Origin of the sequence: Caballeronia sp. NCF2 (genome assembly GCF_023631205.1) — a bacterium.
Taxonomy (GTDB): domain Bacteria; phylum Pseudomonadota; class Gammaproteobacteria; order Burkholderiales; family Burkholderiaceae; genus Caballeronia; species Caballeronia zhejiangensis.
The window spans coordinates 1-51,417 of sequence record NZ_JALQDN010000029.1; the positions used below are offsets into that span (position 1 = coordinate 1).

The following is a 51,417-nucleotide window of genomic DNA, read 5'->3' on the forward strand; positions in this document are numbered from 1 at the left end:
CTATCGCCGATTCCGAAGAACCAGCCGCACTCGCCATCAAGCGCCCACACTTATCGGCTGTTAGTTTTTAAAGAGCACATCGCAAGACAAGCCTTACTTCAACTTCCGTCTTGCGTCGCTGCATCAGCAGCAGAGAAACGAGATTATGAAGAACGCTTCGGTTCGTGTCAACAAGAATTCGAAGTTTCTTTTTCTTGCCGATCCGCGCCCGGAGCCTTCTACAACCTACCCCCCAAGCACACCGCCGATACCGCCCTCTCCCGCTTCCTTCGCGATCATCGAATCGCGAAGGAACGGAATTCTAGTGAGCGGAATCGAGGAGCGCAAGCGCTTTCTCACATGAACGTCACCGATGCTTGAAAACCGGCTTACGCTTTTCAACGAACGCCGCCATGCCTTCCTTCTGATCCTCTGTCGCGAACAGAGAATGGAACAGACGCCTCTCGAAATGAACACCTTCTGCGAGCGTTGTCTCGTAAGCGCGATTAACAGCCTCCTTGGCCATCATCACGGCGGGCAGCGAGAAGCCGGCGATGATCGTCGCCGCTTCGACGGCCTCGTCCAGAAGGCGATCCGCCCCGACGATGCGCGACACCAGCCCCGCCCGTTCGGCCTCGCTCGCGTCCATCATGCGCGCAGTCAGGCACATATCCATCGCCTTGGCTTTCGATACAGCGCGCGGCAAGCGCTGCGTGCCGCCCGCTCCCGGAATCACGCCGAGCTTGATCTCGGGCTGACCGAACTTGGCCGTGTCGGCGGCGATGACGATGTCGCACATCATCGCGAGTTCGCAACCTCCGCCGAGCGCAAAACCCGCGACCGCGGCGATGATCGGCTTGCGAATCGTGCGGATCGTTTCCCAGTTACGCGTGATGTAGTCGCCCTTGTAGACATCCATATAGGAGTAGCCGGCCATCATGCCGATGTCCGCACCCGCCGCGAACGCCTTTTCGCTGCCGGTCAGCACGATTGCGCCGATGTCTCCATCGGCGTCGAATGCCTTGAGCGCGACGCCAAGTTCGTCCATCAGCGCGTCGTTCAGCGCGTTCAGCGCTTTCGGACGGTTCAGCGTAATCAGTCCGACCCGACCACGCGTCTCGACCAGCAGATTCTCGTAAGCCATTCGCTCCTCCTTGCGATCCTCAGGTAAGCCCTAATGAAAAGTCATTCGTCACTGCATCTCGATAATGCTACCATCACCAACCAACCGGTCGGTTAATTATTCGGCCTGGCACCTTTCCCTCGTTCTTCTTTTCTCGCGACCATGACACATCCGCTATTCACGAAGCACGAAGCGACGCTCGACAAAGCGCTCGCAGCCATCGAAACGCGCGGCTACTGGAGCCCGTTCGCCGAAATGCCGAGCCCCAAAGTGTACGGGGAAACGGCCAGCGCCGATGGAGAGGCAGCGTTCAAAGCTCATCTCGGCAAGACTTTCGAACTCGATCAGCCTTCGACGGGCGAAACGGTCGGGAAGGAGCGTTCGCCGTTCGGCATCGCGCTGGACGTCCGCTATCCGAAGGCCGATCCCGACGCGCTGACTCAAGCTGCGGCCAAGGCGCAGTCCGCCTGGCGCGCCGCCGGCCCGCAGGCTTGGGTGGGCGTGAGCCTCGAAATCCTGTCGCGCCTGAACCGCGCCAGCTTCGAGATCGCGTACGGCGTGATGCACACGACCGGCCAGGCATTCATGATGGCATTCCAGGCCGGTGGCCCGCACGCGCAAGACCGGGCGCTGGAAGCCGTCGTCTATGCGTGGGACCAGCTACGTCGCATCCCCGCCGAAGCGCACTGGGAAAAGCCGCAAGGCAAAAATCCGCCGCTCGCGATGCAAAAGCGCTTCTCCATCGTCCCGCGCGGCACGGGGCTTGTGCTCGGCTGCTGCACGTTTCCGACCTGGAACGGCTATCCCGGCATGTTCGCCGATCTCGCAACCGGCAACGCCGTCATCGTCAAGCCGCACCCCGGCGCGATCCTGCCGCTCGCGATCACCGTGCGAATCGCGCGTGAAGTGCTTCGTGAGGCCGGCTTCGATCCGAACGTCGTCACGCTGTTGGCCACCGAACCCAACGACGGCGCGTTGGTCCAGGAACTCGCCTTGCGTCCCGAAATCAAGCTCATCGATTTCACGGGAAGCACGCAAAACGGCACCTGGCTCGAGCGCAACGCGCATCAGGCGCAGGTCTACACCGAGAAGGCGGGCGTGAATCAGATCGTCATCGATTCCGTGGACGACATGAAGTCCGCCGCGCGCAACATCGCCTTCTCACTCGCCCTCTATTCCGGTCAGATGTGCACCGCGCCGCAGAACATCTACGTGCCGCGCAATGGCATCCGCACCGCCGAAGGCCAACTGAGCTTCGATGACGTCGCGAAAGCGCTCGCGGGCGCCGTCGAAAAACTCGCATCCGATCCGGCCCGCGCCGTCGAGCTCACGGGAGCGATTCAGAACGATGGCGTCGTGGAACGCGTCACCGAAGCGCGCAAGCTCGGCGACATGCTGCTCGACAGCCAATCTCTCACGCACCCTGCGTTTCCCGAAGCCCGCGTTCACACACCCCTCATGATCAAGCTCGACGCGCGCACCGACGAAGCGAAATTCACCAAGGAATGGTTCGGCCCGATTTCGTTCGTCATCGCGACCGACTCGACCGCGCAATCGCTCGAACTCGCCGGGTCGATCGCGCGCACGCACGGCGCCTTGACGTTCTCGGTCTACAGCACCGACGACAAGGTGATCGCAGCCGCGCACGAAGCAGCCATTGAAGGCGGTGTCGCGCTCTCGATCAACCTCACCGGCGGCGTCTTCGTCAATCAGACCGCGGCGTTCTCCGACTTCCACGGCACGGGCGCGAACCCCGCGGCCAACGCAGCGCTTTCGGATGCAGCTTTCGTCGCAAATCGCTTCCGAGTAGTGCAAAGCCGCGTCCATGTTGCACCGAAGGCCGCGTCGGCGGAAGCTGGCCAGACGGCATAAGCCAATCGACACAAACGATCCAAAGGCCGATCGCCGTGCAAACGGCTTATGCCATTCGGCCTAATGGAAAGCTCGCGGTCGCGCGGCTAGTATCGGATGCAAGGAATGGCGGCGAGCACGCGCCGCCGCAGCCGGATTCGTCGAGAGAGGAAATGTAATGACAGAGAAGTCCGTGTTCTTTCACGTCGATGTCGAGACGCGCGTCGCGACGTTGACGCTCAATCGCCCCGACAAACTGAACAGCTTCACGCGCGAGATGCATCGCGAGTTGAACCAGGCGCTCACTGAAATAGAAGCGGGCAATGCGCGCGCGCTCGTCATCACCGGCGCGGGTCGCGGCTTCTGCGCGGGACAGGATCTCGCGGATCTGGATTTCACGCCTGGCTCGATGTCGGATCTGGGCGATCTCATCGACGAGCACTTCAATCCGCTCGTGCGCAGGCTTCAGGCTTTGCCGATGCCGGTCATCGCGGCAGTGAACGGCACGGCCGCTGGAGCCGGCGCGAATCTCGCGATGGCGTGCGACGTCGTCGTCGCGGCGCGCTCGGCCAGCTTCATTCAGGCATTCGTGAAGATCGGCCTCGTGCCCGATTCGGGCGGCACATGGCTGCTGTCGCGCCGCGTCGGTGAGGCGCGTGCGCTCGGGCTCGCGCTGACGGGCGAAAAACTCAGCGCCGAGAAGGCGGAGGCGTGGGGCATCGTGTGGCGCGTCGTCGACGATGCCGAGCTGCAGCAAGCGGCCGCGCACCTGGCCGCCCAACTCGCGCAGCAGCCGGCGCGCGCGGTCGTCGCGATCAAGAAAGCGATCCGCGCGAGCGCGAACAGGACTTTCGACCAGCAGCTCGATCTCGAACGCGATCTTCAGCGCGAGCTCGGTGCGTCGCCGGATTACATCGAAGGCGTCGCCGCGTTCAAGGAGAAGCGCGCACCGCGCTTCGAAGGTCTGTGAGAACCGAATCGAACTGGAGATATCTGTGACGCCACAACAACTCGCGGAAGCCACGGCGAAAGCCATGTACGAAGCGGACGCATGCTCGCGCGCGCTCGGCATCGAGCTGATCGAAGTCCGGCCCGGCTATGCGCGTCTGCAAATGGACGTGCGCCCCGACTTTCTGAACGGCCATGCGATTTGCCACGGCGGCCTGATGTTCACGCTGGCGGACTCCGCGTTCGCGTTCGCCTGCAACTCGTACAACATCAGCACGGTCGCGGCGGGCTGCTCGATCGAGTTTTTGCGGCCCGTGCAGGGCGGCGATCGCCTGACTGCCGAAGCGATCGAGCAAACGCTGAGCGGGCGCACGGGTATCTACGATATCCGCGTGACGAATCGCGAAGGCGAGCCGGTCGCGATGTTCCGCGGCAAGTCGGCTCAGATAAGAGGCAACGTAATTCCCGTGTGACGGACTCGTTCATATAATGGACGCGGCATCTAAAAGCCGCGCCGCGTAGTCAGCATCAAGGAGACAGCAATGACCACATCGCTGCCGCTCGATCCGATCGAGAAGGCGAGCCGCGACGAACTCGCGGCGCTGCAGCTCGAGCGTCTCAAATGGACGCTCAAGCATGCTTACGAGAACTCGCCGGTTTATCGGCGCAAGTTTGACGAAGCAGGCGTTCATCCGGATGACGTCACGTCGCTCTCGGATCTTGGCCGTTTTCCGTTTACGACCAAGAAGGATCTGCGCGACAACTATCCGTTTGGCATGTTCGCGGTTCCGCAGGAGCGGGTCTCGCGCATCCACGCGTCATCGGGGACGACGGGCAAGCCGACTGTCGTCGGCTACACGGCGCAGGATCTGGACAACTGGGCGAACCTCGTCGCACGCTCCATTCGGGCGGCCGGCGCACGTCGTGGCGACAAGGTGCACGTGAGTTACGGCTACGGCCTCTTCACCGGCGGACTCGGCGCGCACTACGGCGCCGAGCGCGCGGGACTCACCGTCATTCCGTTCGGCGGCGGCCAGACGGAGAAGCAGGTGCAACTGATCCAGGATTTTCGGCCGGACATCATCATGGTCACGCCGAGCTACATGCTGTCGATCGCCGATGAACTGGAGCGCCAGGGCATCGATCCGGCAAGTTGCTCGCTGCGCATCGGCATTTTCGGCGCGGAGCCGTGGACGAACGACATGCGCCGCGCGATCGAAACGCGCATGGGCATCGACGCCGTCGACATCTACGGACTCTCGGAAGTAATGGGGCCGGGCGTGGCATCGGAATGCGCGGAGACCAAGGACGGCCCGACGATCTGGGAAGATCACTTCTATCCCGAGATCATCGATCCGGAAACCGGCGAGGTGCTGCCCGACGGCGAATTCGGGGAACTCGTGTTCACGTCGCTCACGAAGGAAGCGCTGCCGATCATCCGCTATCGCACGCGCGATCTGACGCGCCTTCTGCCCGGCACCGCTCGCACGATGCGACGCATGGAGAAGATCACCGGCCGCTCCGACGACATGATGATCGTGCGCGGCGTCAATGTTTTCCCGACGCAGATCGAGGAGTTGCTGCTCAAGCGCCCGGTACTCGCGCCGCACTATCAGATCGTGCTCACCAAGGAGGGCCCGCTCGACGTACTCACGCTGAATGTCGAGCCTTGCCCCGAATCCGCGCCGGATGTGACCGCGCTCGAAAACGCGAAGTCCGCGCTCGCCTACGACATCAAGGCGCTGATCGGTGTGAGCGCCGTGGTGAACGTGCTCGCGGTGAACGGCATCGAACGATCCGTCGGCAAGGCGCGGCGCGTGATCGACCGGCGCAACGTCGCGTCGTGAAGCAAAAAGCTCGCGAGCCATGATGGCCGCGAGCTTTTTGTGAAGCTGCCGGGAAACCGGCGATATCAGGAATTGGGCAGCAACAGCCACATCCTGCCGCCCTGCTTCATGCGCCCGGCGAGATCGCCGGCATCGTCCCCCAGTCCCCAGAAATAGTCCGCGCGCACACCGCCTTTGATCGCCGAACCGGTGTCCTGCGCGAAAACGAGGCGATTCATCGGCTGATTGCTGAGCGGACGCGTGGTCTGCAGGAAAACGGGCGTGCCGAGCGGAATCGCCGACGGATCGACGGCAATCGAACGCTCCGGCGTCAACGGCACGCCGAGCGCGCCGACGGGACCGTCGCCGAGACTTGCGGACATCGTTTCGTTAGCGGGCATCTCGCGGAAAAAGACGAAGCGCGGGTTCACGTCGAGCAGTGCGTCGACGCGCGCCGGATTCGCCTTCGCCCATGCTTTGATGCCTTGCATCGTCGCCTGTGCGGGCGTGAGTTCTCCGCGATCGAGCAATTCCTTGCCGATCGAGCGATACGGCTGGTTGTTGGTGCCGCCGAAGCCGACGCGCATCACGCTGCCGTCTTCCATGACGACGCGCCCCGAACCCTGCACCTGCAGAAAGAACGCTTCGATCGGATCGTCGACCCACACGAGTTCGTTGCCGTTCAACGCGCCCGAACGTTCGAGCTGCGCGCGCGCGGGAAGCGCCGAACCGGGCTTGTATCGATACGGCCACCGGTACAACGCATACTGATAAATCCCGTGACGCGTGCGCGACCCGCGCAGAAGCGGCTCGTAGTAGCCGGTCACGAGACCGTCGAGCGTGCCGTCGGTGTTGGCGAGCTGAAATGGCGTGAAATAGGCTTCGAAGAAGCTGCGCGCCGCCGACATGTCGAGGTCGTCCAGCCGCTCGGCCGCCGCGCACGCCTTCTGCCAGTTGGCCTGTCGCGAGAGCCGGTTGCAGTTCTGGCGCAGCGCGGCGGTCGCGCCGATCAGCGAATCGTCCTGCCAGCCCGGCACCTGCTGCCAGCTCACCGCAGTCAGGCGCGAAGCGGCGCGCTGTCCGGTGATGATCGGCGTGCCGGTCGCCGTCGCAGGCCCCGGCTTCACGTAATTGCCGCCGCCGCACGAGGCGAGCAGGACAGCGGTTGCAATCGATGCGGCCCAGGCCGCTGCTCGTGCGGCCGGCCGCACGAAGCGCATACAATGCTCGTTCTTGATGGGAACCGCCATGTCTGATCTGTTCGACGAATATCCAATGCTTATTTTTGCGCTCGAGTCGCTCGTGGCGCTCGCCTTGCTGATCTTCATCGTGGTATGGACGGCATCGGGCAAGAAGAAGAACCAGAACCGCTCGAACGATCCCGCGAAACGGCGCTGATTCGCGCCGCCTGCCGCTGTTTCGCTCAGTGGAGCGTGCGCGGCATATGCAACGCAAATTCCGCTACGGGCGCTTCGAAGCGCTCGCCGTCTTCCGCCACGCAGAAATACTCGCCGCGCATTGTGCCGACCGGCGTCGCGATCACCGCCCAGCTCGTGTATTCGAACTGCTCGCCCGGCGGCAACAGCGGCTGATGCCCGACGACGCCCAGCCCCTTCACTTCCTGAACGTGCTCGTTGCTGTCGGTGATGATCCAGTGCCGCGAGATCAACTGCGCCGCCACCTGGCCGGTATTGCGGATCGTCAGCGTGTAGGCAAATGCGTACTGCCGGCTATCCGGGTCTGATTGGTCCGGCAAATACCGCGTCTGCACGGAAACGCTGAATTCGTACTGGCTCATCGTTGTTCCAATTCCAATTCGATCGGCCGCTTGGCCGCCAGACACGGGCGCGCCGGCGCGCGGCCATTGGTCTGGCATTCTGCTTGATGCGAGCGGCGCCCGCAACACGATTGGCGTCCCGCCGCCACATCCGCGCGCCATCCGTTGGCCATTCGGACGAGGGACTCCGCGGAAAACGCGGGTTAAAATCACGGCTTTAGGTCGCTACCCGCATACGTCCATGGCGCAATTCCACATCGCTCCCAGCATCCTGTCCGCCGACTTTTCCCGCCTCGGCGAGGAAGTCCGCAACGTCGTCGCCGCCGGCGCCGACTGGATCCACTTCGACGTCATGGACAACCACTACGTGCCGAACCTGACGATCGGTCCGATGGTGTGCGAGGCTATCCGCCCGCACGTGGACGTGCCCATCGACGTGCATCTGATGGTGCGCCCGGTCGACCGCATCGTGCCCGATTTCGCGAAGGCCGGCGCCAATGTGATCAGTTTTCATCCGGAAGGTTCGGATCACATCGACCGCACGCTGTCGCTGATCCGCGATCACGGCTGCAAGGCGGGCCTCGTTTTCAATCCCGCCACGCCGCTGATCTACCTCGATCACGTAATGGACAAGGTCGATCTCGTGCTCATCATGTCGGTGAATCCGGGTTTCGGCGGGCAGTCGTTCATTCCCGAGGCGCTCAACAAGGTGCGCGAGGCACGCGCGCGCATCGATGCGTATCGGGATCGCACGGGGCGCGAAATCCATCTGGAAGTCGATGGCGGCGTCAAGGTCGACAACATCGCGGAAATCGCGGCGGCCGGCGCGGATTCGTTCGTCGCGGGATCGGCCATTTTCGGCAAGCCCGACTACAAGGCGGTCATCGACGCAATGCGCGCCGAACTGGCGAAGGTGGAATCTGGAGCGAAAGCATGAGTGAGATCGCAGCGGCGCAATCGCCCTTTGTGAATCGTCCGATCCGCGCGGCGATCATCGACCTCGACGGCACCATGGTCGACACCGCCGACGACTTCGTCGCGGCACTGAATGCAATGCTTGCGCGCATCGCCATCGAACAGCCGGTCACGCGCGATGAAGTCACGGGCTATGTCGGCAAGGGTTCGGAGAATCTGATCCGCAGCGTGCTCGCCGTGCGGCTGTCGCCGTCGCAGGCGGTCGCGCAGTTCGACGACGCGCTCGCGATCTATCAAAGCGAATACGCGAAGGTCAACGGCAAGCACTCGACGCTATTCCCCGAAGTGAGGGAAGGCCTCGAAGCGATGCGTGAAAGCGGCGTCGCGCTCGCATGCGTGACCAACAAGCCGCATCGCTTCGCCGTGGAGTTGCTTGCGCACTTCGGCATTGCGGATTTCTTCAAGGTGATTCTCGGCGGCGACTCGCTGCCCGCGAAGAAACCCGATCCGCTCCCGATGCTCACCGCATGCGAACGACTGGACGTCTTGCCGCGCGAGACCGTGGCGGTCGGCGATTCGGAAAACGACGCGCTCGCGGGCCGCGCGGCCGGCCTCGCGACCTTGACCGTTCCGTACGGTTACAACCATGGGAAGCCTGTACAGTCGGTGAAATCCGATGGTATAGTTTCCTCGCTGCGCACCGCAGCATCGGCGATTGCCGCCACCTTGGCGCCGCCGGACACCACACTGACTGAATAAGTCCATCCATTCATGTTTCTCAACAGAAAACGGAGTCTGAGCAGCATCGACCGGGGAGCCTGGCCCTGGCGTCGCTGGTCGCGCTAACCTCGCCCGAGGTGCGCTGAAGCCGTCATGCGTGATCGCGCTTCAGCATCCGTTTTTTGTTTCGCTGCGCATACCCGCGCCGTTTCCGTTGAATCGTCGTATATCGAACCTCGCTCACGCACGCGTCGTGTAGTGCCGCGAGTCGTCCTGTCCGCTTCCGCAAATCGAAGCGGCGGGGCCGTCGTATGCGATCATCACGAGATTCGACCGACCGCAGCGCCCTGCACTCCCCGATACCGCGCCACCCAGAAAGCGCGCATCGCTCAAGGATCGCAACATGACCGAACTCGAATTCCAATCGCTGGCGAACGAAGGCTTCAATCGCATTCCGCTCATCGCCGAAGCCCTCGCCGACCTCGAAACGCCGCTCTCGCTCTATCTCAAGCTCGCGCAGACGGAGCGCAACGGCGCGAACTCGTTCCTGCTGGAGTCCGTCGTGGGCGGCGAGCGTTTCGGGCGCTACTCGTTCATCGGTCTGCCGGCCCGCACGACCGTGAGCGTGCGAAACGGCAAGACGCAAGTCGTGACCGATGGCAACGTCGTCGAAACGGATGAAGGCGATCCGCTCACGTTCATCGAGCAATATCAAAAGCGCTTCAAGGTCGCGACGCGGCCCGGCTTGCCGCGCTTTTGCGGCGGTCTCGCGGGCTACTTCGGTTACGACGCGGTGCGCTACATCGAGAAGAAGCTCGCGCACAGTGCGCCGCCCGACGATCTCGATCTTCCCGACATCCAGTTGCTGCTGACCGAAGAAGTCGCGGTCATCGACAACCTCGCGGGCAAGCTTTATCTCATCGTCTACGCCGATCCGACCAAGCCGGAAGCGTATGCCAAGGCGAAGCATCGGCTGCGCGAACTGAAGGCGCGTTTGCGCGTGACGGTTCAACCGCCGGTGACATCCGCGAGCGTGCGTACGGAAACGTTCCGCGAATTCAAGAAGGACGATTATCTGAACGCCGTGCGCCGCGCGAAGGAATACATCGCGGCCGGCGAACTGATGCAAGTGCAAGTCGGCCAGCGGCTCATCAAGCCGTTCCGCGACAATCCGCTTTCGCTGTATCGCGCGCTGCGTTCGCTGAATCCGTCGCCGTATATGTACTACTACAACTTCGGCGGCGAAGTGCACGTGGTCGGTGCATCGCCGGAAATTCTCGTGCGTCAGGAAAAGCGCGCCGACGATCGCATTGTGACGATTCGTCCGCTCGCAGGCACGCGCCCGCGCGGCAACACGCCCGAACGCGACGCCGAACTCGCCACCGAACTGCTTAACGATCCGAAGGAAGTCGCCGAGCACGTCATGCTGATCGACCTCGCGCGCAACGACGTCGGCCGCATCGCGCAGACCGGGTCGGTCACCGTGACGGACAAACTGGTCATCGAAAAATACTCGCACGTCCAGCACATCGTGAGCTCGGTCGAAGGCAAGCTCAAGGAAGGCATGAGCAATTTCGACGTGCTGCGCGCCACCTTCCCTGCCGGCACGCTGTCCGGCGCGCCGAAGGTTCGCGCGATGGAACTCATCGACGAACTCGAGCCGATCAAGCGCGGCTTGTACGGCGGCGCTGTCGGGTATCTGTCCTTCAGCGGCGAAATGGATCTGGCCATCGCGATCCGCACCGGTCTCATCCACAAGGGCAATCTCTATGTTCAGGCGGCAGCGGGCGTCGTCGCCGATTCGGTGCCCGAATCCGAATGGCAGGAAACGGAGAACAAGGCGCGCGCCGTGCTGCGCGCCGCCGAGCAAGTGCAAGACGGCCTCGACAGCGACTTCTGAGGAGACAAGACCATGCTGCTGATGATCGACAACTACGATTCCTTCACCTACAACCTGGTCCAGTACTTCGGCGAACTCGGCGAGGACGTGCTCACGTATCGCAACGACGAAATCACGCTCGACGAAATCGCGAAGCTCAACCCCGAGCGCATCTGTCTTTCGCCGGGACCGAGCAATCCGCAACACGCGGGCATCACGCTCGACGTGTTGCGTGAGTTTTCCGGCAAGCTGCCGATTCTCGGCGTGTGCCTCGGCCATCAGGCAATCGGCGAGGCGTTCGGCGGACGCGTCGTGCGCGCACAGACGATCATGCACGGCAAGGTGAGCCAGATCGAAACCGACTGTAAAGGCGTGTTCGCCGATCTTCCCAAACACTTCAACGTGACGCGCTATCACTCGCTCGCTATTGAGCGCGAGTCTTTGCCCGACTGTCTGGAAGTGTCCGCGTGGACGCCCGACGGTGAAATCATGGGTGTTCGTCACCGTGAACTGGAAGTGGAAGGCGTGCAGTTCCATCCGGAATCGATTCTTTCCGAGCACGGCCACGCGCTGCTCGAAAACTTCGTGAAAAACTCTTCGACCGGAAAGCGAGCCTGACGACATGACCATCACCGCACAGGAAGCGCTGCAGCGCACGATCGAACATCGGGAAATCTTTCACGACGAAATGCTGCATCTGATGCGCCAGATCATGCGCGGCGAGATGTCGCCCGTCATGGCCGCCGCGATCATCACCGGCTTGCGCGTGAAGAAGGAAACCATCGGCGAAATCGCCGCTGCCGCGACCGTCATGCGCGAATTTGCGAATCACGTCGAAGTGGCGGACAACTCGAATTTCGTCGATATCGTCGGCACGGGCGGCGACGGCTCGCACACGTTCAATATCTCCACGGCATCGATGTTCGTCGCGGCCGCGTCGGGCGCGAAGGTCGCGAAGCACGGCAACCGCGGCGTGTCGAGCAAATCCGGCAGCGCGGACGTGCTCGAAGCCCTCGGCGTGAACATCGATCTGACACCGGAACAAGTGGCCGCTTCCATTGCCGAAACCGGCATGGGCTTCATGTTCGCGCCGAATCATCATCCGGCGATGAAGAACATCGCGCCCGTGCGCCGCGAACTCGGCGTGCGGACCATCTTCAATATCCTCGGGCCGCTGACGAATCCGGCCGGCGCGCCGAATCAGCTTCAGGGCGTGTTTCACGAAGACCTCGTCGGCATTCAGGTGCGCGTGATGCAGCGTCTCGGCGCGAAACACGTTCTTGTCGTGTACGGCAAGGACGGCATGGACGAGGTGTCGCTCGGCGCCGCGACGAAAGTCGGCGAGCTGAAAAACGGCGAAGTCACCGAGTACGAGATTCATCCGGAGGATTTCGGCCTGCAGATGGTGTCGAATCGTTCGCTGAAGGTGCAGGACGCGCAGGAATCGAAGGCAATGCTGCTAGGCGCGCTGAACAACAAGGCGGGCGTCGCGCGCGAGATCGTCACATTGAATGCGGGAACCGCGCTTTATGCCGCGGATGTCGTCGATTCGATCGAAGCCGGCATGGCCGCCGCGCGCGAAGCGATCGAGAGCGGCGCGGCGCGCGAGAAGGTCGAGACGCTCGTGAAGTTCACGCAGCAATTCGCAAAGAAATAACGGAACCCGAACGGAAGCCGACATGAGTGACATTCTGGATCGCATCATCGCGGTCAAGCGCGAGGAAGTCCGCGCTGCCGAACAAAGCGCGCCGCTCGAAGAGCTGAAGCTCGAAGCCAGTTCGCGCGACCTGCGCGATTTCGTCGGCGCATTGCGCGCGAAGCATGCGGCGAATCAGGCGGCGGTGATCGCGGAAGTGAAGAAGGCGAGCCCGTCGAAGGGCGTGCTGCGAGAGGATTTCGTACCCGCCGACATCGCGCGTTCGTACGAAAAAGGCGGCGCCGCATGCCTTTCCGTGCTCACCGACGTGCAGTTCTTCAAGGGTAGCGTCGCGTATCTGGAGGAAGCGCGCGCGGCGTGCAGTCTGCCGGTGCTGCGCAAGGACTTCATCATCGATCCGTATCAGATCATCGAAGCGCGCGCGATGGGCGCGGACTGCATTCTGCTGATCGCCGCCGCGCTCGAACTCTCGCAGATGCAGGATCTCGAAGCCTACGCGCACTCGCTCGGGCTCGCGGTGCTGGTCGAAGTCCACGACGCCGACGAACTGCGCGACGCGCTCACGCTGAAGACGCCGCTCATCGGCATCAACAATCGCAATCTGCGCACGTTCGAAACGACGATCGAAACGACCATCGGCTTGCTGGAGCAGATTCCCGATGACCGCATCGTGGTAACGGAATCCGGCGTTCTGTCGCGCGTCGATGTCGACCGGCTGCGCGCGATGCGCGTGCATACGTTCCTCGTCGGCGAAGCGTTCATGCGCGCCGACGATCCGGGCGCCGAACTCGCGCGCATGTTCTTCTAAATCTCATCGACGGGAACCGCATGGGCATCGAACGGGAATTGAAACTCGCGCTCGCGCCGTCGCAACACGACGACGTAGCGCGCTTCTTCGACGAACGCACCGGCGCGGGCAAGCCGATCGAGCTTGCCAACGTCTACTTCGACACGCCGGACTGCGCGCTCGCGAAGGCGAAATCCGCGCTGCGCCTGCGCCGCACGCCGGAGCAATGGCTGCAGACGTTCAAGACGCTCGGCAAATCGGTGGCTGGCCTGAGCAACCGGCACGAGTGGGAGTTGCCGGTGCAAGGCGAAGCGCTCGAAATCGATGCGCTCATCGCCGCCTGCGACAACGACGCCGCGCGCGAAGCGCTGGAACGCGCCGCGCCGGACCTGATCGCGCTGTTCAAGACCAATTTCAGGCGCATCGTCTGGGACATCGAGCGCGAGGGTTCGCATATCGAAGTCGCGCTGGATCGCGGCGAAATCACGGCGGACGTCGACGGCACGACGCGTCGCGCGGATATCAGCGAGCTGGAGCTGGAACTGAAATCCGGCGAGGAAAGCGCGCTTTCGATGCTCGCGGCGGAATTGCGCGGCGCGTTTCCCGAGATCGTTCCCGAAGACCTCAGCAAGGCGCAGCGCGGCTATCTGCTGCGCGAGCCGCCCGAAGGCAAGAACCGCAACGCATGAATCAGCAGCCTTCCCTTTTCGCGGATAACGAAGCCGCGAACGCGTCGTCGAACTCCACGACGCTCGAAAGTCAGTTCGACGCGCTGCCCGCCGACTGGCGCCGCCATCTGAAGCCGTTCATCGACAGCAAGCATTACGCGGCGTTGTGCGCGTTCGTCGATGCCGAGCGCGCCGCTGGCAAGACCGTCTATCCCGCCGATGTCTTCCGCGCGCTGCGCCTCACGAGTCCTGCCGACGTGAAGGTCGTCATCCTCGGACAAGACCCGTATCACGGCGAGGACAAAGGCGCGCCGCAAGCGCACGGCCTCGCGTTTTCGGTGCCCGCACCCGTGCGCCCGCCGCCGTCCTTGCGCAACATCTTCAAGGAGATTCACGCGAGTCTCGGATTTCCCGCGCCCGCGCACGGTTGCCTCGATTCGTGGGCCAAACAAGGCGTGCTGCTGCTGAACACGTCGCTGACGGTCGAGCGCGATAAAGCCGGAAGCCACGCGAAACGCGGCTGGGAACAATGCACCGACACGCTGATCCACGAAATGGCGCAGCGTCACGATGGCCTCGTGTTCATGCTGTGGGGCGCACACGCGCAGGCGAAGCGCAAGCTGATCGACGACACGCAGAAGGCGCATTGCGTGCTGGAGGCGGCGCATCCGTCGCCGTTGTCGGCGTATCGCGGATTCTTCGGCTGCGGGCACTTCGCGCTCGCGAACGAATATCTGACGAAGCACGGACGCGCGCCGATCGACTGGCGTCTGCCCGCCGAGCCCGAATTGCTCGCCTGAAACGCAAAAAACCCCGCCACGCGGACCGCCACGCGGGGTTTTTCTTCGATACGAAAGCGCTTAAACCGCTGCGATCGCCTCACGCGCCGACGCGAGTGCCGCGCCAGCCGCTTCCGGTCCCATGTTCAGGCCTTCGGCGTAGATGAAGTTCACGTCCGTCATGCCGAGGAAGCCGAGGAACGTCTTGAGGAACGGCGTCTGCGAATCGTTCGGCGTGCCTGCGTACTTGCCGCCGCGCGCCGACACCACGTACACCTTCTTGCCCTTCACGAGACCTTCCGGACCATTCGCGGTGTAGCTGAACGTGATGCCCGCACGCGCGATCCAGTCGAAATACGTCTTCAGTTGCGACGAGATGCCGAAGTTGTACAGCGGCGCTGCGATTACGACGATATCCGCGGCTTGCAGCTCGGCGATCAGCGCTTCGCTCTTCGCGTTGATCGCGGCTTGCTCCGCAGTGCGCTGATCGGCGGGCGTGAAGAACGCGCCGAGCGTGGCGTCGTCGAGATGCGGCAGCGCGTCGCCCAGCAGATTGCGCACGACCACCTTCGCGCCCGGATTGCTTTGTTGCAGTTTCGCGGTCAGTTCGTCGGCGAGCAGCGTCGATTGAGCGCCTTGCGAACGGGCGGCGGAGTTGATCTGGAGAATCGTCGTCATGATGGCTTCCTGTCTCTGAGAGGTTCGGGCGCACTCGGCGTCCCGTTAGGAAGCATTCTTCTCATTTCGACCTTCGGGAAAAAGCCGTCAGATCGTGACGGATCGTTGCACCGATAGAACAATCCGCCACATATTCCGGCAATCAGCCTTTCAGCCAGCGCTCGCGCCATTGTTTCGACGGACCCCGACCGTCGATGGCCGTCAGCACGTAACGCGCGACTTCCGGTCCGTCCAGCTTGACCTCGGTGCGGCGCAACTCGTCGCGACGGAACGCGTGCACCTCCACTTTCGCGCCCGGCAGATAACGCGACAGCAGCGCATCGAGATTCGAGCCGTTGACGCGCAGTCCGTCGATCGCGACGAGCACATCGCCCGCCGACAATCCCGCCTTCTGCGCCGCGCTGCCTTCGTGGACGACGGCCAGCGTGCAATCCGCGCCGCCACGCACGCGCGCGCCGAGCGACGGCTTGACCGCCGCGCCGTTGCCCGGGAGATCGGGGGCGAGCGCGATGCCGAACGGCTCGAAAAGCGCATCGAGCGGCAAATCGCGCGTGCCGCGCACGCCGTCGCGGAACAGCGAGCGCAGGTCAGCGCCGGTCGCTTCGGCGAAAAGCGCCTCGACGTCTTCCTCCGCAATGCCGCGCCCCTTGCCGTTGTAAAACTCGCGACCGTAGCGCTGCCAAAGCAGACGCATCACGTCGTCGAGCGACTTGCGGTTGTCGGTCTGCGCGCGAATCGACAGATCGAACGCCAGCGCGACGAGCGAGCCTTTCTGGTAATAGCTGACGATCGCGTTCGACGCGTTTTCGTCGGCGCGGTAGTACTTCACCCAGGCGTCGAACGAGCTTTGCGCGACCGATTGCTTGAACCGCCCGGAGCCGCGCAGCACGCCGCCGATCGTCTTGCCGAGCAGACTGAAATAATCGCCGGCGGAAATCAGGCCGCTGCGCACGAGCATCAGATCGTCGTAGTACGACGTGAAGCCTTCGAAGAGCCACAAGAGCGTCGTGTAATTTTCCTGCGACAGATCGTACGGCGCGAACGTCGCCGGCTTGATCCGCTTCACGTTCCACGTATGGAAATACTCGTGGCTGCACAGGCCGAGATACGTGCGATAACCCTCGGTCGTTTCCGGGCGGCCCTGCACCGGCAGATCCGTGCGATTGCAGATGAGCGCCGTCGATGCGCGATGCTCCAGCCCGCCGTAACCATCGCTGACGGCGACGGTCATGAACACGTAGCGATCCATCGGCGCTTTCTTCGTGCGCGGCTCAAAGAGCGCGATCTGCGCTTCGCAGACGCGCTTCAGGTCGGCGGCGAGCCGGTTCATATCGAGATTGACGACGCGCCCCGAAATCACGATGTCGTGCTTCACGCCGTGCGCGCTGAAACTGCCGAGCGCAAATTCGCCGAGCGTGACCGGATGGTCGACGAGTTCGTCGTAATTCGCCGCTTCATAGCCGCCGAAACCGTAGCGCTTCGTGCCGCGCGCTTCTGAAAGCGCCGTCGCGACGCGCCAGTTGCGATACGCGCCGCCCTGCGGCGGTTCGATATCGACGACGCACGGCGCGCCCGACTGCCCTTCCACCGCGAGGAACGTGCTCGTGCCGTTGAAGAAGCCGACGGTGTCGTCGAGATGCGCGGCGCGCACCGACATGTCCCACGCGTAGACCTCGTAGCGCAGCGTGATCGGGCCGTCGGTCGGCGCGGCTTGCCACGCGTGCTTGTCGATCTTTTCGATGGCGATCTTGCGGCCCGCCGCGTTGAACGCCTGCAGCGTCACGATGTTGCGTGCGAATTCGCGGATCATGTAGCTGCCCGGAATCCAGACCGGCAGCATGAAGCGCTGGCCGGCCGGATCGGGAACGGCTACGGTCAGCGTCACTTCGAAGAGATGCGCGGCGGGATTTTTCGGAACGATGCGGTAGCGGACGGGCTGCACCGTTTGCAAAAGCGTAGTCATCTCGATGTCCTTTGTTCTTGTTCTGGGCGCGTCGATCTTGAACGAACCGCGCCCGGCGCCTTGCTTGTTTACGCTGCGCTTTCGGAAAAGCAAGGCCGTAAAAACACAGGAGGCGCATGACGCGCCTCCCTTCTTCGTTTCGGACCGCGCTCAGCGCACGGCGGACAGTTCCTTTTCGAGCCGGTCGGCGGGCACGGCGCCTGGCAGACGCCGGCCATCGGCGAGGAATACGGTCGGCGTGCCGGTGACGTTCATCGCGCGGCCGAGCTTTAGATTCTTGTCGATGGCGGTCGTATCGCACGATGCCGACGCGGTCGGCGCCTTGTGATCGAGCATCCAGCTTTCCCACGACACACCGCGATCCTGCGCGCACCAGATCGACTTCGACTTGGCCGTCGAATCGGGCGAGAGCACCGGATACAGGAAGGTGTAGACCGTCACGTTGTCGATCGACTTCAGCGTCGATTCGAGTTGCTTGCAGTACGGGCAGTTCGGATCGGAAAAGACCGCGATCTTGCGGCTGCCGTTGCCCTTCACGACCTTCACCGCGTTCTCGAACGGCAGCTTCGCGAAGTCGATCTTGTTGGTTTCGGCAAGCCGCGCCTCGGTCAGGTTCTTGCTGTTCCGTGTATCGACGAGATCGCCGATCAGCACGTAATTGCCGCTCGCGTCGCTATACACGATCTGCGAGCCGAGATTCACCTCGTAGAGACCGGGAATCGGCGTCTTTTCGATGCTCTTGATGGTCGCGTCGCCCATGCGCGATTCGAGCGCCGACTTGAGCTTGTCGGTGGTCTGATCGGCCTGCGCCGAACAGCCGACGCCGAGCGTCACGGCGAGCGCCGCGGCCGTCGCCAGGGCCAGTCTGAGGGTGGTTTTCATGCGGTTTCCTGTGAGTCGTGCGGCATCGCGCCCGAGAAAGTGAGATTGTTTCAGCCGAGCGCCGCCGAGACGAGCCAGCGCTTGATGAGCGGCTGCGCGCCGACGAACGCCATGCCGGTGTTGCGGACCGCGCGCGCGAGCGTACCCGGCACGGCGAAAAGCCGCTGCAGGCCGTCGGTCGCGAACATGAGCTTCTGGATGTCTTCACGGCGCGCGCGTTCGTATCGGCGAAGGAGGATCGGATCGCCGAGATCGCGGAACGACTCCTTGTTCGCGATGACGTCCGCGAGCGCGGCGACGTCGCGCAGGCCGAGGTTCATGCCCTGCCCCGCGAGCGGATGAATCAGATGCGCGGCATCGCCGACGAGCGCAACACGCGGCGCGACGAGTTTGTCGACGGTTTGCAGCCCGAGCGGAAAGCCTTGCGCCGGCGTCACGCAATCGAGCGTGCCGAGCTGGTTTTGCGTTGCCGTTTCGACTTGCGCGGCGAGTTGCGCCGGATCGAGCGCGAGCAGTTCGTCGGCGTGTTCGGTGCGCGCGGACCACACGAGCGAAACGTGATCGCCCGGCAGCGGCAAGAGCGCGATGATTTCGGTATCGCGGAACCATTGGTACGCCGTTTCGCCGTGCGGCTTTTCGGCCTTGAAATTGGCGACGACGCCCGTCTGCCGATAATCGCGCCGATTCATCTTCGCGCCCATTTGCGCGCGCACCCACGAATGCGCGCCGTCCGCGCCGACGATCAGATCCGTCTCCAGCATTTCGCCGCTCGCGAGTGCAATGTGCGCGGCGTCGGTTTCGACCGTCATGCCCTGCGCGCGCGATTCGAACCACGAAAGACTCGGCGAAAAGCGCAACGCGGCATCGAGCGATTGCTCGATCAGCGACGATTCCACGATCCACGCGAGCTGCGGCACCGACGCCTGAAACGCCGAGAAGTGCAATTCCGCGTGGGCATCGCCGAACACGCGCATGTCGAAGACGGGACCGAGCCGCGAACGATCGAGCGCCTGCCAGACGCGCAGACGCTCCAGCAGCGCCTGCGAGCTCGACGACAGCGCGTAGATGCGCGAATCGAACGCCGCGCCCGGCGGCAGGCCAGCCGCGCGCGACGCGACGAGCGCGGTGCGCAGCCCGGATTGCGCGAGCGCGAGCGCCGCCGTCTTGCCGACGAGCCCGCCGCCGACGACGATAGCGTGAAATTTCAGTGGATGCGGAGTCATCCGGGCATTATAGCCGTGGGGTTCGAACGGGTTTGCGAGCCGGCGGCGGCGCTTGCCCGCGACGGTGCGGCGGTACAATAGCGGTTTGCCTGGCCGCCGCACGCGGCCGTAGCGTGGCGGGCGGTTCTCGCCCGCTCATTGCGCACCATTTTTGACGAAACCCGCGCGGCCCGCGCCGTCTTACCAGTTCGAAGGATTCCATGAGCCTCCAATGCGGCATCGTCGGCTTGCCTAATGTCGGCAAGTCCACTCTTTTCAATGCGTTGACCAAGGCGGGCATTGCCGCCGAAAACTATCCGTTCTGCACCATCGAGCCGAACGTCGGCGTGGTCGAAGTGCCGGACGCGCGCCTCAACGCGCTCGCCGAAATCGTGAAGCCCGAGCGCATCCTGCCGGCGGTCGTCGAATTCGTCGATATCGCGGGGCTCGTCGCCGGTGCGTCGAAAGGCGAAGGCCTCGGCAATCAGTTCCTCGCGAACATCCGCGAAACCGACGCGATCACGCACGTCGTGCGCTGCTTCGAGGACGAGAACGTGATCCACGTCGCGGGCCAGATCGATCCGATCGCGGATATCGAAGTCATCAACACTGAACTCGCGCTCGCCGATCTGGCGACGGTCGAAAAAGCGCAGGCGCGCTATTCGAAGGCGGCGAAGTCGGGCAACGACAAGGAAGCGATCAAGCTCGTCGCCGTGCTGGAAAAAGTGCGCGCGCAGCTCGATCAGGCGAAGCCGGTGCGCGGCCTTTCGCTGACGGAAGAAGAACTGCTGCTCATCAAGCCGTTCTGTCTGATCACGTCCAAGCCGACGATGTACGTCGCGAACGTGAAGGACGACGGCTTCGAGAACAACCCGCATCTCGACGCGGTGCGCAAGCATGCGGAAGCGGAAAACGCGCCGGTGGTCGCGGTGTGCGCGGCGATCGAAGCGGAAATCGCCGATCTCGACGATGCCGACAAGCTCGAATTCCTCGCCGACATGGGCATGGACGAGCCGGGCTTGAATCGCGTGATTCGCGCGGGTTTCAAGCTGCTCGGCCTGCAGACGTACTTCACGGCGGGCGTGAAGGAAGTGCGCGCGTGGACGATTCATATCGGCGATACGGCGCCCCAGGCGGCGGGTGCCATTCACACGGATTTCGAGCGCGGGTTCATTCGCGCGCAGACCATCTCGTTCGATGACTACATCGCTTATAAGGGCGAGCAAGGGGCGAAGGAAGCCGGGAAGATGCGCGCCGAAGGGAAGGAGTATGTCGTGCACGACGGGGATGTCATGAATTTCTTGTTTAACGTCTGACGCGCGACGTAAAGAAACGTCAAAGCTGCTTGCCTCGCGAAGCGGAGTGTCTTTTCATGGACACTCCGCTTTTTTCTTGCGCGGACGAGACAACGCAGCAACGCTGCGATCGACAAAAACAACGAGACATAACCACGAGATGCAGAGACACGCACTGCGCGCATTCACAGCTTTCACGCTGATCGCGGCGAGCTTGCTCGCAACGTCCGACGCCTTCGCCTATCGCGGCAACCCGTACCAGTATCAACCGCAGCCCGACGAGTCCGATCTCGACAACCACGGTCATTACGTCAACCGCGACGGCAACGTCGTCCACTCGCCCGCGCGCACGCGCTCCGGCGCTGTCCCCGCGGGCGCGACCGCGCAATGCCGCGACGGCTCCTACAGCTTCAGCCAGCATCACAGCGGCACATGCTCGCGGCACGGGGGCGTAGCCGCCTGGCAATGACCGCCTCCACCGCGAAGTACAATGCCACCTAATCCCGCCTGCGCGAAACGCCACGGCGGGAACGCGCGAATCCGCGCCACCGAACATCCTCGCGCGCCGAACCGGGCGCCCCGCATTCATCCATCCAGCTAGGACAACATGGCCCAATACGTCTTCACCATGAACCGCGTCGGCAAGATCGTCCCGCCGAAGCGTCAGATCCTGAAAGACATCTCCCTTTCGTTCTTCCCCGGCGCCAAAATCGGTCTGCTCGGCCTGAACGGTTCCGGCAAATCGACGCTCATCCGCATCATGGCGGGCGTCGACAAGGACATCGAAGGCGAAGCCACGCCGATGCCCAATCTGAACATCGGCTATCTGCCGCAGGAGCCGCAGCTCGATCCGCAGCAGACCGTGCGTGAAGCCGTCGAAGAAGGTCTCGGCGATGTCTTCCTGGCGCAAAAGAAGCTCGACGAAATCTACGCCGCCTACGCCGAACCCGACGCCGATTTCGACGCGCTCGCCGCCGAACAGGCGAAGTACGAAGCCATCCTCTCGACGAGCGATGGCGGCAGCCCCGAGCAGCAACTCGAAGTCGCCGCCGACGCGCTGCGCCTGCCCGCGTGGGACGCGAAAATCGAACATCTGTCGGGCGGCGAAAAGCGTCGCGTCGCGCTGTGCAAGCTGCTGCTGCAAAAGCCCGACATGCTGCTCCTCGACGAACCGACCAACCACCTCGACGCCGAATCCGTCGAATGGCTCGAACAGTTTCTGACGCGCTATCCGGGCACCGTCGTCGCGGTGACGCACGATCGCTACTTCCTCGATAACGCCGCCGAATGGATTCTCGAACTCGACCGCGGACACGGCATTCCGTGGAAGGGCAACTATTCGAGCTGGCTCGATCAGAAGGAAGACCGCCTGAAGCAGGAAGAGGCGAGCGAATCCGCGCGTCAGAAGGCGATCAAGAAAGAACTCGAATGGGTGCGGCAGAATCCGAAGGGACGTCAGGCGAAATCGAAGGCGCGTATCGCGCGATTCGAGGAACTCAACAGCCAGGAATACCAGAAGCGCAACGAAACGCAGGAAATCTTCATTCCGGTCGGCGATCGCCTCGGCAATGAAGTCATCGAGTTCAAGAACGTCAGCAAGGCGTATGGCGACCGCCTGCTCATCGACAACCTGAACATGAAGATTCCGGCGGGCGCGATCGTCGGCATCATCGGGCCGAACGGCGCGGGTAAGTCCACGCTCTTCCGCATGCTGACCGGCAAGGAGCAGCCGGATTCGGGCGAAATCGTCAAGGGACCGACGGTCAAGCTCGCGTACGTCGATCAGAGCCGCGATGCGCTCGCCGCCGACAAGACCGTCTTCGAGGAAATCTCCGGCGGCGCCGACGTCCTCACGGTCGGCAAATACGAAACGCCGTCGCGCGCGTATATCGGCCGCTTCAACTTCAAGGGCAGCGATCAGCAGAAACTCGTCGGCAATCTGTCCGGCGGCGAGCGCGGACGTCTGCATCTGGCGAAGACGCTCATCGCGGGCGGCAACGTGCTGCTGCTCGACGAACCGTCGAACGACCTCGACGTCGAAACGCTGCGCGCGCTCGAAGACGCGCTGCTCGAATTCGCCGGCTCCGTGATGGTGATTTCGCACGACCGCTGGTTCCTCGACCGCATCGCGACGCACATCCTCGCGTTCGAGGGCGATTCGCACGTCGAATTCTTCGACGGCAACTATCAGGAATACGAGGCCGACAAGCGCAAGCGTCTCGGCGAGGAAGCCGCGAAGCCCAAGCGTCTGCGCTACAAGCCGATCACGCGCTAACGTCTGACGAAATAGCCTATGCGGGCGCGCGCACCGACATCAGGCGTAAAAGTGGCGACTGTGTAGGGCGCAGTCGCCACTTACTTTTTCGAGCGACGCTTTCCAGTAAGCCGACACGGAGACACACGCAGATGGCGGGATCGAGCGCGCGGCGGGGAGCGCTTTGGGCAATCGGAATCGTCGTGGCGCTCGTCGTCGTGGTGATCGGCGGCTGGTTTTTCGTCGTCCATCAGATGAAAGAGCGGATCCTCGAGACGCTCGGCCCGAACGGTTCGGTGGAAGAGATCGACGTCGGCTTCGGGCACGTCACGCTCTCGCGCGTGCGGCTGCGCGGCCCGAAAGACTGGCCAGCCGGCGACGCGATGCGCGCGGAGCGCATCGTGCTCGACGTCGACATGCAATCGCTCATCTCGAGGCCGATTCATCTGCGCAGCGTGAGCGTCGACAACTACTATCTGTCGATCGTCCGCTCCGCCGATGGCCGCGTACGCATCCTGCCCGGCCTCAAGGAAACCGCGCGCGAAGCCGACGCCCGGCCCGACAGCAAGGAACGTCAGGAGCACGCGCAAGAAGAAAAAATCATCGACCGCGTGTCGTTCGAGCGCGGCTCGATGGAGTTCTTCGACGGCTCCGTGCCGAACCCGCCGTATCGCGTGCTGATCGGCGATGCGCGCGCCACTGTCGATCATCTGCATCTGCCCGCGCTCACCGAGCGCACCGAGCTTTCGATGACCGGTTCCATCAAAGGTCCGTCGCACACGGGCAACGTCACGTGGGGCGGCTGGATGATCATCGCCAACAAGGATTCGCAGACGCGCGCGACGCTGCGCAACGTCGATGTCGCGACGCTCGATCCGTATCTGCTGAAGAAGGCCGGCGCAAAGGCGGCGGTGACAGGCGGCACCATCGACATGACGATCGATGCAACCGTGAAGAATTACCGCATTCACGCGCCCGGCACGTTGACGCTGAATCATCTGCAGATCAGCGATACCGGCAACGCGCTCGACACCTTTCTCTCGATTCCGACGAAAGCCGCGATCGCCGCGCTCAAAGACCGCAAGGAACAGATCAAGCTCGACTTCACGCTCGAAGGCGATCTGCGCGATCCGAAATTTTCGCTGAGCGAGAGTCTGTCGAAGAAGCTCGCGGCGGGATTCGCGAAGGCGCTGGGCGTCAGCGCTGAAGGCGTCGCGCGCGGCGCGGGCGATACGGTTCGGGGAATCGGCAACGCGCTGAAGAACCTGCTCGGGCAATAGCGCGTCGCCTTCTCGCTTTACTTTCAGATCGGCAGATCCAGCGCGCGCAGCTTCGTTTCGGTTTCCAGCGCGCCGGTGTAGTGAACGCCGTGCCAGCCGAGCGCCGTCGCGGCTTGCGCGTTCATCGGGTTGTCGTCGATGAACACGAGTTCGTTCGGCTGAACGCCCGGCAGATGCCGTTCGATTTCCGCGCGCATCAAACCGAAAATCTGCGGATCAGGCTTCACGAGGCCCACGCGCCCTGACACGACGATCTCGCGAAACTTCCGCAAGACGTCGAAGCGTTCCCACGCATACGGAAACGTCTCCGCCGACCAGTTCGTGAGGCCGAAGAGCGGCACGCCCGCCGCTTCGAGCCGGTCGACGAGCGCCACGCCCTCTTCCAGCACGCCGGACACCATTTCCGGCCAGCGTGCGTAGAACGCGCGGATCAGCGCTTCGTGCTCGGGATAGACGGCGATCAGTTCGGCGGTGCCGTCCTCGATGGTCTGCCCGCCGTCCTGTTGCACGACCCATTCCATCTTGCAGACGTTGTCGAGGAACCAGCGGCGCTCGGTGTCGTCTGGAATCAGATGCTTGTAGAGATATTCGCGATTCCAGTCGATCAGCACGCCGCCGAAATCGAATACGACTGCCTTGATGGTCATTGCTCGCTGCTCCGTGGGTCAGATCGCCTTGGTCCGCTCTTCGAGCCATGCCAGCGCCTTGCCCGTCACATGCGGCGACACGCGGCGCCGCACGGTTTCGTGATACGCGTTGAGCCACGCGCGTTCGTCTTCGCGCAGCAACGACACATCGATGCAGCGCGCGTCGATCGGACAAAGCGTCAGCGTTTCAAATTCGAGGAAATCGCCGAATTCGGTCTTGCCCGCCGCCTGGTTCATCACGAGATTCTCGATGCGGATGCCCCACTTGCCCGGCCGATAAATGCCCGGCTCGACCGACGTGATCATGCCCTCTTCCATCGCCGTCCACGGTTCGGCGGGCGCGTAGTGCGAAATTACTTGCGGGCCTTCGTGCACGTTCAGGAAATAGCCGACGCCGTGTCCCGTGCCGTGGCCGTAGTCCGCGCCCGCTTCCCAGATCGGCGCGCGCGCGATCGAATCGAGCATCGGCGAACGGATGCCGCGCGGAAAACGCGCGCGCGAAAGCGCCATCGTACCCTTCAGCACGACGGTGAAATCGCGCTTGTGCTCGGCCGTGATCTCGCCGATCGGCACGACACGCGTGATGTCCGTGGTGCCGCTCAGATATTGGCCGCCCGAATCGATCAGCAGCAGACCGTTGCCTTCGATGACCGCATGCGACGCTTCCGTCGCGCGGTAATGCGGCATCGCGCCGTTCGCGTTGAAGCCCGCGATCGTGCCGAAGCTCAGCGTGACGAAACCCGGGCGGCGCGCACGCGCGGCAGTCAGCTTCTCGTCGATGGTCAGTTCCGTAATGCGCTCGCATCCCAGCGCCTCCTCGAACCACGCGAAGAATTCGGCGAGCGCGGCGCCGTCCTGCTCCATCGTCGCGCGGATCTGCTCCGCTTCCGCCGCGGTCTTGCGCGACTTCGCGAACGTCGACGGATTCACCGCCTCGACGATTTTCACCGCCGACGGCACTTTCTCCAGCAAGCCGTGCGTGATTCGGCGCGGGTCGATCAGGAGCGTCGCGCCCGCGGGCAGCGACGCGAGCGATTCCGATGCGGCCGCGTACGGCGCGACGCGCACGTTGTCGCGCGACAGCGATTCGACGAGCGCGCCCGGAATCTTGCCGTCCGCGACGAAAATCGTCGCGTCGTCGAGACCGATCAGCGCGTGCGCGACGAAAACCGGGTTGTAGCTCACGTCGCCGCCGCGCAGATTGAAGATCCACGCGAGATCGTCGAGTGTGGAAACGAAGTGCCATTGCGCGCCTTTGGCACGCATCGCGTCGCGCACTTGCGCGAGCTTGTCCGCGCGAGCGACGCTCGCATTCGGCGCCGCATGCTCGTAGACGGCCGCCTCCGGCAAGCCGGGGCGCGCGGGCCACACGGCATCGAGCAGATCGACATCGGTGCGTAATACGATGCCGCGCGCACTCAGCGCATCGGACAGTGCACGCGCCGCTGCGACGCCGAGCACGGTGCCGTCGACGGCGACCGTCGCGCCCGATGCGACGTTTTCAGCGAGCCAGTCGACGTGCGGCGCGGTCTGCTGCCCGCCCATCATCTTCATGAGCACGATGCCGGTGCCGGCGAGTTGCGTCTCGGCTTGCGTCCAGTAGCGGCTGTCGACCCAGACGCCCGCGAAGTCCGCCGTCACCACGAGCGTGCCGACCGAGCCGGTGAAGCCCGAAAGCCACTGACGCCCTTGCCAGCGTTCCGGCAGATATTCGGAAAGATGCGGATCCGCCGATGGAATCAGCACGGCGGCGAGCTTTTCGCGCGCCATCTGGCCGCGCAACGACTCGATGCGGCTCGCGAACATGGCGGGTTCCGGAATGGCTGAATCTGCAATGCGATCGTTCATGAAGTCACCTGCTTGAAAGCCCGCGTAGGGCGCGAAGAGCACGACGCGCGGCAAGGATCACCCGCCCGCGTCACAAAATCGAGATCAGCGGCGCGCCGCCAGTCCGACAGTCGTCGTCACGACGAAGAGCGCGAAGACCGCGCACGCGAGCCATTCGAGCGTGTCGCCGTCGTGATATACATCGACGATATTGCCGAGCATGCGCGCAACAACCGTCGCCAGTATGCCAGCGGCGATGGCCGTCCAGACGTAGCCCGCCGGACCGCGCGCGACGCGTCCCGCACGGCGCAGCGGATGCAGCCACCAGCCCGCCGCGCCGATCACCGCACCGAGAAAAATCAGTCCGATCCAGCCCATCAGCGGCGATGCTCCATCGGTGTCGATTCGTTGCAAAGCGGAGCAGATCGGTGGATGTACATGATTTCGGGCAATCCTCGGCGCGACGTAGCGCTTGAGTTTAGGGGCCGGATATGGGGAGCGCAAGGCTCGGAATGCGCGTACCGAAATCGCATCGAAGGGAACCAAAAGCGCGCTTCTTCTTTTTGAGAAGATTATGCGAGTTTTCCGAAACTCCGCCGCTCGGTCGAATGATAAAATCCTTTCATCTTTGCGCTTTATATATATTCTTGCCATTTATAAAGCGAACCTCACATTTATCGCCACTTCGTTAATCGCGTTACTGATTTTCACGCGACGAATTGACGTTTTCAAAAGGCGGCATTTTCCTATGACTGAAGCCAATCCACTTTCCCTGCGTGGTCTCGAAATGATCGTCACGTATCGCGGCTCCGGTCAGGAAAGGCGCGATAACCTGCGTGGCGTTCTGCGCCACCTTGTCCGCACCTATTCGGACTTTCACATCTGGCTGATCGAAGCGGACGCCGCGCCCACGTTCAGTTGGACCGAGATCGGCGATTCGCGCATCCGGCACGTATTCGTGCACGATACCGGCCCGTTTCCGAAAGCGAGGCTCGTCAATCTCGGTGCGTTAATGGCAAAAAGCCCGATTATCTGCATGCACGATGCCGATATGATCGCCAATCCACGCATGATGAAATCGGCCGTCGACGCATTAATGGACGGCGATGCCAGCGACGTGCTTTGCCCCTTCTCGCGCGTGCTGAATGTTTCAGGCGATCGACGCCAAACGTTTATCGAATCGGGAAACTTCGACGAATTCGCTCCGTTCATGGAAGGCGATTTACCGGACGATATCAATGTGCTCTACGCCAACACGCCGGGCGCAATCAACCTTTTTAAACGCCCGGAATTCATCCGTATCGGCGGCGTGGATCCGCAGTTCACGGGCTGGGGCGGCGAGGACGACGACCTGTTCATCCGCGGCGCGCGGCTCGGTCTGCGTTGGCATGCACTTGCCGGACCGGATTCCTCGCTGTTTCATCTGAATCATGACTCCGCGTCACGCGCCGCGATGTGCGAGGAAGAACATAGCGCGCGAAACCGGCAAATGGCGCGCCGAACCGATGAAATGCCGATCAAGGAACTGGAGGCGCGAGCGCTCGAGCTTGCGAAGTATTTCCGCTGACCGGCGCGGCTTTCTGCCACACGCTGGTTCCGGCAAACCGCTCGACGCCCGGCTGCGCGGGCGTTTTCGGCACTTCGGGCGCGGTCGCGCCCCAAATGCCACCTATAAATGAAGAAATACGCAAAAGGCTATAATATTGGGCTATCTGAAAGGCCATCGGCTTAGGCCCAAAGCATCAGCCCAAAAAAATGCAGCTCCTCACGATCGGAATCAACCACCACACTGCGCCTGTCGCTCTGCGCGAACGCGTGGCGTTTCCGCTCGAACAGCTGAAGCCCGCGCTGGGCGCGCTGAAGGACATTTGGCTTGGCCCGCTCGCGAAGGCGTCGCCCGAAGCGGCGATTCTCTCGACCTGCAATCGCACAGAACTCTACTGCGCCACCGACGACTCCGCCGCCCGCGAAGCTGCGATCCAGTGGCTCTCGAAGTACCACAACATCCCCGTTCCCGAGCTCGCGCCGCATGTCTATGCGCTGCCGCAGTCGGAAGCGGTGCGTCACGCGTTCCGCGTCGCATCGGGGCTGGACTCGATGGTGCTCGGAGAGACGCAAATCGTCGGACAAATGAAGGACGCGGTGCGCACCGCGTCCGAAGCCGGCGCGCTCGGCACGTATCTCAATCAGTTGTTCCAGCGCACGTTCGCAGTCGCGAAGGAAGTTCGCACGACGACCGAAATCGGCGCGCAATCCGTCTCGATGGCCGCCGCCGCCGTGCGCCTCGCGCAGCGCATCTTCGAGAATATCTCCAGCCAGCGCGTGCTGTTCATCGGCGCGGGCGAAATGATCGAGCTCTGCGCCACCCATTTCGCGGCGCAGAATCCGCGTGAGCTGGTCGTCGCGAACCGCACGGCGGAGCGCGGCGAGAAGCTCGCCGGCCGCTTCAACGGCCGCGCGATTCCGCTTTCCGAATTGCCGTCGCGCATGCACGAGTTCGACATCATCGTGTCGTGCACGGCGTCGACGCTGCCGATCATCGGTCTCGGCGCGGTCGAGCGTGCAGTGCGCGCGCGCCGGCATCGCCCGATCTTCATGGTCGATCTCGCCGTGCCGCGCGATATCGAGCCGGAAGTCGGCAATTTGCACGACGTGTTCCTCTACACCGTCGACGATCTCGGTGCGATCGTGCGCGAGGGCAACGCGTCGCGTCAGGCGGCGGTCGCGCAGGCCGAATCGATCATCGAGACGCGCGTCGCGAATTTCATGCAATGGCTCGATGCGCGCAGCATCGTGCCGGTCATCCGCCACATGCACACGCAGGCGGACGCGCTGCGCCGCGCCGAACTCGAACGCGCGCGCAAGATGCTCGCGCGCGGCGACGACCCCGCCGCCGTGCTCGAAGCGCTCTCGCAATCGCTCACGAACAAGCTGATTCACGGTCCGACGCACGCGCTCAACCGAGCAAGCAGCGAGGAGCGCAACCAGCTCATCGACCTGATGAGCGGCTTCTACCGTCACGGCTCGTCGTCCGATTCGTCGGAACGTTAGCGGCCTTCTCTTTGCTATTCTCAAAGGCTGTCCGCGATTTACGCGGCGGCTTTCCGATCGCAGTTCTTCCTGACGCTCACCGCGTCATCTCCGTCCGATGAAAACGAGCATGCAAGGCAAGCTCGACCAGCTTGCAAAGCGGCTGGTCGATCTCAACGAACTGTTGAGCCGCGAAGACGTGACTTCCGACATGGATCAGTACCGGAAACTCACGCGCGAGCACGCGGAAATCAGTCCGATCGTCGAGCAATACGCTCTGTGGCGACAGGCTTTGACCGACGAAGCGACCGCGCAGGAACTGCTTTCCGATCCGTCGATGCGCGATTTCGCCGAAGAGGAAATCGGCGAGGCGCGCGAGCGCATGACGAAGATCGAAGGCGAACTGCAGACGATGCTTCTGCCGAAAGATCCGAACGACGATCGCAACATCTTCATCGAAATTCGCGCGGGCACGGGCGGCGACGAATCCGCGCTGTTCGCGGGCGATCTGCTGCGCATGTATCTGCGTTATGCGGAACGCAATCGCTGGACGGCCGAGACGATGTCGGAAAGCGTCTCGGATCTCGGCGGCTATAAGGAAGTGATCGTGCGGCTCGCCGGACAGGGCGCGTATTCGCGGCTCAAGTTCGAATCGGGCGGGCATCGCGTGCAGCGGGTTCCGGCGACGGAAACGCAAGGCCGCATTCATACGTCCGCGTGCACGGTCGCGGTGATGCCGGAAGCCGATGAGATCAGCGAAGTCGTCATCAATCCGGCCGATTTGCGCATCGATACGTTCCGCGCGTCAGGCGCGGGCGGGCAGCACATCAACAAGACGGATTCGGCGGTGCGCGTCACGCACTTGCCGACGGGCATCGTCGTCGAATGTCAGGATGACCGCTCGCAGCACAAGAACAAGGATCGCGCGCTGAAGGTGCTGGCCGCGCGCATCAAGGACAAGCAGTATCACGAGCAGCACGCGAAGGAAGCGGCGACGCGCAAGAGTCTGATCGGCTCGGGCGACCGTTCGGAACGCATTCGCACGTACAACTTCCCGCAAGGGCGCATGACGGATCACCGCATCAACCTCACGCTCTACAAGCTCGAGTACATCATGGACGGCGATCTCGACGAACTGATCGGCGCGCTCGTGTCCGAGCATCAGGCGGAGCAGCTCGCGGCGCTCGGGGAAACGGAGTGAGCGACGCCGCCGCGTTATTGCGCGCGTGCGCGCTGCCGCCGCTCGAAGCGCGCATTCTCTTGATGCACGTACTCGGCTGGCGGCGCACGGAACTCATCACGCGCGATCGCGAGACGCTGCCGCAAGACGCGGTCGCGCGTTTCGAGGCGCTCGCGGCGCGGCGCTCGAACGGCGAGCCGATCGCGCAGTTGATCGGCAAGCGCGAATTCTTCGGCCTCGAATTCGAGGTGACGCCCGACGTGCTGATCCCGCGGCCGGAAACCGAGTTGCTCGTGGAACTCACGCTCGAAGCCATCGCCGATGCGTCGAACCCGCGCGTGCTCGATCTCGGCACGGGAACCGGCGCGATCGCGATTTCGATCGCCCACGCGCGGCCCGATGCGCGCGTGTGGGCCGTCGACCGGTCGCGCGCCGCGCTCGATGTCGCGCGCGGCAACGCTTCGCGCCTGCTGAAGAGCGGTAACGTGACCTTCGTCGAAAGCGATTGGACCGCGAACATCGATCCGTCGTTGCGGTTCGAGGCGATCGTCAGCAATCCGCCGTATATCGCGAGCGGCGATCCGCATCTCGAACAAGGCGACCTGCGCTTCGAGCCGCGCGGCGCGCTCACCGACGACGCCGACGGTTTGTCCGCGATCCGCACGATCGTCGATAACGCGCCGCGTCTTCTCGCGCACGACGGCGCGCTGTGGATCGAGCACGGCTACGACCAGGCGGAATCGGTGCGCGCGCTGCTCACCGCACGCGGTTTCAGCGACGTGCACTCGATGCGCGATCTCGCGGGCATCGAACGTTGCTCGGGCGGCCGGTTCGCGGCCTGACGGCCCGGCTCGTGCAATCGAAATCCGCTATCATTTCGAGAACTCTCACCGAAATCTCAAGCGCAGGAATGCCATGGATACGCAAGAACGCATCAAGCAAATCGTCGATCAGAACGCGGTCGTCCTTTTCATGAAGGGCACGGCGCAATTCCCGATGTGCGGCTTCTCCGGCCGCGCAATCCAAGTGCTCAAGGCATGCGGCGTCGATCAGATCAAGACCGTGAACGTCCTCGAAGACGACGAAATCCGCCAGGGCATCAAGGAATTCTCCAACTGGCCGACCATTCCGCAGCTCTACGTGAAGGGCGAGTTCATCGGCGGCTCGGACATCATGATGGAGATGTATCAATCGGGCGAACTGCAACAGCTTTTCGCCGCCGCTTAAGTCTTTAGCAAGTGAGCGCGCCCGCTGCCGCGAAACGACGGCTCATCGTCGCGATCACGGGCGCAACGGGCGCCATCTACGGCGTGCGTCTGCTCGAGACGCTGCGCCGGCTGTCCGGCGTCGAGACGCATCTGCTCGTTTCCAGCGCCGGCTGGCTCAATATCCAGCACGAACTCGAACTCGATAAAGCCGCGGTCCACGCGTTCGCCGATGTCGTCCACAGCGTGCGCGATGTCGGCGCGACCATTGCGTCGGGTTCGTTCGCAACCGACGGCATGGTGGTCGCGCCCTGTTCGATGCGAACGCTCGCGAGCATCGCGCACGGTCTCTCCGACAATCTCATCACTCGCGCCGCCGATGTCGTGCTGAAAGAACGTCGCCGTCTGGTGCTGCTTGTGCGCGAAACGCCGTTCAACCTCGCGCATCTGCGGAATATGACGGCCGTCACCGAAATGGGCGGTGTGATCTTTCCGCCGTTGCCGGCGTTCTATCAGAAGCCCGCGAGCATCGACGAAATGGTCGATCACACCGTCGCGCGCGTCATCGATCTGTTCGGCTTTGCCCAACCGGTTGCACCCGCGTGGCGCGGGCTGCGCGGCGAAGCGTCGGATTGACAACGCCGGCGACACAATTCGTTGCCCGCCGGACCGTTTATAAACGAAGCTAGCGGTACTACATTGACGGCATACCGCTTAGGAATTTGCCGCCATGAGCCGACTCCCCACCGTTTTCATTTCCCACGGCGCGCCGACGCTGCCGATCGACCCGTCGATGCCGTCCGCCGAATTCGCATCGCTCGGTCAGACGCTGCCGCGCCCCCGCGCCATTTTGATGCTGTCCGCGCATTGGGGCACGGCGCAGCCGGTCGCTAGCACGGCCGAGCGCCCGGAAACCATCCACGACTTCTACGGCTTCCCGCGCGCGCTCTACGAACTGCGCTATCCGGCGCCCGGCGCGCCCGATCTGGCGAAGCGCGCCGCCGCGCTGCTCGGCGCGCAAGGCATTCCCGCCGCGACGACGAATCACGGGCTCGATCACGGCGCATGGGTGCCGATGCTGCTGATGTTCCCCGACGCCGAGGTGCCGGTCACGCAGCTATCGATTCAGCCGCATCTCGATGCCGCGCACCATTTCCGCATCGGCCGGGCGCTGCGCGAGTTGCGCGATGACGGCGTGATGATCGTCGGTTCCGGGCAGATCACGCACAATCTGCGCATGGCCGATTTCAGCGCTCGCCCCGAAGACGCCGATCCGCGCGTGGCCGAATTCACCGACTGGTTCGAGAGCCGCATGGCCGAACGCGACATCGACGCCCTGCTCGACTATCATGCACGCGCGCCGCACGCCGCGCTGATGCATCCGACCGACGAGCATCTGCTGCCGGTGTTCAGCGCGCTCGGCGCGGCGGCGGACGATTATCGGCTCGGCATCCAGTCGCTCGGCACATTCCAGCGTGCGCTCGCGATGACCAACTACGTCTTCACCGACGACTGATCGAAAAAAAGCCCGCCTGATCGCTCAGGCGGGCTTTGTTCGGCGAAGGCGAAACGCTTACGCGCCGACTTCGTGAAGAATGTCGTCGGTGCTTTCGCGTTCTTCGAGATAGGTCGTGCGATAACCCGTGTGCACGCCCCAGTAATAGAAGATCAGCGCGAGCACGGCGACCGCCGCCATGTCCCAGCCGTACGGCAGCAATCCGTTTCCGCCGAAGTCCTTGCTGCCGATCAGCGACATGACCGCCATCGACGGCAGATAGGCCACGAGCCACCAAGCAGCCTTCAGATCGCGGCCCCAGCCTGCGAAACCGACCTTGCTCTGAAAATAGAAGTACACCGGCAACGCGACGACCATCAGCAGAATGATCTCGCCGGTCAGCGGCCACTTCGCCCAGAACAGCACGAGCGACGCGCACACGAATGCGAACGGCGCGACCAGGCCCATCAGCGGAATATTGACCGGGCGATCCAGATCCGGCGCCGCGCGGCGCAACGCCATCAGGCTGACCGGGCCGGTGAGATACGAGATGACCGTCGCCACCGAGATCACCGCCGCGAGCGTGCCCCAGCCGCGGAAGAAGAACAGGAACACGAACGACACGAACAGGTTGAACCACATCGCCTGACGCGGCACGCCGTAAAACGGATGCACGTTGCCGAACATCTTCGGCATCGTGTTGTTGCGCTCCATCGCGTAGATCATGCGCGTGGTCGTGGCCATATAGGTCGTGCCGGTGCCGCTCGGACTGACGAACGCATCGACATACAAGAGGATGGCGAGCCAATTCAGGTTGAGCGCGATCGCCAGTTCCGCGAACGGCGATGCAAAGTTGAAGTGCTGCCAGCCCTTCGCCACATCCGCCGGATTCACCGCGCCGATGTACGCGATCTGAAGCAGCACGTAGATCACGAGCGCGATCAGGATCGAACCGACCACGGCGAACGGGATGCTTTTCGCCGGATGGCGCGCCTCGCCCGCGAGGTTCACCGGGCTCTGAAAGCCGTTGAAGCTGAACACGATCCCGCTCGTCGCCACGGCGGTGAGAACCGCGGACCATCCGAACGGCGCGAAATTCGACGCCGTGCCGAAGTTCTCCGAATGGAAGCCCGAGAAGACGAGGCCGCCGATCGTCAAACCCGGCACCAGGAACTTGAAGATCGTGATGATCGAGTTCGCGCGCGCGAACAGCTTGACGCCCCAGTAGTTCAGCAGGAAGTAAATGACGACCAGCACGGCCGACAACAGCAGGCCAGTAGTCGTGAGCGTATGTCCGACGAACAGCTCGTGCGCCCATTCGTACGGCCAGGTGCTCATGTACTGGATGGACGCTTCCGCTTCGATCGGAATGACGGACACGATCGCGATCCAGTTCGCCCAAGCGCTGATGAATCCGACCAGCGCGCCGTGCGAATAGCGCGCGTAGCGCACCATGCCGCCGGATTCGGGAAAGGTTGCGCCCAGTTCGGCGTAGGTCAGCGCAATCGCCAGAATGACCACCGCACCGATGATCCACGCGCAAATCGCGGCGGGTCCGGCGATCTGCGACGCCTTCCACGCACCGAACAGCCACCCCGACCCGATGATGGATCCGAGGCCCGTCAGCATCAGCGCCAACGGACCGATGTTTCGCTTAATCGACTTCTCTGTCACTTTTCCTCCAAATATCTCGCACTGCCGGAATAGAAACGGCTCGCGGAGCCGCCGTTGCCCGATCTAGCAACGACCATGGCTGGCAGCCGGCGATATCGGTGCAACCGTCAAGAAGGCGCGTAGTTTAACGGTTGCACCTTTCGAATGCAGTGCATATTGGAGAGAAGTTCGCCCCAAAGCGGGGATTCCTTGAGCCAGTCGAGACCGGATGCGCAAGCGCTGTAAAATTTGCTTACGCATCTCAAAAAAATCCCTTCAGAGTTGTCGGATATTAATTGACCGCGAAATCGTTTCGCCGTATAAAGCTTCTTGCAGGATTTCAAGTGGCGAGTGAATTGGTTCTTTCGAGTTCGCCATCACGGTACTCCGGTTGGTCCCATTGCCCCTTCCTTGATTTTCCGCACCCCTGGGCTTCGGCCTTATTCATCATTTTTTTGGAACAAGTAACATGGAAACCGGTACCGTCAAGTGGTTCAATGACGCAAAGGGCTTTGGCTTCATCACTCCGGATGGCGGCGGCGAAGATCTGTTCGCGCACTTCTCGGAAATCCGCATCGAAGGCTTCAAGACGCTTCAGGAAAACCAAAAGGTTTCCTACGAAGTGAAGACCGGCCCGAAGGGCAAGCAAGCCGCGAACATCAAGCCGGTCTAAGACCCGCTAGAATTCGTATGAAAAACCCCGCTTCGGCGGGGTTTTTTGTTTTCTGCGCGGCTGCGTGATCCGCATCAGGCGAAGATGCGTTGCGCGTAGATTCCGAGTCCTTTCGCCACGCTGGCGAGACGATCGCCGAATACCGGTTTCGCGCCGGGAAACGCCGCCGAAAGCGCGTCCGACAGGAATCGCAGGCCCGTCGTGCCACCTGTGAAATAGACCGCGCCCACGTCCGCCGGCGCGACGCCCGCCCGCTTGAGCGTCTCGTGCGCCGCCTCGACGATCCGCCGCGTTTCGTCCGCGCCGGCCGCGATGAGCTGCGTCTCGTCGAACCCGACGCGCAGCGCTTCTTCCACCTCTTCCATGTCGATTTCGGTCGTGCCGCCCGCGGCGACGTCGATCTTCGCTTCCTCGGCGTGCGCGGTCAGCGCGTGCCCGAGCCGGCGATACACGACGCGCATCAGCCGATCGTGATGCCGCACGTCGGTGTAGAGATGGCGCATCAGTTGCAATTCGCTCACGCGCTTCGGCGTATAGACCGTGTTGATCAGATGCCAGGTCGCGAGATCGAAATACACGGGGCTCGGCACTTCGCGCCCTTTCGGATCGAGCGATTGATAGCCGAGTTCGCGCAGCACCGTCGCGAGTTCCACGCGCCGGTCGAAATCCGTGCCGGCGACGTGCACGCCGTGGTGCGCGAGCACATCGCCCTTGCGCTCGAGATGCCGCGCGCGCTCCGGACCGACGCGCACGAGCGAAAAGTCCGACGTGCCGCCGCCGATATCGGCGACCAGGACGAGGCCTTCCTGCGTCAGCCCGGCCTCATAGTCGAAGGCCGCCGCGATCGGCTCGTACTGGAAATGGATCTCGCGCAAGCCGACCGCGTGCGCGCACGCTTCGAGCTGCTTTTGCGCGAGATGGTCGGCGCGCGGATCGTCGTCGACGAAAAATACGGGGCGGCCGAGCACCGCGCGCGTGAGCGGTTCGGCGGAGAGCGCCTGCGCCTTCTGCTTCAAATGCTGCAGAAAGAGCGTGATGACATCGGTGTATTTGATCGCCGAGCCGTCGCCCAGGTCGGTGCTGTTGTCCGCGAGCGGCGAACCGAGAATGCTCTTCATCGAGCGCATCAGGCGGCCGTCGAAGCCGTCGATGTACGCTTCGAGCGCCGCGCGGCCGTAGGACTGGTTATTCTCGTCGGTGTTGAAGAAAACCGCGGTGGGCAGCGTCGTCGCTTCGCCTTCGACGGGCGCCAGCCGGATCGACAATCCGTCGGGCAAAGCCACCGCTGAATTCGATGTGCCGAAATCGATCGCGCAATAAGTCATGGGCATCGGCGGCGTCCTGAAGACGCCGCATTCAAACATGGACGGCGTTTTTAACACGTTCGCGCGGGCGCATCAACCGCATTTCAGATATTTTTAAACCATTGAGTTTATTCGACAAAAGCGGAATATAACTTGCTCGCCTCGCGGCAATTTGTTTGATTTCGAGAGCACGCTCCGGACGCATGAACGAAACCGCCACGCCACGGGAGACCCGTTTGAGCGATACAGCCAGCGATCGCCCGGCCATCATCGAAACCGATCTGCCCGGGCGGCTCGATCGCCTGCCGTGGGGACGCTTTCACACGCTGATCGTCCTTGCGCTCGGCATCACCTGGCTGCTCGACGGCCTCGAAGTGACGCTCGCCGGCGCGGTCGCGAGCGCGCTGAAATCGAGCCCGGCGCTGCAGTTTTCGAATGCCGATGTCGGTATCGCGGGCAGCGCGTATATCGCGGGCGCGGTGCTCGGCGCGCTCGGGTTCGGCTGGCTCACGGACCGGCTCGGCCGGCGCAAGCTGTTCTTCATCACGCTCTTTCTGTACGTGGCCGCGACCGCCGCGACCGCGTTCTCGTGGAATCTCGCGACGTTCGTACTGTTCCGTTTTCTGACGGGCGCGGGCATCGGCGGCGAATACACGGCAATCAATTCGACGATTCAGGAATTCACGCCCGCCCGCCTGCGCGGCTGGACCGATCTCGCGATCAACGGCACGTTCTGGGTCGGCGCGGGCATCGGCGCGGCGGGCTCGATCGTGCTGCTCGATCCCGCGCTGCTTCCGCCCGATTGGGGCTGGCGGGCGTGCTTTCTGATCGGCGCGGCGCTCGGGCTCACGATTCTCTTCATGCGCATGTGGGTGCCGGAAAGCCCGCGCTGGCTCATCACGCACAATCGCGCGGACGAGGCGAGGCTCGTCGTCGAGGAAATCGAGGCGCATTTCCGGCAGCACGGCATCGAGATTCCCGACACGCCCGTCAAGCCGCTGCGTCTGCACGCGCGTGATGGCACGCCGATCCGCGAAGTCGTCCACACGCTGTTCAAGGCGCATCGCAGCCGCTCGCTCGTCGGATTGGTGCTGATGACCGCGCAGGCGTTCTTCTACAACGCGATTTTCTTCACCTACGCGCTCGTGCTGACCGATTTCTATCATGTGCCGGGCGATCACATCGGCTGGTACGTGCTGCCGTTCGCCGCCGGGAATTTTCTCGGTCCGGTGCTGCTCGGCAGACTTTTCGACGTGCTCGGACGGCGTCGCATGATCGCGTCGACGTATGCGATCTCGGGCGTGCTGCTGACGGTGAGCGGCTGGATGTTCATGCACGGCATGCTCACCGTGACGACGCAAACCATCGCGTGGATGGTGATTTTCTTCTTCGCGTCGGCGGCGGCGAGTTCCGCGTATCTGACCGTGAGCGAGACGTTCCCGCTGGAAATTCGCGCGCTCGCCATCGCCGTGTTCTACGCGTTCGGCACGGCGCTCGGCGGCATTATCGGGCCGACGCTTTTCGGCCAGTTGATCGACACGCACGAGCGCGGCCCTGTGTTCATCGGCTATCTGATCGGCTCGCTGCTGATGATCGCGGCGGCGGTCGTCGCCGGAATCTGGGGCGTCGCGGCGGAGCGCAAATCGCTCGAAGATGTCGCTCGTCCGCTGTCGGCGGCGGACGAGCACTGACCGCGCTTACTTGAACGCCTTGTCCCACGCGCCTTCGAAGGCCGTTTCAGCCAGCGTCTTGCGTGCGCGCGGCGCCGCTTCGCGCTCGCGCAGCGCGTCGTCGAGCTCGCTCGCGTCGCCGTGATGCCCGATCGCGATCATCGCGATGATCTCGACATCGGCGGGAACCGAGAACGCCTGACGGAAGGCGTCGCGGTCGAAGCCGCCCATCTGATGCGTCGCGAGTCCGAGCGCGTGCGCCTGGAGCACCAGCGCCATCGCGGCCGCGCCGGTGTCATAAGTCGCGGTGCGGTTCGCGTCGCCTTTCGGCGTGAGCGTCGAGGCCGTCACGCAGACGAGCAGCGGCACGTTCACGTTCCATTTCTGATTCGACGGCGCGAGCGTATCGAACGCGCGTTTGAACGCGGCTTCGTCGCGATGACGATCGAACGCGATGAAACGCCACGGCTGCAAATTGTTCGACGACGGCGCCCAACGCGCCGCTTCGAGCAGGCGATGCAACGTCGTGCGCTCGATCGGCGCATTGGAAAAGGCGCGCGGGCTCCAGCGGCCGGCGATCAGTTCGTGGATGTCGACATCGGTCGGAGCGGGTTTCGTGCTCATGTTGGTCCTCGTTGGCGTGATGAAAGACAAACGGCGCGCATCGGCAAAGATGCGCGCCGTTCAACGCGACAAGGATAAACAAGCTCGCGCGCGCGTGCAGATCGTCAGGTCGCGGCGACGCCCATCGTCCGGCCCGCGCGATTGATGCGCAGCACCGTCACGGCGGCGACGAGGCACAGGCCGCCGGAGATCATCGTCGCGACGGTATAGCTGCCGAGGCTCGAACGCAGCATGCCGCCGCCGAGCGCCGCGAACGCCGCGCCGAGCTGATGGCCCGCGACGACCCAGCCGAACACGATCGGCGCCGATTCCTTGCCGTAGACATCGGTGGCGAGGCGCACGGTCGGCGGCACGGTGGCGATCCAGTCGAGCCCGTAGAACACGGCGAAGAGCGGCAGGCCGAAGAAATCGATGCCGAACGCATATGGCAGATAGATCAGCGACAGTCCGCGAAGGCCGTAGTACCAGAACAGCAGCACGCGCGAGTTGAAACGGTCGGAAAGCCAGCCGGAGAGCGTCGTGCCGAACAGATCGAAAATGCCCATCGCGGCGAGCAGCGTCGCGCCCTGCACTTGCGTCATGCCGTAGTCGGAGCACATCGCGATCAGATGCGTGCCGACGTAACCGTTCGTGCTCGCGCCGCAGACGAAGAAGCTGAAGAACAGCAGCCAGAAATCGCGCGTCTTGCTGGCCATCGCGAGCGTGCCGAACGCGACCTTGATCGGATTTTTCGGCGGCGGGAGCGCGCCGGGCGGCAAGTCGGCGGTCTCGCCGACCGGACGCAGCGAGAGATCGGCCGGGCGCTCGGGCAGCAGCCACGCGACGAGCGGCAACACGATCGCCGCCGCCGCCGCGACGACGAACACTACCGGACGCCAGCCGTAATGCTCGGAGATCGAAGCGAGGAACGGCAGGAACACGAGCTGGCCGGTCGCGGAACTCGCGGTGAGAATGCCCATCGCGAGGCCGCGATGCGTCGTGAACCAGCGATTCACGATCGTCGCGGACAGCGTGAGCGCGGCCACGCCCGTCGCGCTGCCGACCATCACGCCCCAGACGAGCACCATTTGCCACGGCTCGGTCATCATCGACGAAATGCCGACGCCGGCGGCAAGCGTCGCAATTGCGGCCAGCACGGTCGGGCGCACGCCGAAACGCTGCATCGCGGCCGCGGCGAACGGGCCCGCGAGACCGTAGAGCGCGAGATTGATCGAAATCGCCAGCGAAATCGTGCCGCGCGACCAGCCGAACTGCTTTTCGAGCGGCAACATCATGACGCTCGGCGTTGCGCGCGTGCCAGCCGCCGCGAGCAACACCAGGAACACGACGCCCACCGCGACCCAGCCGTAATGCATACGGCCGTTCAGCCGTCTCGCTACCCAATTCATCGCTGCTCCGTCAGGTTGATTTTTATCTCAAGCAAGAACCTTCGTTACCGCTCTGTCACATCAGAGTTGCGAGCTTAGTTACCGATCGGTAACATGTCAAGCATGCAGCAGAAATCATCGAGGATCCGATCTTGACCCGAGTAACGTCCGATCAGCCGAAAACCGCCGCCCGTCGCAACGCGCGCACGGACGCGGCGACCGCGCAGGAGCAATTGCTCGACGCGGCGCAGGAGCTTTTCTATCGCGACGGCATCCGCGCGATCGGCGTCGATGCCGTCGTCGAGCGGGCGGGCGTCAATAAAATGAGCCTGTATCGGCAATTCGCGTCGAAAGACGAACTCGTCGTCGCGTATCTGGAGCGCATGGATGAAAGATTCCGGCGGCGCTTCGAGGCGAGCGTCGCGAAACATCCCGGCGAGCCGGCGAAACAGCTCGTCCAGGCGCTCGAAGATCTGGTGAAGCGCGCGTCGTCGCCCGATTACCGCGGCTGCCCGTTCGTGAACATCGCGTGCGAATTCGGCGATCCGGCGCATCCCGCGCGCCAATCGGTCGAGCGCAACAAAAGTTACCTGATGACCCGTCTCGCCGAAATTTCGGCGGCCGCCGGAGCGGATAATCCCGTCGAGCTGGCGGAATCGCTCGCGTTGCTCGTCGACGGCATCTACGCGACGAGCCAGACCTACGGCCCCGGTTCGGGCCCGCTGCTCGCCGCGCCGCGCATCGCGCGCACGCTGATCGCGGCGGCCTGCGCCGGGCATCGCAAACAGGAAGATTCATGAATGACAGCAGCAACCGCGACGAAGTGATCGCGGCGACCCGACACTGGCTCACCCGCGCGGTGATAGGACTCAACCTGTGCCCGTTCGCGAAGAGCGTGCATGTCAAAGAGCAGATTCGCTATGTGGTGAGCGAGGCGCGCGGCGTGGACGACCTCGTCGTGGAACTGACCGATGAACTTCGCCTCTTGCGCGACACCGACGCGGAAGTAATCGACACGACGCTTTTCATCACGCCGCACGCGTTCGCCGATTTCGCCGACTATAACGACGCGCTCTTCTTCGCCGAGCGCCTCGTCGATCAATTGGGACTCGCGGGCGAATTGCAGATCGCGAGTTTTCATCCGGACTATCGGTTCGAAGGCACCGGGCCCGACGATATCGACAACTACACGAATCGCGCGCCGTACCCGACGTTCCATCTGATCCGCGAAGCGAGCATCGATCGCGCGGTGGCTGCATTTCCCGATGCAGCCGACATCTACGAACGCAATATCGAAACGCTGCGCCGTCTCGGGCACGACGGCTTCGCAGCGTGGATGAAAGAGAAGTCCTGATCAGTGCGCGGGCGCGAAAAAGCGCTCGCGCAACTCGTCCAGCCCGAGCGTTTCCAGCACGTCAGACAGCCTTTGCGCAGGCCGGCCGCGCGGCAGGTCCTTGAATTGCGCAACGATGAGCTCGTTCTTCATCGAATGTTCCCAGCCGACGAGTTCCGTTACGCTCACCTGATAACCGTGCGATTCGAGCTGCAGGCAGCGCAGCACGTTCGTGATCTGGCTCCCGAATTCGCGCGTGTGCAGCGGATGCCGCCACATTTCCGTCAGCACGTTCTTCGAAAGCGAGTGGCCCTTGTTCTTGCGCAGCACCGAAGCCACTTCCGCCTGACAGCACGGCACCACGACGATGTATTTCGCTTTCTTTTGCAGAGCGAACTGGATGGCGTCGTCGGTGGCGGTGTTGCACGCGTGAAGCGCGGTGACGATATCGATCGAATCAGGTAGACGATCTGAATCAATTGATTCGGCCACCGACAGATTCAAAAATGACATCCCCGTAAACCCGAGTCGGCCAGCCAATTCTTCCGATTTTTTTACGAGCTCTTCGCGCGTCTCGATTCCAAAGATGTGTGACCGATCGCGCAGAGTCTTGAAGAAGAGATCGTAGAGAATAAACCCAAGATAGGATTTTCCTGCACCGTGATCGACAAGTGATACGGCCCCTTGGCGCTCGTGAACTTCGGCGAGAAGCGGTTCGATGAACTGATAGAGGTGATAGACCTGCTTCAGTTTGCGGCGGCTGTCCTGATTCATCTTGCCGTCGCGCGTGAGGATATGGAGTTCCTTCAGCAGTTCGATCGACTGGCCTGGACGAATCTCGTGTTTGGTGGATGGGTCGGGTGTGCCCGGAGCCGACGCGGAGGACTTCCTGGTCATCTTGAAGGTGTGTTGAATAAAAAAAGCGGAGCAGTTCGCGCCGAATGTGCGCTAACCGCTGGTTCTGCCGTCTCAAAAGGGGAAGTTTACCCAAAAGCGCGAAGACGCTCTTGTTCCAGCCACGGCTGATCGGCCAATGCGTGGCAGCAAACGCATGGAACGGATTGTGCATCGTCGGACAATGAGGCCATTGGAAAAGACGACACAGCGTGGCCTCGCGGCTGCGTACCGATGCAGCAAGCAGGAGCAACAAGCCAGTAACAAGCCGTGCCTCGACACGTCGAACGTCGTCACCCGCGCCCACCTTGTTACGTAACACCTAACGCACAGCGCGGCGAATGCGACTCGCCGGCGCCATGAACATGAGAGGACGGCGATGGATGCGATCCCGGACAAGAAAGCAGAGAAACAATTTCAGGAGATGCTCGCGGCACTGACCGCGATGCCCGCGTGGAGCGAAAAGCAGCAACTCGAACTCGAAATGGCACGAGAGATTTCCGTGGAGATGTTGCGCCTCGCCGAATCGATGCGCGACGGCTCCACCGATATCGAAACGTGCCTGACCATGCTGAAGTACGCCAAGGTGATGGATTTCGTCCTGACGACGCTCGCGTCACGCCGCGAGATTGCGCCGCAAACGTTGCGCGTGATCTTCAAGCTGGCGGGTCTGAAGGTCGATGAAGCCTATCCGGGCTGACGCGATCGCGCGTCTGAAACCGGTGCGCGTTCCGAGCGCGCGCCGGCGTCAGCTTTTGCGTTTGGTCATGAGGCGCGCCGCGGACTGACGCATGTGCCGCTGCATCGCGGCTTGCGCCTGTATGGCGTCGCGCGCTTCCAGTGCTTCCAGAATCTCGCGATGCTCGCCAAGCGCGGCCGCCCACGTTTCCTCTCCTTCGAAGTGCCCACGTAGTGTCGATGACAGCGGACTATGCCGCTCGTCATACAGACTGCCGACCGTTCGCACGAGCACGTCGTTGCCGGTCATCTGCGCGATCGCGATGTGAAACGCGCGATCGGCCGCCATCGGCACCTGGCCGTTCGCGACTTCGCGCGCCATCGTCTCGTACACGGCGCGCAACGCCTTGATCTCTTTCGGTTTCGAGAACGGCGCGACGCTCGCCGCGATCGCGCCCTCGATTACGCCGCGCGCGTTCATGATCTCGATCGGGCTTTCGCCCAGTTCCGCTTCGCTCGTCGCCGGCTTCGCCGACGGCGCCGCGACGATGTACACGCCCGAGCCCATGCGAATTTCGACGCGCCCTTCCAGTTCCAGCGCGACAAGCGCCTCGCGCACCGATGGCCGCGACACGCCGAGCGTCTGCGCCAGTTCGCGCTCGGACGGCAAGCGGGCGTTCGGCGCGAAATCCTGCTGCTCGATCAGCCCGCGCAGCTTGTCGGCGATCTGTAGATAGAGGCGACGCGTTTCGGCTGGTTTGACGCTCACGAGCTGGCTCCTGCTTTTCGTCTCGGGGAAAACGTGGATTGTAATCAGTGGAAGGGTTGACGCGCCGTGGGGCGGGCGTTTGCCGTCCGCAGACTGCTTACAAGTGGCTTGACCAATTCTATTTCAAGACACTAGTATGCAATCCGGTAAGGCCAGGTGGGCCAATTTTTTTACGGCGATCTGGAACCGTTCCCAGACCAAATTCATCCCTAGCGCGCGCGACGATGAGCAATCCGATTCTCCAATTCGGCACCAGCCGCTTTTTGCAGGCACACGTCGATTTTTTCGTGACCGTTGCAGCGCGCCGCGATCCGGCGAAAGCGCTCGGCAAGATTACCGTCGTCCAGACGACGTCGAGCGCCGACAGCCGCGCGCGTGTCGAGGCCTTGCGCTCGGCCGGGCGTTATCCGGTGCGCATCCGTGGCCGTCAGCGCGATGAAACCATCGATATGACGGTCGAATGCGACGCCATCACCGAAGCGCTGCACGCGAACGAAGACTGGCCCTTGCTGATCGAGCGCGTGAAGCGCGACGTGAAAGTGATCGTCTCGAACACCGCCGACGCAGGGTACGCGCTTTTCGATGAAGACACCGCCGATCTGCTCGACGGCCAGCGCACGCCGCGCGGCTTCGCGGCGAAGCTCGCGGTGCTGCTGCACGCGCGGCATCGCGCCGGCGGCGCGCCGATCACGCTTCTGCCCTGCGAACTCGTTTCGCGCAACGGCGATACGCTGCGCGATCTGGTCATCGGCGTGGCGCGCGGCTGGAACGTCGACGACGCGTTCATCGCTTATCTGACGAACGACTGCGTGTGGGTGAATTCGCTCGTGGACCGCATCGTGTCGGAGCCGATACAACCTGTCGGCGCGATCGCGGAGCCGTACGCGCTGTGGGCGATCGAGCGTCAGGACGGCATGGTATTGCCGTGCGAGCACGAGGACATCGTCGTCACCGACGATCTCGCGCACTACGAACGCCTCAAGCTTCTGATGCTGAATCTCGGTCACACGATGCTCGCGCAGATCTGGCGCACGCGCGACGGCTCGCCGGACATGACCGTACTCGACGCGATGCGCGATCCGGCCTATCGCGAGCCGCTCGAAGCGACGTGGCGCGACGAAGTGCTTCCCGTATTCGCGGCGCTCGGCAAAGGCGACGTTGCGGCCGACTACCTCGCGAGCGTGCGCGACCGCTTCGAGAACCCGTTTCTCGTCCATCGGCTCGCTGACATCGCGCGCAATCACGACGAGAAGAAAGTTCGACGCTTTCAGCCCGTCATCGATCTGGCGCGCGAACTGAAGCTCGACATCGAACAAACGCGTCTTCGCGACGCACTCGAAACCGCCTGACGACCGGCCCGACCGATTTTCAATCACGGCTCACCGCGCCGGCATCGCGGATCGAGCTGGAACACATTGAAGTGCCGCCCCATTGAGGAGACAAACGATGCGCAAAATGCGTTGGGTAGTGATATTTCTGGCCTTTCTGGCAATCGCGATCAATTACATCGATCGTGCAAACCTTGCGGTCGCCGCGCCGCAAATCGAAAAAGCGCTCAATATCGGCCCGGCCGAAATGGGCTTCATCCTGAGCGGCTTCTTCTGGAGCTACGCGCTCATGCAGATGCCGTTCGGCTGGTTCGTCGATCGCGTCGGCGCACGCATCGCATTGCCGCTCGCGGTGGGCTGGTGGTCGGTGTTCACGGCGTTGACCGCGGTTGCGACGAGCGTCGTCGGCATGTTCGGCTGCCGCCTGATGCTGGGCGTCGGCGAAGCGGGCGCGTATCCGTCGTGCGCGAAGCTCGTGTCGCAATGGTTCACAAAATCGCAGCGCGCATTCGCGACCAGCATCTTCGATTCGGGCTCGCGCGTGGGTTCGGCACTGTCCATTCCGGTCGTCGCGTTCATCATCAGCTCGTTCGGCTGGGAAGCGTCGTTCGTCATTACCGGCGTGATCGGCTTCGTGTGGATTCTCGGCTGGTTCCTGATCTACCGTAACAAGTCGAAGGGCGATCTCACCGGCGAGACCGATGTCGCGCCGGTGCCGGTTGCGCCGAAGAACAAGGTGTCGTGGGCGTCGCTGTTCAAGTACCGCACGCTGTGGGGCATGATGCTCGGCTTCTTCTGCCTGAACTTCGTGATCTACTTCTTCATCACCTGGTTCCCGAGCTATCTCGTACAGGCGCACGGCTTCTCGCTGAAATCGCTCGGCACGCTCGGCACGATTCCCGCGCTGATGTCGATTCCCGGCGGCTGGCTCGGCGGCTTCATCTCCGATTCGCTCTTCAAGCGCGGCTGGAGCCTGACCGCCGCACGCAAGACCTGCATGGTCGGCGGCATGCTGATGTCGTCCGTCATCACGCTGTGCGCGTTCGTCGAAAACATTTATCTGATGCTCGCGTTCTTCGGCATCGCTTACGCGAGTCTCGCGTTCGCCGCTGCATCGATCTGGTCGCTCCCGAGCGACGTCGCGCCGACGCCGGATCACGTCGCGTCGATCGGCGGCATCCAGAATTTCGCGTCGAATCTGGCGGGCATCGTCATCACCACGTTCACCGGCGTGATGCTCGCGATCACCAAGGGCTCGTTCGTGATTCCGCTGTGCGTCGCGGGCGGCTTCTGCTTCCTCGGCGCGTTCAGCTATCTTTTCATTGTCGGCAAGATCGAACCGCTCAATCGCGCCGAAGAAGAGCAAGCCCGGCGCGACGACGGTCGCGCACCTTCCACGGTCTGAGTCTGAGAACAAAACCATGTCCACCACATCCACCGACCATGCGGTCATCCGGCTGCATCCCAACGACGACGTCGTGATCGCGACGCGTCAGTTGCTCTCCGGCGCGCGGATCGCGTCGGAGGATCTCGTCGTCGCCGGGCTGATTCCGCCGGGCCACAAGATCGCGACGCGCGATATCGCGGCGGGCGCGCCCGTGAAGCGCTACAACCAGATCATCGGCGTGGCGAAGGAAGCGATCGCGCGCGGGCAGCACGTCCACACGCACAATCTGTCGATGGCCGATTTCGCGCGCGAGCACGAGTTCGGCGTCGATCTGCATCCGACGCCGTTCGTCGACAAGCCCGCGACTTTCATGGGCATCCGCCGCGAGGACGGCCGCGTCGCCACGCGCAATTTCGTCGGCGTGCTGACGAGCGTGAACTGCTCGGCGACGGTCGCCCGCGCGATCGCCGATCATTTCCGGCGCGACGTGCATCCGGAAGCGCTCGCGGATTACCCGAACGTCGACGGCGTGATCGCGCTGACGCACGGTCTCGGATGCGGCATCGACATGCAGGGCGAAGGGCTCGGCATCTTGCGGCGCACGCTTGCGGGTTACGCGGTGCATCCGAATTTTCATTCGGTGCTGTTCGTGGGTCTGGGATGCGAGACCAATCAGATTTCCGGTGTGCTCGAATCGAGCGGGCTGAAGGACGGTTCGCATCTGAAGAGCTTCACGATTCAGGATAGCGGCGGCACGCGCAAGACGATCGAACGCGGCATCGCGCTGGTGAAGGAAATGCTCGCCGATGCCAATCGCGTGCAGCGCGAGCCGCTGCCGGCGTCGCACCTGATCGTCGGTTTGCAGTGCGGCGGGTCGGATGGCTATTCGGGCATTTCGGCGAATCCCGCGTTGGGCGCGGCGGTCGACAAGCTCGTCGCGCATGGCGGCACGGCGATTCTTTCCGAAACGCCGGAAGTGTATGGCGCGGAGCATCTGCTGACGCGCCGCGCGGTGAGCCGCGAGGTCGGAGAGAAACTGCTCACGCGTATCAAGTGGTGGGAAGAATACTGCGCGCGCAATGGCGCGGCGATGGACAACAATCCGTCGGCAGGCAACAAAGTCGGCGGATTGACGACGATCCTCGAAAAATCGCTCGGCGCGGTCGCGAAAGGCGGGACAACGAATCTCGTCGAAGTGTACGAGTACGCTCAGCGCATCGACGCGAAAGGCTTCGTGTTCATGGATTCGCCCGGCTATGATCCGATGTCGGCGACGGGCCAGGTTGCATCGGGCGCAAATCTGATCTGCTTCACGACGGGACGCGGTTCGGCTTATGGATGCGCGCCGTCGCCGTCGCTCAAACTGGCGACGAACACCGCGCTGTGGGAACGCCAGGAAGAGGACATGGATATCAATTGCGGCGGCGTGATCGACGGCTCCGCGACCATCGAACAACTCGGCGACGAAATCTTCCAGATGATGCTCGACTGTGCGTCAGGCGTGGCGTCGAAGAGCGAACTCCACGGGTATGGGCAGAGTGAGTTCGTGCCTTGGCAGGTGGGTGTGGTGACTTGAGGCTTCTATTTTGGTGAAAAAAACGCGCCGTGTTCCGGCGCGTTTTTCTTTGATCAGGCCGGTCCGAGGTCGATTTGGATTGGCTCGTGCGAGCAGTCGAACACCGTGCCGTGAAGCCGCACTTCGCACCATTCGCGAAAGAGTTTGAGCGATCGCTTCTGCGGCCACAATGCGTCGTCCGTGTACCAGTCGTCGAGCATCTGTTCGAAAATCGTCTGCCAGTTTCGGTTGATCCATTTCTCGGCGGACTCGATAACATCGTCGCCTCCGCATGGAATCAGGAACGTGTTTGGGTCGTCGCGCGCCTCGTCGAAAAGAACGGGACGCTGCGGGTCTGGTGCCGGATCGGCGCGGTTGATCCAATCGACGAACGGCTGCTTCGGCAAGACGACAGCAACCGCTCGATTGGTGATGAGAAGCGCATCGGATGGCATGTTCGCGACCTCGTTGGGAGCGCGGACGATCAGACCGTCTCGGCGTGTTGCGCCATCATCTGCAACGCGACGGCTTCCGCCACTTCGATGCCGTCGATCGCAGCCGAATAGATGCCCCCAGCGTAGCCCGCGCCCTCTCCCGCCGGATAAAGCCCCTCCACATTGACGCTCTGATAGTCGTCCTGGCGACGCACGCGGATCGGCGACGACGTGCGCGTCTCGACACCGGTCAACACTGCGTCGTGCATCGCGAATCCCTTGATCTTCTTGTCGAGCTCGGGCAACGCTTCGCGAATCGCTTCGATCACGTAATCGGGCAGCGCGGTGCTCAGATCGGTCGGCTTTACGCCCGGCTTGTAGGACGGCGCCACGGAACCGAGCGAAGTGGATGCGCGCCCCGCGATGAAATCGCCGACGAGTTGCCCCGGCGCGGAGTAGTCGCCGCCGCCGAGTTCGAACGCGCGCTCTTCCCACTTGCGCTGAAACGCGATGCCGGCCAGCGGGCCGCCCGGGTAGTCATCCGGCGTAATGCCGACGACGATGCCCGCGTTCGCGTTACGCTCGGCGCGCGAATACTGGCTCATGCCGTTCGTCACGACGCGGCCCGGCTCGGACGTCGCTGCGACGACCGTGCCGCCCGGGCACATGCAAAAGCTATAGACCGCGCGTCCATTGCTGCAGTGATGGACCACTTTGTAGTCGGCCGCGCCGAGCTTTTCGTGGCCGGCGAATTTCCCGAAGCGGCTTCTGTCGATGACGCCTTGCGGATGCTCGATCCGGAAGCCGAGCGAGAACGGCTTGGCCTCCATGTAGACGCCGCGTTCGTGCAGCATCTCGAACGTATCGCGTGCGCTGTGACCGACGGCGAGCACGACGTGATCGCAGCGCAGCGTTTCGCCCGTCGAAAGCTTGAGCCCGCGCACCTTGCCGTTATCGATGTCGATGTCTTCGACCCGGTGCTGAAATCGCACTTCCCCGCCAAGCTGATGGATTTGCGCGCGCATCTTCTCGACCATGCTCACCAGCCGGAAGGTACCGATGTGCGGCCGGCTCAAATACAGAATGTCTTCCGGCGCGCCAGCTTTGACGAACTCTTCGAGCACCTTGCGGCCGTAATGTTTGGGATCCTTGATCTGGCTGTAGAGCTTGCCGTCCGAGAACGTGCCTGCGCCGCCTTCGCCGAACTGCACGTTCGATTCCGGATTGAGCTCGTTGCGACGCCAGAGGCCCCACGTGTCTTTCGTCCGCTCGCGCACCGCTTTGCCGCGTTCGAGAATGATCGGCCGAAAGCCCATCTGCGCGAGGATCAAGCCGGCGAAAAGCCCGCACGGTCCCATGCCGATGACGACGGGACGCAGCATCGTCGATTGCGCCGGCGCTTTTGCGACGAAACGATACGCCATGTCGGGCGTCACGCCGCAGTGCGGATGCGGATGCGCTTCCAGTCGCTTCAACACCGACGCTTCGTCTCGCAACTCGACATCGATGATGTAGGTGAGCTTGATATCGGCGCGCTTGCGGGCATCGTGTGCGCGGCGAAATACGTGAAAGCTCACGAGTTCGTTCGCGCCAACGCCGATTTCCGCGAGACGCGCGAGAACCGCAGTTTCGATAGCCGATTCGGGATGATCGAGCGAGAGCTTGAGTTCGCTTAGACGTAGCATGGGAAGTCGACGGCGCTGCCGTACTTTTTGAAAAGCCGTAGAGAGATTCTAGCGCTTGCGCAACGCGCACTTCGCGGATTCGCGATACCGCGCTTCAAACGCAAAAACCCCACCTTTTTGGGGTGGGGTTTTTGTTTGGAGCATGAGGAGCCTGACGATTACCTACTTTCACACGGGTATCCGCACTATCATCGGCGTGGAGTCGTTTCACGGTCC

52 protein-coding genes are annotated in these 51,417 nt (G+C 62.9%); 33 read left to right on the forward strand and 19 right to left on the reverse strand.

The features are described from left to right. The coding region (locus NCS02_RS12325; protein ID WP_250523159.1) for a hypothetical protein at window positions 1-360 on the forward strand (360 nt) is incomplete at its 5' end. Here NCS02_RS12325 and NCS02_RS12330 read toward each other — a convergent pair. Continuing rightward, entirely contained in the window at window positions 347-1,123 is a 777-nt protein-coding gene (locus NCS02_RS12330) for an enoyl-CoA hydratase (protein ID WP_008344444.1), read from the reverse strand. The two genes, NCS02_RS12325 and NCS02_RS12330, sit on opposite strands and share 14 nt — an antisense overlap. Before the next feature lie 141 nt (window positions 1,124-1,264). Between NCS02_RS12330 and paaN the strand changes: the two genes are divergently transcribed. The 4 genes from paaN to paaK all read left to right on the forward strand — a co-directional run bounded on the left by paaN (window position 1,265) and on the right by paaK (window position 5,748). Next, window positions 1,265-2,974 carry a phenylacetic acid degradation protein PaaN gene (gene paaN, locus NCS02_RS12335; protein WP_239295454.1) on the forward strand — a complete coding sequence of 570 codons (1,710 nt, stop codon included), beginning with the start codon at window positions 1,265-1,267 and terminating at the stop codon, window positions 2,972-2,974. A gap of 157 nt (window positions 2,975-3,131) precedes the next feature. Then, the gene (gene paaG / locus NCS02_RS12340) at window positions 3,132-3,923 is read left to right on the forward strand and encodes a 2-(1,2-epoxy-1,2-dihydrophenyl)acetyl-CoA isomerase PaaG (RefSeq protein WP_239295455.1); all 792 of its coding nucleotides are present in this window, start codon (window positions 3,132-3,134) and stop codon (window positions 3,921-3,923) included. A 64-nt stretch (window positions 3,924-3,987) separates the two neighbouring features. Next, window positions 3,988-4,374 (forward strand): hydroxyphenylacetyl-CoA thioesterase PaaI, encoded by a 387-nt coding sequence (gene paaI, locus NCS02_RS12345; protein WP_235366211.1) that lies wholly within the window; start codon window positions 3,988-3,990, stop codon window positions 4,372-4,374. 69 nt (window positions 4,375-4,443) lie between these two features. Continuing rightward, window positions 4,444-5,748: a phenylacetate--CoA ligase PaaK gene (gene paaK, locus NCS02_RS12350; RefSeq protein ID WP_008344438.1), complete on the forward strand. Its 1,305-nt coding sequence runs from the start codon at window positions 4,444-4,446 to the stop codon at window positions 5,746-5,748. A gap of 65 nt (window positions 5,749-5,813) precedes the next feature. Here paaK and mltA read toward each other — a convergent pair whose 3' ends face one another. After that, complete coding sequence (gene mltA / locus NCS02_RS12355) at window positions 5,814-6,977, reverse strand: MltA domain-containing protein (RefSeq protein WP_034473941.1); 1,164 nt, start codon at window positions 6,975-6,977, stop codon at window positions 5,814-5,816. Between mltA and NCS02_RS36595 the strand changes: the two genes are divergently transcribed. Beyond that, window positions 6,976-7,125 carry a hypothetical protein gene (locus NCS02_RS36595; protein WP_033536109.1) on the forward strand — a complete coding sequence of 50 codons (150 nt, stop codon included), beginning with the start codon at window positions 6,976-6,978 and terminating at the stop codon, window positions 7,123-7,125. The two genes, mltA and NCS02_RS36595, sit on opposite strands and share 2 nt — an antisense overlap. A gap of 25 nt (window positions 7,126-7,150) precedes the next feature. On the opposite strand, the gene apaG is transcribed toward NCS02_RS36595, so the two are convergent. After that, complete coding sequence (gene apaG, locus NCS02_RS12360) at window positions 7,151-7,525, reverse strand: Co2+/Mg2+ efflux facilitator ApaG/CorD (RefSeq protein ID WP_034473939.1); 375 nt, start codon at window positions 7,523-7,525, stop codon at window positions 7,151-7,153. A gap of 220 nt (window positions 7,526-7,745) precedes the next feature. Here apaG and rpe point away from each other — a divergent pair, with 220 nt between their 5' ends. Further along, window positions 7,746-8,441 carry a ribulose-phosphate 3-epimerase gene (gene rpe, locus NCS02_RS12365; RefSeq protein ID WP_008344430.1) on the forward strand — a complete coding sequence of 232 codons (696 nt, stop codon included), beginning with the start codon at window positions 7,746-7,748 and terminating at the stop codon, window positions 8,439-8,441. Next, window positions 8,438-9,178 carry a phosphoglycolate phosphatase gene (locus NCS02_RS12370; RefSeq protein ID WP_008344428.1) on the forward strand — a complete coding sequence of 247 codons (741 nt, stop codon included), beginning with the start codon at window positions 8,438-8,440 and terminating at the stop codon, window positions 9,176-9,178. Before rpe ends, NCS02_RS12370 begins: the two co-directional genes overlap by 4 nt. A 201-nt stretch (window positions 9,179-9,379) precedes the next feature. Here NCS02_RS12370 and NCS02_RS12375 read toward each other — a convergent pair whose 3' ends face one another. Then, window positions 9,380-9,544 (reverse strand): hypothetical protein, encoded by a 165-nt coding sequence (locus tag NCS02_RS12375; RefSeq protein WP_160172923.1) that lies wholly within the window; start codon window positions 9,542-9,544, stop codon window positions 9,380-9,382. On the opposite strand from NCS02_RS12375, the gene trpE reads away from it, so the two are divergent. From trpE to NCS02_RS12405, 6 genes are read left to right on the forward strand one after another with little or no spacing between them, the layout of a single operon-like run. Then, window positions 9,543-11,039, forward strand: coding sequence for an anthranilate synthase component I (trpE, locus tag NCS02_RS12380; RefSeq protein ID WP_008344426.1), 1,497 nt, complete (start codon window positions 9,543-9,545; stop codon window positions 11,037-11,039). The two genes, NCS02_RS12375 and trpE, sit on opposite strands and share 2 nt — an antisense overlap. 12 nt (window positions 11,040-11,051) lie before the next feature. Next, window positions 11,052-11,636, forward strand: a complete 585-nt coding sequence (locus tag NCS02_RS12385; RefSeq protein WP_034473938.1) for an aminodeoxychorismate/anthranilate synthase component II — start codon at window positions 11,052-11,054, stop codon at window positions 11,634-11,636. Window positions 11,637-11,640: 4 nt separating this feature from the next. Then, window positions 11,641-12,675 (forward strand): anthranilate phosphoribosyltransferase, encoded by a 1,035-nt coding sequence (gene trpD, locus NCS02_RS12390; protein WP_008344422.1) that lies wholly within the window; start codon window positions 11,641-11,643, stop codon window positions 12,673-12,675. 22 nt (window positions 12,676-12,697) lie between these two features. Next, entirely contained in the window at window positions 12,698-13,483 is a 786-nt protein-coding gene (gene trpC / locus NCS02_RS12395; protein WP_008344421.1) for an indole-3-glycerol phosphate synthase TrpC, read from the forward strand. Between the two features lie 20 nt (window positions 13,484-13,503). Beyond that, window positions 13,504-14,151 (forward strand): CYTH domain-containing protein, encoded by a 648-nt coding sequence (locus tag NCS02_RS12400; protein ID WP_008344419.1) that lies wholly within the window; start codon window positions 13,504-13,506, stop codon window positions 14,149-14,151. Then, window positions 14,148-14,930, forward strand: a complete 783-nt coding sequence (locus NCS02_RS12405) for a uracil-DNA glycosylase (protein WP_008344418.1) — start codon at window positions 14,148-14,150, stop codon at window positions 14,928-14,930. The genes NCS02_RS12400 and NCS02_RS12405 overlap by 4 nt, the downstream gene beginning before the upstream one ends. A gap of 60 nt (window positions 14,931-14,990) precedes the next feature. On the opposite strand, the gene NCS02_RS12410 is transcribed toward NCS02_RS12405, so the two are convergent. The 4 genes from NCS02_RS12410 to NCS02_RS12425 all read right to left on the reverse strand — a co-directional run bounded on the left by NCS02_RS12410 (window position 14,991) and on the right by NCS02_RS12425 (window position 19,655). Further along, entirely contained in the window at window positions 14,991-15,587 is a 597-nt protein-coding gene (locus NCS02_RS12410; protein ID WP_008344416.1) for an FMN-dependent NADH-azoreductase, read from the reverse strand. A gap of 142 nt (window positions 15,588-15,729) precedes the next feature. Then, on the reverse strand, window positions 15,730-17,529 hold the full coding sequence (locus tag NCS02_RS12415) for a M61 family metallopeptidase (protein WP_239295467.1): 1,800 nt from the start codon (window positions 17,527-17,529) through the stop codon (window positions 15,730-15,732). Between the two features lie 171 nt (window positions 17,530-17,700). Further along, a complete protein-coding gene (locus tag NCS02_RS12420; protein ID WP_034473936.1) occupies window positions 17,701-18,432 on the reverse strand; it encodes a DsbC family protein in 732 nt (243 codons plus the stop codon). A gap of 50 nt (window positions 18,433-18,482) precedes the next feature. Further along, complete coding sequence (locus NCS02_RS12425) at window positions 18,483-19,655, reverse strand: UbiH/UbiF family hydroxylase (RefSeq protein ID WP_239295457.1); 1,173 nt, start codon at window positions 19,653-19,655, stop codon at window positions 18,483-18,485. A 200-nt stretch (window positions 19,656-19,855) separates the two neighbouring features. On the opposite strand from NCS02_RS12425, the gene ychF reads away from it, so the two are divergent. From ychF to NCS02_RS12445, 4 genes are all read left to right on the forward strand, one after another. Beyond that, window positions 19,856-20,950, forward strand: coding sequence for a redox-regulated ATPase YchF (gene ychF / locus NCS02_RS12430; protein ID WP_008344409.1), 1,095 nt, complete (start codon window positions 19,856-19,858; stop codon window positions 20,948-20,950). Window positions 20,951-21,089: 139 nt separating this feature from the next. Continuing rightward, window positions 21,090-21,398, forward strand: coding sequence for a DUF3761 domain-containing protein (locus NCS02_RS12435; RefSeq protein WP_008344406.1), 309 nt, complete (start codon window positions 21,090-21,092; stop codon window positions 21,396-21,398). Between the two features lie 138 nt (window positions 21,399-21,536). Beyond that, window positions 21,537-23,204: an energy-dependent translational throttle protein EttA gene (gene ettA, locus NCS02_RS12440; RefSeq protein ID WP_008344405.1), complete on the forward strand. Its 1,668-nt coding sequence runs from the start codon at window positions 21,537-21,539 to the stop codon at window positions 23,202-23,204. A gap of 131 nt (window positions 23,205-23,335) precedes the next feature. After that, window positions 23,336-24,463: a DUF748 domain-containing protein gene (locus tag NCS02_RS12445; RefSeq protein WP_034473928.1), complete on the forward strand. Its 1,128-nt coding sequence runs from the start codon at window positions 23,336-23,338 to the stop codon at window positions 24,461-24,463. Window positions 24,464-24,486: 23 nt separating this feature from the next. Here the strand turns inward: NCS02_RS12445 and NCS02_RS12450 are convergent, their stop codons facing one another. From NCS02_RS12450 to NCS02_RS12460, 3 genes are all read right to left on the reverse strand, one after another. Further along, window positions 24,487-25,110: an HAD family hydrolase gene (locus NCS02_RS12450; RefSeq protein ID WP_250523160.1), complete on the reverse strand. Its 624-nt coding sequence runs from the start codon at window positions 25,108-25,110 to the stop codon at window positions 24,487-24,489. An 18-nt stretch (window positions 25,111-25,128) separates the two neighbouring features. After that, the gene (locus NCS02_RS12455; protein ID WP_420912059.1) at window positions 25,129-26,916 is read right to left on the reverse strand and encodes an aminopeptidase P family protein; all 1,788 of its coding nucleotides are present in this window, start codon (window positions 26,914-26,916) and stop codon (window positions 25,129-25,131) included. A gap of 126 nt (window positions 26,917-27,042) precedes the next feature. Further along, window positions 27,043-27,315 carry a hypothetical protein gene (locus NCS02_RS12460; RefSeq protein ID WP_034473925.1) on the reverse strand — a complete coding sequence of 91 codons (273 nt, stop codon included), beginning with the start codon at window positions 27,313-27,315 and terminating at the stop codon, window positions 27,043-27,045. Window positions 27,316-27,685: 370 nt separating this feature from the next. On the opposite strand from NCS02_RS12460, the gene NCS02_RS12465 reads away from it, so the two are divergent. From NCS02_RS12465 to NCS02_RS12495, 7 genes are all read left to right on the forward strand, one after another. After that, window positions 27,686-28,504: a glycosyltransferase family 2 protein gene (locus NCS02_RS12465; protein ID WP_034473924.1), complete on the forward strand. Its 819-nt coding sequence runs from the start codon at window positions 27,686-27,688 to the stop codon at window positions 28,502-28,504. 188 nt (window positions 28,505-28,692) lie between these two features. Next, window positions 28,693-29,988 carry a glutamyl-tRNA reductase gene (gene hemA, locus NCS02_RS12470; RefSeq protein ID WP_008344394.1) on the forward strand — a complete coding sequence of 432 codons (1,296 nt, stop codon included), beginning with the start codon at window positions 28,693-28,695 and terminating at the stop codon, window positions 29,986-29,988. A 97-nt stretch (window positions 29,989-30,085) separates the two neighbouring features. Continuing rightward, window positions 30,086-31,168, forward strand: a complete 1,083-nt coding sequence (gene prfA, locus NCS02_RS12475; RefSeq protein WP_034473922.1) for a peptide chain release factor 1 — start codon at window positions 30,086-30,088, stop codon at window positions 31,166-31,168. Next, window positions 31,165-31,989 (forward strand): peptide chain release factor N(5)-glutamine methyltransferase, encoded by an 825-nt coding sequence (gene prmC, locus NCS02_RS12480; protein ID WP_034473920.1) that lies wholly within the window; start codon window positions 31,165-31,167, stop codon window positions 31,987-31,989. The genes prfA and prmC overlap by 4 nt, the downstream gene beginning before the upstream one ends. A gap of 73 nt (window positions 31,990-32,062) precedes the next feature. Beyond that, on the forward strand, window positions 32,063-32,374 hold the full coding sequence (gene grxD / locus NCS02_RS12485; protein WP_034473919.1) for a Grx4 family monothiol glutaredoxin: 312 nt from the start codon (window positions 32,063-32,065) through the stop codon (window positions 32,372-32,374). Between the two features lie 11 nt (window positions 32,375-32,385). Next, window positions 32,386-32,988: a UbiX family flavin prenyltransferase gene (locus tag NCS02_RS12490; RefSeq protein WP_034473917.1), complete on the forward strand. Its 603-nt coding sequence runs from the start codon at window positions 32,386-32,388 to the stop codon at window positions 32,986-32,988. Window positions 32,989-33,082: 94 nt separating this feature from the next. Next, window positions 33,083-33,868 carry a DODA-type extradiol aromatic ring-opening family dioxygenase gene (locus tag NCS02_RS12495; protein WP_034473915.1) on the forward strand — a complete coding sequence of 262 codons (786 nt, stop codon included), beginning with the start codon at window positions 33,083-33,085 and terminating at the stop codon, window positions 33,866-33,868. Between the two features lie 57 nt (window positions 33,869-33,925). On the opposite strand, the gene NCS02_RS12500 is transcribed toward NCS02_RS12495, so the two are convergent. Further along, entirely contained in the window at window positions 33,926-35,476 is a 1,551-nt protein-coding gene (locus NCS02_RS12500; RefSeq protein ID WP_075583595.1) for an APC family permease, read from the reverse strand. A 493-nt stretch (window positions 35,477-35,969) separates the two neighbouring features. Between NCS02_RS12500 and NCS02_RS12505 the strand changes: the two genes are divergently transcribed. Next, window positions 35,970-36,173: a cold-shock protein gene (locus NCS02_RS12505; RefSeq protein ID WP_007000074.1), complete on the forward strand. Its 204-nt coding sequence runs from the start codon at window positions 35,970-35,972 to the stop codon at window positions 36,171-36,173. A 74-nt stretch (window positions 36,174-36,247) separates the two neighbouring features. On the opposite strand, the gene NCS02_RS12510 is transcribed toward NCS02_RS12505, so the two are convergent. After that, a complete protein-coding gene (locus tag NCS02_RS12510; RefSeq protein WP_250460059.1) occupies window positions 36,248-37,498 on the reverse strand; it encodes an Hsp70 family protein in 1,251 nt (416 codons plus the stop codon). 182 nt (window positions 37,499-37,680) lie between these two features. On the opposite strand from NCS02_RS12510, the gene NCS02_RS12515 reads away from it, so the two are divergent. Then, entirely contained in the window at window positions 37,681-39,168 is a 1,488-nt protein-coding gene (locus tag NCS02_RS12515; RefSeq protein WP_250480699.1) for an MFS transporter, read from the forward strand. Between the two features lie 6 nt (window positions 39,169-39,174). On the opposite strand, the gene NCS02_RS12520 is transcribed toward NCS02_RS12515, so the two are convergent. Next, window positions 39,175-39,771: a nitroreductase family protein gene (locus NCS02_RS12520; protein ID WP_250440230.1), complete on the reverse strand. Its 597-nt coding sequence runs from the start codon at window positions 39,769-39,771 to the stop codon at window positions 39,175-39,177. Between the two features lie 104 nt (window positions 39,772-39,875). After that, entirely contained in the window at window positions 39,876-41,159 is a 1,284-nt protein-coding gene (locus tag NCS02_RS12525) for an MFS transporter (protein WP_033536108.1), read from the reverse strand. A gap of 131 nt (window positions 41,160-41,290) precedes the next feature. Between NCS02_RS12525 and NCS02_RS12530 the strand changes: the two genes are divergently transcribed. Then, window positions 41,291-41,938 carry a TetR/AcrR family transcriptional regulator gene (locus NCS02_RS12530; RefSeq protein ID WP_250523161.1) on the forward strand — a complete coding sequence of 216 codons (648 nt, stop codon included), beginning with the start codon at window positions 41,291-41,293 and terminating at the stop codon, window positions 41,936-41,938. Continuing rightward, a complete protein-coding gene (locus NCS02_RS12535) occupies window positions 41,935-42,492 on the forward strand; it encodes a DUF1415 domain-containing protein (RefSeq protein ID WP_250480701.1) in 558 nt (185 codons plus the stop codon). The genes NCS02_RS12530 and NCS02_RS12535 overlap by 4 nt, the downstream gene beginning before the upstream one ends. Here the strand turns inward: NCS02_RS12535 and NCS02_RS12540 are convergent, their stop codons facing one another. Continuing rightward, entirely contained in the window at window positions 42,493-43,368 is an 876-nt protein-coding gene (locus tag NCS02_RS12540) for a class I SAM-dependent methyltransferase (protein ID WP_008344377.1), read from the reverse strand. It abuts the gene before it with no gap. Between the two features lie 376 nt (window positions 43,369-43,744). On the opposite strand from NCS02_RS12540, the gene NCS02_RS12545 reads away from it, so the two are divergent. Beyond that, on the forward strand, window positions 43,745-44,065 hold the full coding sequence (locus NCS02_RS12545) for a hypothetical protein (RefSeq protein WP_008344375.1): 321 nt from the start codon (window positions 43,745-43,747) through the stop codon (window positions 44,063-44,065). Window positions 44,066-44,113: 48 nt separating this feature from the next. Here NCS02_RS12545 and NCS02_RS12550 read toward each other — a convergent pair whose 3' ends face one another. Beyond that, window positions 44,114-44,812: a FadR/GntR family transcriptional regulator gene (locus NCS02_RS12550; RefSeq protein WP_309791299.1), complete on the reverse strand. Its 699-nt coding sequence runs from the start codon at window positions 44,810-44,812 to the stop codon at window positions 44,114-44,116. Between the two features lie 224 nt (window positions 44,813-45,036). On the opposite strand from NCS02_RS12550, the gene NCS02_RS12555 reads away from it, so the two are divergent. The 3 genes from NCS02_RS12555 to NCS02_RS12565 all read left to right on the forward strand — a co-directional run bounded on the left by NCS02_RS12555 (window position 45,037) and on the right by NCS02_RS12565 (window position 49,103). Then, a complete protein-coding gene (locus NCS02_RS12555; RefSeq protein WP_034473910.1) occupies window positions 45,037-46,161 on the forward strand; it encodes a mannitol dehydrogenase family protein in 1,125 nt (374 codons plus the stop codon). Between the two features lie 97 nt (window positions 46,162-46,258). Then, complete coding sequence (locus tag NCS02_RS12560; RefSeq protein ID WP_008344369.1) at window positions 46,259-47,545, forward strand: MFS transporter; 1,287 nt, start codon at window positions 46,259-46,261, stop codon at window positions 47,543-47,545. 16 nt (window positions 47,546-47,561) lie between these two features. Further along, on the forward strand, window positions 47,562-49,103 hold the full coding sequence (locus NCS02_RS12565; protein ID WP_008344367.1) for a UxaA family hydrolase: 1,542 nt from the start codon (window positions 47,562-47,564) through the stop codon (window positions 49,101-49,103). 53 nt (window positions 49,104-49,156) lie between these two features. On the opposite strand, the gene NCS02_RS12570 is transcribed toward NCS02_RS12565, so the two are convergent. Beyond that, window positions 49,157-49,537: a hypothetical protein gene (locus NCS02_RS12570; RefSeq protein ID WP_008344366.1), complete on the reverse strand. Its 381-nt coding sequence runs from the start codon at window positions 49,535-49,537 to the stop codon at window positions 49,157-49,159. A 29-nt stretch (window positions 49,538-49,566) separates the two neighbouring features. Next, on the reverse strand, window positions 49,567-51,201 hold the full coding sequence (locus NCS02_RS12575; protein WP_250523162.1) for an NAD(P)/FAD-dependent oxidoreductase: 1,635 nt from the start codon (window positions 51,199-51,201) through the stop codon (window positions 49,567-49,569). Window positions 51,202-51,417 lie beyond the last annotated feature (216 nt).

Coding starts and splice junctions, on each gene's coding strand:
- NCS02_RS36595 (WP_033536109.1), top strand. CDS start 6,976: ATGTCTGATCTGTTCGACGAATATCCAATGCTTATTTTTGCGCTCGAG.
- NCS02_RS12465 (WP_034473924.1), top strand. CDS start 27,686: ATGACTGAAGCCAATCCACTTTCCCTGCGTGGTCTCGAAATGATCGTC.
- NCS02_RS12545 (WP_008344375.1), top strand. CDS start 43,745: ATGGATGCGATCCCGGACAAGAAAGCAGAGAAACAATTTCAGGAGATG.
- NCS02_RS12370 (WP_008344428.1), top strand. CDS start 8,438: ATGAGTGAGATCGCAGCGGCGCAATCGCCCTTTGTGAATCGTCCGATC.
- NCS02_RS12535 (WP_250480701.1), top strand. CDS start 41,935: ATGAATGACAGCAGCAACCGCGACGAAGTGATCGCGGCGACCCGACAC.
- NCS02_RS12330 (WP_008344444.1), bottom strand. CDS start 1,123: ATGGCTTACGAGAATCTGCTGGTCGAGACGCGTGGTCGGGTCGGACTG.
- NCS02_RS12410 (WP_008344416.1), bottom strand. CDS start 15,587: ATGACGACGATTCTCCAGATCAACTCCGCCGCCCGTTCGCAAGGCGCT.
- hemA (WP_008344394.1), top strand. CDS start 28,693: ATGCAGCTCCTCACGATCGGAATCAACCACCACACTGCGCCTGTCGCT.
- NCS02_RS12435 (WP_008344406.1), top strand. CDS start 21,090: ATGCAGAGACACGCACTGCGCGCATTCACAGCTTTCACGCTGATCGCG.
- NCS02_RS12420 (WP_034473936.1), bottom strand. CDS start 18,432: ATGAAAACCACCCTCAGACTGGCCCTGGCGACGGCCGCGGCGCTCGCC.
- trpC (WP_008344421.1), top strand. CDS start 12,698: ATGAGTGACATTCTGGATCGCATCATCGCGGTCAAGCGCGAGGAAGTC.
- ychF (WP_008344409.1), top strand. CDS start 19,856: ATGAGCCTCCAATGCGGCATCGTCGGCTTGCCTAATGTCGGCAAGTCC.
- NCS02_RS12425 (WP_239295457.1), bottom strand. CDS start 19,655: ATGACTCCGCATCCACTGAAATTTCACGCTATCGTCGTCGGCGGCGGG.
- NCS02_RS12460 (WP_034473925.1), bottom strand. CDS start 27,315: ATGGGCTGGATCGGACTGATTTTTCTCGGTGCGGTGATCGGCGCGGCG.
- NCS02_RS12520 (WP_250440230.1), bottom strand. CDS start 39,771: ATGAGCACGAAACCCGCTCCGACCGATGTCGACATCCACGAACTGATC.
- paaG (WP_239295455.1), top strand. CDS start 3,132: ATGACAGAGAAGTCCGTGTTCTTTCACGTCGATGTCGAGACGCGCGTC.
- paaN (WP_239295454.1), top strand. CDS start 1,265: ATGACACATCCGCTATTCACGAAGCACGAAGCGACGCTCGACAAAGCG.
- NCS02_RS12560 (WP_008344369.1), top strand. CDS start 46,259: ATGCGCAAAATGCGTTGGGTAGTGATATTTCTGGCCTTTCTGGCAATC.
- NCS02_RS12565 (WP_008344367.1), top strand. CDS start 47,562: ATGTCCACCACATCCACCGACCATGCGGTCATCCGGCTGCATCCCAAC.
- NCS02_RS12375 (WP_160172923.1), bottom strand. CDS start 9,544: ATGTTGCGATCCTTGAGCGATGCGCGCTTTCTGGGTGGCGCGGTATCG.
- NCS02_RS12510 (WP_250460059.1), bottom strand. CDS start 37,498: ATGACTTATTGCGCGATCGATTTCGGCACATCGAATTCAGCGGTGGCT.
- NCS02_RS12400 (WP_008344419.1), top strand. CDS start 13,504: ATGGGCATCGAACGGGAATTGAAACTCGCGCTCGCGCCGTCGCAACAC.
- rpe (WP_008344430.1), top strand. CDS start 7,746: ATGGCGCAATTCCACATCGCTCCCAGCATCCTGTCCGCCGACTTTTCC.
- ettA (WP_008344405.1), top strand. CDS start 21,537: ATGGCCCAATACGTCTTCACCATGAACCGCGTCGGCAAGATCGTCCCG.
- NCS02_RS12455 (WP_420912059.1), bottom strand. CDS start 26,916: ATGTTCGCGAGCCGCATCGAGTCGTTGCGCGGCCAGATGGCGCGCGAA.
- NCS02_RS12505 (WP_007000074.1), top strand. CDS start 35,970: ATGGAAACCGGTACCGTCAAGTGGTTCAATGACGCAAAGGGCTTTGGC.
- NCS02_RS12385 (WP_034473938.1), top strand. CDS start 11,052: ATGCTGCTGATGATCGACAACTACGATTCCTTCACCTACAACCTGGTC.
- apaG (WP_034473939.1), bottom strand. CDS start 7,525: ATGAGCCAGTACGAATTCAGCGTTTCCGTGCAGACGCGGTATTTGCCG.
- mltA (WP_034473941.1), bottom strand. CDS start 6,977: ATGGCGGTTCCCATCAAGAACGAGCATTGTATGCGCTTCGTGCGGCCG.
- NCS02_RS12500 (WP_075583595.1), bottom strand. CDS start 35,476: ATGCTGACGGGCCTCGGATCCATCATCGGGTCGGGGTGGCTGTTCGGT.
- grxD (WP_034473919.1), top strand. CDS start 32,063: ATGGATACGCAAGAACGCATCAAGCAAATCGTCGATCAGAACGCGGTC.
- trpE (WP_008344426.1), top strand. CDS start 9,543: ATGACCGAACTCGAATTCCAATCGCTGGCGAACGAAGGCTTCAATCGC.
- NCS02_RS12525 (WP_033536108.1), bottom strand. CDS start 41,159: ATGAATTGGGTAGCGAGACGGCTGAACGGCCGTATGCATTACGGCTGG.
- NCS02_RS12405 (WP_008344418.1), top strand. CDS start 14,148: ATGAATCAGCAGCCTTCCCTTTTCGCGGATAACGAAGCCGCGAACGCG.
- paaK (WP_008344438.1), top strand. CDS start 4,444: ATGACCACATCGCTGCCGCTCGATCCGATCGAGAAGGCGAGCCGCGAC.
- trpD (WP_008344422.1), top strand. CDS start 11,641: ATGACCATCACCGCACAGGAAGCGCTGCAGCGCACGATCGAACATCGG.
- NCS02_RS12495 (WP_034473915.1), top strand. CDS start 33,083: ATGAGCCGACTCCCCACCGTTTTCATTTCCCACGGCGCGCCGACGCTG.
- paaI (WP_235366211.1), top strand. CDS start 3,988: ATGTACGAAGCGGACGCATGCTCGCGCGCGCTCGGCATCGAGCTGATC.
- NCS02_RS12575 (WP_250523162.1), bottom strand. CDS start 51,201: ATGCTACGTCTAAGCGAACTCAAGCTCTCGCTCGATCATCCCGAATCG.
- NCS02_RS12570 (WP_008344366.1), bottom strand. CDS start 49,537: ATGCCATCCGATGCGCTTCTCATCACCAATCGAGCGGTTGCTGTCGTC.
- NCS02_RS12555 (WP_034473910.1), top strand. CDS start 45,037: ATGAGCAATCCGATTCTCCAATTCGGCACCAGCCGCTTTTTGCAGGCA.
- NCS02_RS12445 (WP_034473928.1), top strand. CDS start 23,336: ATGGCGGGATCGAGCGCGCGGCGGGGAGCGCTTTGGGCAATCGGAATC.
- NCS02_RS12540 (WP_008344377.1), bottom strand. CDS start 43,368: ATGACCAGGAAGTCCTCCGCGTCGGCTCCGGGCACACCCGACCCATCC.
- NCS02_RS12515 (WP_250480699.1), top strand. CDS start 37,681: ATGAACGAAACCGCCACGCCACGGGAGACCCGTTTGAGCGATACAGCC.
- prfA (WP_034473922.1), top strand. CDS start 30,086: ATGAAAACGAGCATGCAAGGCAAGCTCGACCAGCTTGCAAAGCGGCTG.
- NCS02_RS12450 (WP_250523160.1), bottom strand. CDS start 25,110: ATGACCATCAAGGCAGTCGTATTCGATTTCGGCGGCGTGCTGATCGAC.